Source organism: Cupriavidus sp. 207A1, from assembly GCF_057798955.1.
In genome coordinates, this window is record NZ_JBYOJO010000005.1 from 223403 (window position 1) to 280479 (window position 57077).

General features: G+C 66.0%; 49 protein-coding genes and 1 pseudogene (1 of these 50 cut by a window edge). 17 read left to right on the forward strand and 33 right to left on the reverse strand.

Going from position 1 to position 57077, the window contains the following annotated elements:
* The first annotated feature begins 708 nt into the window (after window positions 1-708).
* Complete coding sequence (locus AC3FMM_RS11330; RefSeq protein WP_414247800.1) at window positions 709-984, forward strand: hypothetical protein; 276 nt, start codon at window positions 709-711, stop codon at window positions 982-984.
* A gap of 23 nt (window positions 985-1007) precedes the next feature.
* Here the strand turns inward: AC3FMM_RS11330 and AC3FMM_RS11335 are convergent, their stop codons facing one another.
* The 4 genes from AC3FMM_RS11335 to AC3FMM_RS11350 form a co-directional block, all read right to left on the reverse strand.
* On the reverse strand, window positions 1008-3326 hold the full coding sequence (locus AC3FMM_RS11335; protein ID WP_414247799.1) for an NADP-dependent malic enzyme: 2319 nt from the start codon (window positions 3324-3326) through the stop codon (window positions 1008-1010).
* Between the two features lie 54 nt (window positions 3327-3380).
* Window positions 3381-4715: a dicarboxylate/amino acid:cation symporter gene (locus tag AC3FMM_RS11340; protein ID WP_414247798.1), complete on the reverse strand. Its 1335-nt coding sequence runs from the start codon at window positions 4713-4715 to the stop codon at window positions 3381-3383.
* A gap of 164 nt (window positions 4716-4879) precedes the next feature.
* Complete coding sequence (locus AC3FMM_RS11345) at window positions 4880-5872, reverse strand: tripartite tricarboxylate transporter substrate-binding protein (RefSeq protein WP_025581663.1); 993 nt, start codon at window positions 5870-5872, stop codon at window positions 4880-4882.
* A 35-nt stretch (window positions 5873-5907) separates the two neighbouring features.
* The gene (locus tag AC3FMM_RS11350; RefSeq protein WP_025581662.1) at window positions 5908-7074 is read right to left on the reverse strand and encodes a mandelate racemase/muconate lactonizing enzyme family protein; all 1167 of its coding nucleotides are present in this window, start codon (window positions 7072-7074) and stop codon (window positions 5908-5910) included.
* 111 nt (window positions 7075-7185) lie between these two features.
* On the opposite strand from AC3FMM_RS11350, the gene AC3FMM_RS11355 reads away from it, so the two are divergent.
* Entirely contained in the window at window positions 7186-8085 is a 900-nt protein-coding gene (locus AC3FMM_RS11355; RefSeq protein ID WP_488686616.1) for a LysR family transcriptional regulator, read from the forward strand.
* Window positions 8086-8277: 192 nt separating this feature from the next.
* Here the strand turns inward: AC3FMM_RS11355 and leuD are convergent, their stop codons facing one another.
* Genes leuD through AC3FMM_RS11370 form a run of 3 tightly spaced genes read right to left on the reverse strand, consistent with a single transcriptional unit; the run spans window position 8278 to window position 11317 of the window.
* Window positions 8278-8922 carry a 3-isopropylmalate dehydratase small subunit gene (leuD, locus tag AC3FMM_RS11360; protein ID WP_116347776.1) on the reverse strand — a complete coding sequence of 215 codons (645 nt, stop codon included), beginning with the start codon at window positions 8920-8922 and terminating at the stop codon, window positions 8278-8280.
* Window positions 8915-10333 (reverse strand): 3-isopropylmalate dehydratase large subunit, encoded by a 1419-nt coding sequence (leuC, locus tag AC3FMM_RS11365; protein WP_025581659.1) that lies wholly within the window; start codon window positions 10331-10333, stop codon window positions 8915-8917. Before leuC ends, leuD begins: the two co-directional genes overlap by 8 nt.
* 21 nt (window positions 10334-10354) lie before the next feature.
* Window positions 10355-11317 (reverse strand): tripartite tricarboxylate transporter substrate binding protein, encoded by a 963-nt coding sequence (locus tag AC3FMM_RS11370; RefSeq protein ID WP_025581658.1) that lies wholly within the window; start codon window positions 11315-11317, stop codon window positions 10355-10357.
* Window positions 11318-11417: 100 nt separating this feature from the next.
* Here AC3FMM_RS11370 and AC3FMM_RS11375 point away from each other — a divergent pair, with 100 nt between their 5' ends.
* From AC3FMM_RS11375 to AC3FMM_RS11390, 4 genes are all read left to right on the forward strand, one after another.
* Complete coding sequence (locus AC3FMM_RS11375; protein ID WP_025581657.1) at window positions 11418-12341, forward strand: LysR family transcriptional regulator; 924 nt, start codon at window positions 11418-11420, stop codon at window positions 12339-12341.
* Window positions 12342-12894: 553 nt separating this feature from the next.
* Complete coding sequence (locus AC3FMM_RS11380; protein ID WP_116314254.1) at window positions 12895-13116, forward strand: hypothetical protein; 222 nt, start codon at window positions 12895-12897, stop codon at window positions 13114-13116.
* 48 nt (window positions 13117-13164) lie between these two features.
* On the forward strand, window positions 13165-15843 hold the full coding sequence (locus AC3FMM_RS11385; protein ID WP_414247795.1) for an excinuclease ABC subunit UvrA: 2679 nt from the start codon (window positions 13165-13167) through the stop codon (window positions 15841-15843).
* Between the two features lie 308 nt (window positions 15844-16151).
* Window positions 16152-16898 carry a P-loop NTPase family protein gene (locus AC3FMM_RS11390; protein ID WP_414247794.1) on the forward strand — a complete coding sequence of 249 codons (747 nt, stop codon included), beginning with the start codon at window positions 16152-16154 and terminating at the stop codon, window positions 16896-16898.
* A gap of 213 nt (window positions 16899-17111) precedes the next feature.
* Here the strand turns inward: AC3FMM_RS11390 and AC3FMM_RS11395 are convergent, their stop codons facing one another.
* On the reverse strand, window positions 17112-18248 hold the full coding sequence (locus AC3FMM_RS11395) for a zinc-binding dehydrogenase (RefSeq protein ID WP_488686617.1): 1137 nt from the start codon (window positions 18246-18248) through the stop codon (window positions 17112-17114).
* 417 nt (window positions 18249-18665) lie between these two features.
* Here AC3FMM_RS11395 and AC3FMM_RS11400 point away from each other — a divergent pair, with 417 nt between their 5' ends.
* Window positions 18666-19619, forward strand: coding sequence for a 5'/3'-nucleotidase SurE (locus AC3FMM_RS11400; protein ID WP_012355714.1), 954 nt, complete (start codon window positions 18666-18668; stop codon window positions 19617-19619).
* 11 nt (window positions 19620-19630) lie between these two features.
* A complete protein-coding gene (locus tag AC3FMM_RS11405) occupies window positions 19631-20284 on the forward strand; it encodes a YajG family lipoprotein (protein WP_115713484.1) in 654 nt (217 codons plus the stop codon).
* 18 nt (window positions 20285-20302) lie between these two features.
* Here the strand turns inward: AC3FMM_RS11405 and AC3FMM_RS11410 are convergent, their stop codons facing one another.
* A complete protein-coding gene (locus AC3FMM_RS11410) occupies window positions 20303-20782 on the reverse strand; it encodes a hypothetical protein (protein ID WP_115713483.1) in 480 nt (159 codons plus the stop codon).
* A gap of 372 nt (window positions 20783-21154) precedes the next feature.
* On the opposite strand from AC3FMM_RS11410, the gene AC3FMM_RS11415 reads away from it, so the two are divergent.
* Entirely contained in the window at window positions 21155-21595 is a 441-nt protein-coding gene (locus AC3FMM_RS11415) for a helix-turn-helix transcriptional regulator (protein ID WP_115713482.1), read from the forward strand.
* Between the two features lie 83 nt (window positions 21596-21678).
* On the forward strand, window positions 21679-22089 hold the full coding sequence (locus AC3FMM_RS11420) for a VOC family protein (protein ID WP_488686618.1): 411 nt from the start codon (window positions 21679-21681) through the stop codon (window positions 22087-22089).
* A 60-nt stretch (window positions 22090-22149) separates the two neighbouring features.
* Here AC3FMM_RS11420 and AC3FMM_RS11425 read toward each other — a convergent pair whose 3' ends face one another.
* The 4 genes from AC3FMM_RS11425 to AC3FMM_RS11440 form a co-directional block, all read right to left on the reverse strand.
* The gene (locus AC3FMM_RS11425) at window positions 22150-23139 is read right to left on the reverse strand and encodes a tripartite tricarboxylate transporter substrate binding protein (protein ID WP_115713480.1); all 990 of its coding nucleotides are present in this window, start codon (window positions 23137-23139) and stop codon (window positions 22150-22152) included.
* A 62-nt stretch (window positions 23140-23201) separates the two neighbouring features.
* Window positions 23202-24620 carry a pyruvate kinase gene (gene pyk, locus AC3FMM_RS11430; protein ID WP_488686619.1) on the reverse strand — a complete coding sequence of 473 codons (1419 nt, stop codon included), beginning with the start codon at window positions 24618-24620 and terminating at the stop codon, window positions 23202-23204.
* Window positions 24621-24632: 12 nt separating this feature from the next.
* Window positions 24633-25904: a glycerate kinase type-2 family protein gene (locus AC3FMM_RS11435; protein ID WP_240987806.1), complete on the reverse strand. Its 1272-nt coding sequence runs from the start codon at window positions 25902-25904 to the stop codon at window positions 24633-24635.
* 113 nt (window positions 25905-26017) lie between these two features.
* Window positions 26018-27106 (reverse strand): tartrate dehydrogenase, encoded by a 1089-nt coding sequence (locus tag AC3FMM_RS11440; RefSeq protein WP_115700184.1) that lies wholly within the window; start codon window positions 27104-27106, stop codon window positions 26018-26020.
* 140 nt (window positions 27107-27246) lie between these two features.
* Here AC3FMM_RS11440 and AC3FMM_RS11445 point away from each other — a divergent pair, with 140 nt between their 5' ends.
* Complete coding sequence (locus AC3FMM_RS11445; protein ID WP_488686620.1) at window positions 27247-28170, forward strand: LysR family transcriptional regulator; 924 nt, start codon at window positions 27247-27249, stop codon at window positions 28168-28170.
* Between the two features lie 114 nt (window positions 28171-28284).
* Here AC3FMM_RS11445 and AC3FMM_RS11450 read toward each other — a convergent pair whose 3' ends face one another.
* From AC3FMM_RS11450 to AC3FMM_RS11475, 6 genes are all read right to left on the reverse strand, one after another.
* On the reverse strand, window positions 28285-29019 hold the full coding sequence (locus tag AC3FMM_RS11450; RefSeq protein WP_240991348.1) for an alpha/beta fold hydrolase: 735 nt from the start codon (window positions 29017-29019) through the stop codon (window positions 28285-28287).
* A 233-nt stretch (window positions 29020-29252) separates the two neighbouring features.
* On the reverse strand, window positions 29253-30575 hold the full coding sequence (locus tag AC3FMM_RS11455) for a phosphoribosyltransferase (protein ID WP_115713475.1): 1323 nt from the start codon (window positions 30573-30575) through the stop codon (window positions 29253-29255).
* Window positions 30576-30595: 20 nt separating this feature from the next.
* The gene (locus tag AC3FMM_RS11460; RefSeq protein WP_115713474.1) at window positions 30596-31609 is read right to left on the reverse strand and encodes a zinc-dependent alcohol dehydrogenase family protein; all 1014 of its coding nucleotides are present in this window, start codon (window positions 31607-31609) and stop codon (window positions 30596-30598) included.
* A 20-nt stretch (window positions 31610-31629) separates the two neighbouring features.
* The gene (locus AC3FMM_RS11465; protein WP_115713473.1) at window positions 31630-32085 is read right to left on the reverse strand and encodes a universal stress protein; all 456 of its coding nucleotides are present in this window, start codon (window positions 32083-32085) and stop codon (window positions 31630-31632) included.
* Between the two features lie 277 nt (window positions 32086-32362).
* Entirely contained in the window at window positions 32363-32737 is a 375-nt protein-coding gene (locus AC3FMM_RS11470) for a VOC family protein (protein ID WP_116314266.1), read from the reverse strand.
* Between the two features lie 61 nt (window positions 32738-32798).
* Window positions 32799-33374, reverse strand: a complete 576-nt coding sequence (locus AC3FMM_RS11475) for a cysteine hydrolase family protein (protein ID WP_116314267.1) — start codon at window positions 33372-33374, stop codon at window positions 32799-32801.
* 268 nt (window positions 33375-33642) lie between these two features.
* Here AC3FMM_RS11475 and AC3FMM_RS11480 point away from each other — a divergent pair, with 268 nt between their 5' ends.
* The gene (locus tag AC3FMM_RS11480) at window positions 33643-35868 is read left to right on the forward strand and encodes a TonB-dependent receptor (protein WP_488686621.1); all 2226 of its coding nucleotides are present in this window, start codon (window positions 33643-33645) and stop codon (window positions 35866-35868) included.
* A 49-nt stretch (window positions 35869-35917) separates the two neighbouring features.
* Here the strand turns inward: AC3FMM_RS11480 and AC3FMM_RS11485 are convergent, their stop codons facing one another.
* From AC3FMM_RS11485 to hppD, 8 genes and pseudogenes are all read right to left on the reverse strand, one after another.
* Window positions 35918-36919 (reverse strand): Bug family tripartite tricarboxylate transporter substrate binding protein, encoded by a 1002-nt coding sequence (locus AC3FMM_RS11485; RefSeq protein ID WP_488686622.1) that lies wholly within the window; start codon window positions 36917-36919, stop codon window positions 35918-35920.
* Between the two features lie 172 nt (window positions 36920-37091).
* Entirely contained in the window at window positions 37092-37952 is an 861-nt protein-coding gene (locus AC3FMM_RS11490) for a MipA/OmpV family protein (protein WP_373429566.1), read from the reverse strand.
* A gap of 146 nt (window positions 37953-38098) precedes the next feature.
* Window positions 38099-40305 (reverse strand): annotated as a pseudogene (locus AC3FMM_RS11495) (xanthine dehydrogenase family protein molybdopterin-binding subunit).
* Complete coding sequence (locus AC3FMM_RS11500) at window positions 40302-41300, reverse strand: FAD binding domain-containing protein (RefSeq protein ID WP_488686623.1); 999 nt, start codon at window positions 41298-41300, stop codon at window positions 40302-40304. Before AC3FMM_RS11500 ends, AC3FMM_RS11495 begins: the two are co-directional and overlap by 4 nt.
* An 8-nt stretch (window positions 41301-41308) precedes the next feature.
* Complete coding sequence (locus tag AC3FMM_RS11505; RefSeq protein ID WP_116314272.1) at window positions 41309-41878, reverse strand: 2Fe-2S iron-sulfur cluster-binding protein; 570 nt, start codon at window positions 41876-41878, stop codon at window positions 41309-41311.
* A 239-nt stretch (window positions 41879-42117) separates the two neighbouring features.
* Window positions 42118-43314 carry an amino acid aminotransferase gene (locus AC3FMM_RS11510; protein WP_116314273.1) on the reverse strand — a complete coding sequence of 399 codons (1197 nt, stop codon included), beginning with the start codon at window positions 43312-43314 and terminating at the stop codon, window positions 42118-42120.
* A 114-nt stretch (window positions 43315-43428) separates the two neighbouring features.
* On the reverse strand, window positions 43429-44823 hold the full coding sequence (locus AC3FMM_RS11515) for an amino acid permease (protein WP_488686624.1): 1395 nt from the start codon (window positions 44821-44823) through the stop codon (window positions 43429-43431).
* Between the two features lie 182 nt (window positions 44824-45005).
* Entirely contained in the window at window positions 45006-46085 is a 1080-nt protein-coding gene (gene hppD, locus AC3FMM_RS11520) for a 4-hydroxyphenylpyruvate dioxygenase (protein WP_115713462.1), read from the reverse strand.
* Window positions 46086-46322: 237 nt separating this feature from the next.
* On the opposite strand from hppD, the gene AC3FMM_RS11525 reads away from it, so the two are divergent.
* The gene (locus AC3FMM_RS11525) at window positions 46323-46796 is read left to right on the forward strand and encodes an Lrp/AsnC family transcriptional regulator (RefSeq protein WP_115683172.1); all 474 of its coding nucleotides are present in this window, start codon (window positions 46323-46325) and stop codon (window positions 46794-46796) included.
* A gap of 10 nt (window positions 46797-46806) precedes the next feature.
* On the opposite strand, the gene AC3FMM_RS11530 is transcribed toward AC3FMM_RS11525, so the two are convergent.
* Window positions 46807-48759: a PAS domain-containing sensor histidine kinase gene (locus AC3FMM_RS11530; protein WP_488686625.1), complete on the reverse strand. Its 1953-nt coding sequence runs from the start codon at window positions 48757-48759 to the stop codon at window positions 46807-46809.
* Between the two features lie 496 nt (window positions 48760-49255).
* Between AC3FMM_RS11530 and AC3FMM_RS11535 the strand changes: the two genes are divergently transcribed.
* From AC3FMM_RS11535 to AC3FMM_RS11545, 3 genes are all read left to right on the forward strand, one after another.
* Entirely contained in the window at window positions 49256-49879 is a 624-nt protein-coding gene (locus AC3FMM_RS11535; protein ID WP_488686626.1) for a response regulator, read from the forward strand.
* A 1-nt stretch (window position 49880) separates the two neighbouring features.
* Window positions 49881-50612, forward strand: coding sequence for an Hpt domain-containing protein (locus AC3FMM_RS11540; protein WP_488686627.1), 732 nt, complete (start codon window positions 49881-49883; stop codon window positions 50610-50612).
* 192 nt (window positions 50613-50804) lie between these two features.
* A complete protein-coding gene (locus tag AC3FMM_RS11545) occupies window positions 50805-51311 on the forward strand; it encodes a hypothetical protein (RefSeq protein WP_116314275.1) in 507 nt (168 codons plus the stop codon).
* A gap of 53 nt (window positions 51312-51364) precedes the next feature.
* Here AC3FMM_RS11545 and AC3FMM_RS11550 read toward each other — a convergent pair whose 3' ends face one another.
* The 3 genes from AC3FMM_RS11550 to AC3FMM_RS11560 all read right to left on the reverse strand — a co-directional run bounded on the left by AC3FMM_RS11550 (window position 51365) and on the right by AC3FMM_RS11560 (window position 53922).
* Window positions 51365-51964 (reverse strand): TetR/AcrR family transcriptional regulator, encoded by a 600-nt coding sequence (locus AC3FMM_RS11550; protein WP_115713459.1) that lies wholly within the window; start codon window positions 51962-51964, stop codon window positions 51365-51367.
* A gap of 117 nt (window positions 51965-52081) precedes the next feature.
* Window positions 52082-52984, reverse strand: a complete 903-nt coding sequence (locus AC3FMM_RS11555) for a patatin-like phospholipase family protein (RefSeq protein WP_488686628.1) — start codon at window positions 52982-52984, stop codon at window positions 52082-52084.
* 206 nt (window positions 52985-53190) lie between these two features.
* Window positions 53191-53922 carry a YceH family protein gene (locus AC3FMM_RS11560; RefSeq protein ID WP_488686629.1) on the reverse strand — a complete coding sequence of 244 codons (732 nt, stop codon included), beginning with the start codon at window positions 53920-53922 and terminating at the stop codon, window positions 53191-53193.
* Window positions 53923-54128: 206 nt separating this feature from the next.
* On the opposite strand from AC3FMM_RS11560, the gene AC3FMM_RS11565 reads away from it, so the two are divergent.
* Window positions 54129-55865 (forward strand): FAD-dependent oxidoreductase, encoded by a 1737-nt coding sequence (locus tag AC3FMM_RS11565; protein WP_488686630.1) that lies wholly within the window; start codon window positions 54129-54131, stop codon window positions 55863-55865.
* A gap of 13 nt (window positions 55866-55878) precedes the next feature.
* On the opposite strand, the gene ada is transcribed toward AC3FMM_RS11565, so the two are convergent.
* Window positions 55879-56958, reverse strand: a complete 1080-nt coding sequence (ada, locus tag AC3FMM_RS11570) for a bifunctional DNA-binding transcriptional regulator/O6-methylguanine-DNA methyltransferase Ada (RefSeq protein ID WP_488686631.1) — start codon at window positions 56956-56958, stop codon at window positions 55879-55881.
* Between the two features lie 7 nt (window positions 56959-56965).
* A protein-coding gene (locus AC3FMM_RS11575) for a 2OG-Fe(II) oxygenase (RefSeq protein ID WP_488686632.1) crosses the window boundary here: on the reverse strand, window positions 56966-57077 show its 3' end. The gene runs 695 nt beyond the window's last position; 112 of the gene's 807 nt are visible here — the last part of the coding sequence; its start codon lies beyond the right edge, outside the window; its stop codon occupies window positions 56966-56968.

Consider the following 57077-nt stretch of genomic DNA (forward strand, 5'->3'; position numbering starts at 1 on the left):
TCGCCTTTTGTGCTGGGGGGTGCTATGGGGTTTTGAGGTGGGCTGGCTACGCAAGCCCTCTTCTGTGAGTGTCCAAGCAGGCTGCTAAACCTGGTCGCCGTTGTCTGGCGACGAACCATTCTCAAACACCCGCACATGACCGGTCAACGAAACCGGTCGATCGGAAACGAATTTTGACATACTGGCCGGGTATGCAGGTCAGAGCGCGAGCGCAAGTTTGTCCGGAACGTTACCGAACCCGTGTCCCTGCGGGGCGTAGTCATGACGGCCATGAGAGCATTTAAGCTTAGGGCGACAAGAGCTGATCGAGTAGCGACCGGCGGAGGTCACCTCCCGGCCAAAAGCCGTCTGCCACAAATGAATTCAGCTCTGACCGAACATCGTCAATTTACAGACGTTCAACTAGCGCCCATCCTCCTGCGTAAGAGCAAACGCAAGGCCAGTCTCTCCGATGCGCGCTTCGTAATGGCCACTCCCGGTAACATCCACAGGGGCAGTCACCGTACCAGTGGTGACCATGGACCCTTCCTCAATCTTGTGACCCTGCTGGGCAAAACTCTTCCAAAGGAAGCCGAGGGATAGGAATGGCATTGTCCGGTCTGATCCCAACCAGGGAGTTGGCAATCCGCTCGCCATCGCGCCAGAGCGCGGCAACTTTCTCATAGGCGGTGCTATCGGCCTGAGTGAGCTTGCCGCCGAGAACAGTGCGTGAAACCCAACGTTATCCGCGATAAAGCTGGGCTGACCCACCGCTCTCCGATCCAGGAATCTGCTACAGCCTACTTCGACAGCCAGGCTGCATACTCGATCATCGATGCCGCGTCGAACGCTTCGTCTCGTGGCGAAACCGTACGAGAAAAGCAAAAGGCCACCTCAACCTCCAAAGTAGCGCTTCGTCCAGCAGGTAGCTGCACGACGGCACCAGACTGGATTACACGAGAAGGAATCAAGACCCCAGTAGCCGGCGGGTTCGGCAACCGTTAAAGCTTGCGTCGTTCATTTTGCGATCAGCTTTGCAGAATATTGGGGTCCTTGTCGCGATCACTCGCCTCGGCGACCAGCAGCGCAGCGACATTGACAATGCGTCGTACCGTCGCGGACTCGGTGAGCACGTGAACTGGCCGGGCAGCGCCGAGGAGAATAGGACCAATCGCCACGTTGTTACCCGCGGCCGCCTTCAGGAAATTGTACGAGATGTTGGCGGCATCGATGTTCGGCAGGATGAGTACATTGGCATCACCTTCGAAACCAAGCTCGAAGCTACCCGTGCGCAGGCTGGCATCCAGCGCAATGTCACCATGCATTTCGCCGTCTGCCTGCAACTGCGGAGCGCGCTCACGCAATACTTGAAGAGCCCTACGCATCTTCTGGGCCGATGCCGAGTCGCTGGTCCCGAAGTTGGAGTGGGAAACGAACGCAACCTTGGGTTCAATACCGAACCGGCGCACCTGCTCCGCTGCCATGACGGCGATGTCGGCCAGTTGTTCGGCAGAGGGATCGATATTGATGTGGGTGTCGGCCAGGAATATCTGCCGTCCGGGCAACACCAGGCCGGTCAATGCAGCGAACACATTGGCACCCGCTCTCTTGCCAATGACTTGATCGATGAAATGCAGGTGTCGATGCGGTGTGCTTACCGTTCCGCAGATCATGCCATCGGCTTCCCCTTTTTCGACAAGCATGGCGCCGATCAAGGTGGTGCGGCGCCGCATTTCCAGCTTCGCCATTTGTTCGCTGATGCCTCGTCGGGCCATGATCCGGTAATACGACTGCCAAAAATCCTTGTAGCGCGGGTCGTGTTCGGTATTGACCACGGCGAAGTCGCTGTCCGGGCGCAGGCGCAAGCCCAACTTCTCAATGCGCTTCGCAATGACATCCGGTCGCCCGACGAGGATTGGCGTTGCCAGTTGTTCGTCGACGACGATCTGTACCGCCCTCAGGACGCGCTCTTCCTCGCCTTCTGCAAACACGACGCGCTTTCTGGCAGAAGCGACGCTCTTCGCTTGCTGGAAGACCGGCTTCATCAGGTTGCCGCTGTGATAGACGAACTGTTGCAGATGCTGGCGATACGCTTCCATATCCTCGATGGGCCGCGTGGCAACCCCGGAATCCATGGCCGCCTGTGCTACCGCAGGGGCAATCTTCACGATCAGGCGCGGGTCGAACGGCTTCGGGATCAGATATTCGGGTCCGAAACTCAGCTCCTTGATGCCGTACGCTGTCGATACGATGTCGCTTTGTTCCTGCCTCGCCAGCTCCGCAATGGCGTTGACGGTGGCGATTTCCATTTCCCGCGTGATGGTCGTCGCCCCGGCATCCAGCGCCCCCCGGAAAATGAACGGGAAGCAAAGCACATTGTTGACCTGGTTGGGATAGTCGGCCCGGCCTGTTGCTAGCACGGCGTCGGGACGGGCGGCAGTCGCGATCTCCGGCGCAATCTCGGGTGTCGGATTGGCCAGGGCGAAGATCAAGGGCTGCGGTGCCATGGCCTTGACCATGTCTTCCTTCAACACGCCACCGGCTGACAGCCCAAGAAAGATGTCGGCGCCGTTAATGACTTCCCCTAGCCTGCGGGCGGGCGTGTCCTGTGCGAAGCGCTCCTTGTGCGAATCCATCAACTCCTTTCGTCCATGGTAGACGACGCCGGCGAGATCGGTCACGAAGATGTTCTCAAGCGGCATCCCCATGTCAACCAGCAGATCAAGACATGCCAGCGCCGCCGCCCCCGCGCCGGAAGCCACCAGCTTCACTTCGGCGATATGCTTGCCCACGACGCGCAAGCCATTCGTAATCGCCGCTGCCACGACGATGGCTGTACCATGCTGATCGTCGTGGAAGACGGGAATCTGCATGCGCGAGCGGCAGCCCTGCTCGACTGTAAAGCAGTCGGGGGCCTTGATATCCTCCAAGTTGATGCCGCCAAACGTCGGCTCCAGTGCGGCAATCACTTCTACCAGCTTTTCAGGGTCACTCTCGTTGAGCTCGATGTCAAAGACATCGATGCCGGCGAACTTCTTGAACAGCACAGCCTTCCCTTCCATCACGGGCTTGGCAGCCAAAGGGCCGATGTTGCCAAGTCCCAGCACGGCACTGCCGTTCGTGACCACGCCTACCAGATTGCTTCTGGCGGTATAGCGGGCAGCGTTGAGGGGGTCTGCGACGATCTCCTCACAGGGGTAAGCAACCCCCGGAGAGTAGGCAAGGGATAGGTCGCGTTGGTTAAGCAATTGCTTCGTCGGCGAGACGGTCAGTTTGCCCGGCGAAGGAAACTCGTGATATTCAAGCGCGGCTTCGCGCAAGCTCGGTGCAGCAGTCCTGGTGTTCATGTGAAGTTCCGGCAGTGCTTCGTTCCGGCGGCGTTGGCGGCCGGGACCCAGCTATTAGTGGTTGGGACGTGGTGCAAGTGCGGGCTCGTTGGCCTCACTTGGAGCGTCGTCAAGTAGCTCATCTCGACGTCCGTCCAGGACGTCTCGTGCCTTCTGCATGTCAATGGCGCCTTCCCATCGTGCAACGGCAATCGTTGCCACGCCGTTTCCGATCAGGTTAGTGACTGCGCGCGCCTCGTTCAGGAAGCGATCAATACCGAGCAACAGCACAAGTCCCGACACAGGAATCTTGTTCATCGAAGCCAGTGTTGCAGCGAGCGCGACAAATCCGGCGCCAGCCACCCCCGCTGATCCTTTTGACGTCAGCAGCAGCACACCGAGGACGATCAGTTGGTCCCAGATGGTCAGGTCAATGTTCATGGCTTGTGCCACGAAGATCGTTGCCATCGTCAAATAGATCGCGGTACCGTCGGCGTTGAAGGTGTAGCCAGTGGGCAAGACCATCCCAACCACGGGCCGGGCGCATCCCAGCCTTTCAAGTTTGACCAGCATCTGCGGAAGAACCGCTTCAGTGGACGCGGTTCCCAGCGTCACGAAGATCTCATCCTTGATGTATCGGATGAATTTCCATAGCGACAGGCCCGACGCCCGCATCACCGCACCCAACGCCAGGACGATGAACGCGATGGACGTCAGGTAGAGGCAGAGCATCAACTCGCCGTAGGAGGCCAGCGTACCGATGCCGTACTTGGCAACCGTGAACGCCATGCCGCCGAACGCACCGATCGGGGCCACATGCATCACGATCCTGACCACGCCGAACATGGCGTGAAGGAACATATCAAGCATGTCGACGAAGGGGGCCGTGCGGGGACCCAGCCGTGCCAACGCAATGGCCAAGAGCATCGAGAAGAAGATGATCGGCAGCATCTCCCCATTCGCGAACGCGCCCACCACAGTGTTAGGTACGATGCTCATCAGGAAGTCGAGCATCGTGTGGTGCTCTGCCGCAGTCGTGTAGGCTTTGATCGCACCGCCATCGAGCTGTGTGGGATCGATATTCATGCCATGGCCGGGCTTGAACACATTGACGACGATGAGCCCGATGGCAAGCGCTACGGTCGACGCAATCTCAAAGTAAATGACCGCTTTCACGCCAACGCGACCGGCCTCATGGATATCGTTCATCCTCGCGATACCGACCACAACCGAGGCGAAGATGATGGGCGCCAACAGCATCCGGATCAGCTTGATGAAGATGTCGCCCAGTGGCTTCAGTTGTTCACCAAGATCCGGCATGAAGTGGCCGAGAAGAATCCCGGCAACGATGCCGATGAGAACCTGAACGTACAGCTTCGATAGGTGTGTCTTTAGAAATGAAGGCCGCACTGTTGTCTCCTGCAGGTGCGATTCGTGGTGCAACCGCCAAGCTTCGGACGCACGGGGCCCTATGGCAGCTCCAGTACATCGGAGCCGCCTGGCGATCAAGAATGTTGGGGAAAGACGGGACGGCACCGAACCAGGTGCCCCGTCCCGTGGGAAGCGCTATGCAGTCACTCCGGGTGAATGCCAGCGTCAGTGATGACTTTCGTCCACCGATTAACTTCTTCGTTGAAGAACTTCTTATGGCCTGCCGGTGAGAGACGATCGTCGGTGACAACCGTGATGCCCAAGGCCTCTTCACGTTTGATTAGCGCCGGATCCTTCAGCGCAGCGCGCAGGGCCTTGTTAATCTTCTCAAGTACGGCTGGCGGGGTACCGCGAGGCGCATACAAACCGTGCCAGACGGTGAAGTTGAATCCCGGCAAACCGGCTTCGTTGAGTGTCGGGATGTTCGCCAAAGCCGGTACGGTCGAGCGTTGGGCGCTTGTCACCCCAAACGCCTTGACCTTCTTGGCTTCAATCTGCGGCGTACTGTTGGTGGCCTGCTCGCACATCAAATCGACTTGCCCGCCCATGATGTCGGACATCGCGGGCGCCGTTCCCTTGTACGGTACGAAAGTCATGTCGCTTTTCAGCGTGCTTTGCAGCAGCAAGCTGCAGAGGTGCGACGCCGAGCCCACGCCTGCGTTGGCCAGGTTCAGCTTTCCGCCATTCGCCGCAATAAACTTCTTGAGTTCGGGCAGGTTGTTGGGCGGTAGCGCCGTCTTGCCGATCAGTGTCGACGGAGCCTCGTTGATTAGCCCGAGGAATTCCAGGTCCGAGGTCTTGTAGCCGAGCTTCTTGTACAACGCCGGCGCCGTCGCGAGACCGATATGGTGAACCAGCAGTGTATAGCCGTCCGGGGTCGCCCGGGCGACACGCGCCGTGCCGATGGTACCGCCGGCACCAGCGGTGTTCTCCACGACGACTGTGGTGCCGAGCGTTTTGCGCAGCGATTCGGCGACGTCGCGCGCGATCTTGTCGCTCGGGCCGCCAGCCACGAACGGGACAACCAGGGTGACAGGCTTCTCCGGATATTCGGCACGTGCGTAGCCGGATGTGACGAAGAGACCGCTAACAATGCATAGGGTGGCGGCGCGGATTGCCGCTTGCTTAATCCACATGGTTGTCTCCGTTTATGTTTTTGAAATGCTGTGGCTTACGCCGACAGTTGCTGCATCACGCTATACAGGTCCGACTTGCCTTCGAAGCCGATCCCGGGCAGGTCCGGCATCGTCAGGTAGCCCTTCTCGACCTTGACGCCATCGGGGAAGCCACCGAATGGCTGGAACAGGTCAGGGTAGCTCTCGTTGCCGCCCAGGCCCAAGCCCGCGGCAATGTTCAGCGACATCTGATGACCGCCGTGCGGAATGCAGCGGCTGGCTGACCAGCCGTGCTGCTTGAGCATGTCCAGTGTGCGCAGGTATTCCACCAGGCCATAGCTGAGGGCGCAGTCGAATTGTAGGTAGTCGCGATCCGGACGCATGCCGCCGTAGCGAATCAGGTTGCGGGCGTCCTGCATCGAGAACAGATCTTCGCCGGTGGCCATCGGTTTGTCGTAGTAGTTGCGCAACGTGGCTTGCAGTTCGAAGTCCAGCGGATCGCCCGGCTCCTCGTACCAGAACAGATCGTACTGGGAGAGCGCCTTGGCGTACTGGATGGCGGTATCGAGATCGAAGCGGCCATTGGCGTCGACGGCCAGCTTCTGACCATCCTGCAGCACGCTCAGGATCGAATCGATGCGGCGCAAATCCTCGTCCAGCGAAGCGCCGCCGATCTTCTTCTTGACCACGGTGTAGCCGCGGTCAATGTAGCTGCGCATCTCGTCCTTCAGCTTGCCGTGGTCCTGGCCGGGGTAGTAGTAGCCGCCGGCGGCGTAGACGAACACCTTGCGGTCGGGCTGCCCATTGCCGTAGCGGTCGGCCAGCAATTGGAACAGCGGCTTGCCTTCGATCTTGGCGACAGCATCCCAGACCGCCATGTCGATCGTGCCGATGGCCACCGAACGTTCGCCATGGCCGCCCGGCTTCTCGTTCTTGAACATGGTGTCCCAGATCTTGTGCGGATCCAGGTTGTTGCCGGTGGCGTCGATCAGCGACTCCGGATCGGCTTCCAGGATGCGGGGAATGAAGCGCTCGCGCATCAGGGTTCCCTGGCCATAGCGACCGTTGGAATTGAAGCCGTAGCCGACGACCGGCTTGCCGTCGCGGATCACGTCGGTGATCACGGCAACCAGGCTGAGGGTCATCTTGCTGAAGTCGATGTAGGCGTTACGGATGGGCGAGCTGATGGGGAAGGTCTTCTCGCGAATTTCTACGATTCTCACAATGTGTCTCCTGACTCATATGACATGAACGCTGGGGGCGTCGGAGTACGTAGCTTAGGCGCGGAATGGCGTACTACAATTGAACCACTTTCATTTCATTATTCTCCCAAAGTGAAGACTGAGATCGCGTCCGAACTGGAGTTCTTCGTTCTGATCGCTCGGCACGGCTCTTTAGCCGCAGCGGCGCGCGAACTCGATCTGACGCCTCCCGCAGCGACAAAAAGGCTGGCCCTGATGGAAAGCCGCCTTGGTGTACGCTTGGTGAACCGCACCACACGGCGCATCAGCCTGACGAACGAAGGCGAGACATATCTGGCGTATGCGCAAAGGATTCTGGCCGACCTCCGGGAGATGGAGAGCGTTGTGGCGAGCAGCGGCGCCGAACCGCGTGGACTGCTCCGCGTCAATGCGACCCTCGGCTTCGGACGGACCACCATTGCACCTCTGGTTTCCGAGTTTGCAAAGCGCTATACGCAGGTGGAGGTGCAGCTTGAAGTCACGGACCGCCCTGTAGACCTGGTGGACAGTGGTGTCGACCTGGCGATCCGGTTTGGGACGCTGCCGGATAATCGGTTGAGCGCTAGGCGCATCATGTCGAACCGTCGCTTTCTATGCGCGTCGCCGGTCTACCTGGACAAATTCGGGCCGCCGGCATCCCTGTCCGACCTTCACAATCATCGCTGCATCATTCACAGGCAGAACGACGAAGCGCATGCACTCTGGCGATTCGAGCATGATGGCCATCATGATAGTGTGAAGGTTGCTGGCGCGCTCTCCAGCAACGATGGGGACATCGTGCTCGGCTGGGCCCTCGATGGTCATGGCATCCTCATTCGTTCCGAATGGGATCTGACGAAGTACCTCGAGAGCGGCCGCTTGCGAGTCGTCTTGCCTCAATTTAAGTTACCGTCGGCAGATCTGTTCGTTTATTACTCACAGCGCCGAAATCAGACGGCCCGCGCGAGGGCCTTCATCGACTTCCTGGTTGAGAAGTTCCAGAAGCCGACCTAAGTTCAGCTCCATCCCATCGGCACGAACAATAGCCGGCATGAAGTTACTGCAGAACTGAACGCGGATCTAGCGACTAAGGCACGATCGAAGCGAACTCGCAAGGAGCCGTAGCGACTGGCGCGGGAGGCGGTTGCCGCGGCAATCGCGGCAAAAGCGGGAATGGGCACCGGCGCCTGCGCCAGTTCTGCTACTTCAGGTTACGCCTAGCCGATCTCGGGTGCGGCGCGCGACGTCCTGGGTCCACGGAAACGTAGACCAGTATTTGTCGGCAAACGCCTTGATCTCGGCGCGGTGCTTTAGCGACAGGCCGATCATGTCGAGCCCTTCGATAAACATGCGGCGATGCCGCTCAGACAACTCGAACGGATGCTCGCCGAGGGGCGTCTTGACGTGCATCGTTTCCACATCGATGAAAACGGTGTTATTGCTGTCAGCATCGATGGCGTTCATCAATGCTTCGATGACATCGCGCGGAAGCATCACTAGCAGCAGCCGATTGTTCATGGCATTGGAGTAGAAGATCTCGCCATAGCTGGGCGCGATAACGGCCCGCACACCGAACTGCTGCAAGCCCCAGACGGCGTGCTCGCGACTGGATCCGCAACCGAAATTCGCGCCACCCACTAGGATGCTCGTTCCCGCATACTCGGGCCGGTTCAGTACGAAGTCAGGGCGCAGATTGCCGTTTCCATCGAAGCGGTGGTCGTACAGAATGCCCTTGTCGAGACCCGCCTTGTCAATGCCGCGCAGAAACTGCTTCGGGATAATTTGGTCGGTATCGAGGTTCTCGAAGCGGATGGCGGCCGCCTTGCCGGCGATATAGGCGTATTCAGACATGATCGATCTCCAGCTTGCGGACGTCGGTGATCTTTCCCGTAATGGCCGCTGCTGCGGCCATGGCCGGGCTCATCAAATGCGTAATGGCGCCGCGCCCTTGCCTGCCTTCAAAGTTCCGGTTGGTGGTGGACGCACAGCGAACGCCCTCGGCCAGCACGTCGTCGTTCATGGCCAGGCACATGGAACAGCCGGGTTGTCGCCACTCGAATCCGGCCGCCGTGAGGATCTCCGCGATTCCTTCGCGCTCCGCTTGCGCCTTGACGGCGCCAGAGCCCGGAACGACCATTGCCCGGACGCCCTTCGCGACCTTCCTGCCCCTTGCGACCTCGGCCACGGCACGCAGATCTTCGATGCGGCCATTTGTGCATGAGCCAATAAAAACATGTTGAATCGCCGTGCCCGCCAGTACTGAGCCAGCAGTCAAATGTGTGTAAGAGAGAGCGCGCTCGACCGAGCGCTGGTCTGCTTCATCGATTTGATCTTCGGGAAACGGAATACGCCCTGAAACGGGCACGACCTGATCCGGGCTAGTGCCCCATGTCACGTAAGGTTCGATATCGCTGGCATCAAACACGAAGTCGAGATCGAATGTTGCTTCCGGATCGCTCTTCAACGTGTCCCAGTACGCCAGGGCGGCAATGCGCTGTGCATCGTCCATGTCGGGGGCACGGCGCAGCACGTAATCGATCGACGCGTCATCGGGTGCAATCAGGGCGCCCCGTGCCGCCGCTTCCACGGTCATGTTGCAAAGCGTGAAACGGGCTTCGACGCTCAGGTCCCGGATCGCCGACCCGCAGTACTCGACGACGTAGCCGCGCGCGCCCTGGGCGCCGATCCTGCCGATGATCATGAGGATCAGATCCTTGGCCGTCGTACCGACAGGCAGTTTGCCATCCACGCGGATGCGCATGGTCTTCGCCATCCGGTACACCAGCGTCTGCGTTGCCAGGACGTGCTCGACCTCCGACGTACCGATGCCGAAGCCCAGCGCACCGAGTGCGCCGTAGGTGGTCGTATGACTGTCACCACAGATCACGACCATACCCGGACGAATCATGCCGTGTTCGGGGGCAATGACGTGTTCGATGCCTTGGAGCGCATCGTTCGTATCGAACAGCGGGATGTTGTGCCGCTCACAGTTATCCCGCAGGTTCGTCGCCTGGAGCGACGAAGCCGGATCCGCGATCACGCGGATCTTCGTCGGATGCGTCGGAATGATGTGACTGACGACGGAAACATTCTGCCCCGGGATCAATACCCCGCGGTTCTGCTCGTGCAGCCCTGCAAAGGCCTGAGGACTCGTGTACTCGTTCATCAAGTGCAGGTCGCAGAAAAGCAGAACGTTGTCGTCGTCGATTCTGGTGACGGTGTGAGAGTCAACCAGCTTGTTGTAAATTGTTTTGGGGGGCATGGAGACTACCTGTTTTCACGATCACTCGGCGGTGATACCGCGCTGCTTGATTAAACCGGCCCACATCGGCATCTCTCTTTCAAGACGCTGGCGGGCTGCCTCCGGCGTCGAAGGCGTCGGTTCAAAACCTTCCTTCAGCATCCGGTCTTTTGTCGCCTGCGCCGTCAGGGTCGAATTGAGCGCGGCGTTCAACTTGTCGATGATGGGCTTCGGCGTGCCCGCCGGCGCAAAGACCATGAACCACGTCTCGAAGTTGTATCCGGGCAGACCAGCTTCGGTCGCGGTGGGCACGTTTGGCAGCAAGGATGAGCGTTTCGAGCCCGTCACGGCGAGCGCAGTCAATTTGCCTGCCAGCACGTGCTGCTGCGCGGCTGAAATCACCGGGAAGCTCATATCGACCTGTCCGGCGATGGTGTCGACCAGTGCGGGGCCGCCACCGCGATAGGGCACGTGGACGATTGATACATTGGCGACCGACTTGAACAGTTCGGCGGACATATGGAACGTACTGCCATTACCTGCCGAGCCATACGTCAGCTTGTCCGGCCTGGCCTTGGCAAGCGTGATGAGTTCTTGCAGGTTTTTGGCCGGGATCTTGTTGTTGATGACAAGGACGTGCTGTGAACCCGCCACCATCCCGATGGTCGCGAGATCCTTCAGCGTGTCGTAAGGCATGCGGGCGAACAGGCCGGGATTGATGGCCAGCGAAACCGTTTGCAGGCCAATGGTGTAGCCGTCCGCCGGCGACTTCGCGACGGCATCCACGCCGATGTTGCCACCCGCCCCGGCACGGTTCTCCACGACGATGGTGCCGCCAAGCGCTTTCGACCATGCGTCGGAAACGAGGCGTGCGGCGATATCGGCACTGCCGCCCGGCGCGTATGGCACGATCAGACGGATCGGGCGCTGCGGGTAGGTTTGCGCCGAAGCCGTTCCAAGAACGGCGGCGCAAGCGAGGAAGGCAACAAGGCGAGGCATTTTCATGGAGTCTCCTTCAGTGCGGTTTTTATGGAACGGATGCTAGCACTTGCCTACAGAAACATAATTTAGGCAGAATCACTTCTTTCTTGCCTACAATTCAGCAATGGACGGGTTCTCGGATGTGGCCTTTTTCATGGCCATCAACAAGCTCGGCAGTCTCGCTGCCGCGGCCCAGGAGTTGGGGGTCACCCCGTCCGCCGTCAGCAAACGGCTCATCGCCCTGGAGTCGAGACTTGGCGTCAGGCTACTGAACCGTACGACCCGACGCATCAGCCTCACGCCCGAAGGCGAGAATTACCTTGTGGAGGGCGCGCGCATTCTCGCTGAGCTCGAGACGCTGGAGCGATCCGTTGGCGGCAACAGTGGGACACCTCAAGGTCTCGTTAGAATTGGCGCAACGCTTGGCTTCGGCCGCCGACATATCGCACCTGCCTTGGCGGCGTTTTCGCGAGCATTCCCGAAAATCGAGATTCAGCTCTATCTCAGCGAGCGGCCGCTGAATCTGACCGAACTTGGGCTGGACGCCGTCGTTCATTTTGGCGAGTTACCTGACGTACGGCTGACGGCGCGCCTGCTGGCGAACAACCGTCGCGTGCTTTGCGCTGCCCCCTCGTACCTTGCACGGGCAGGGTTGCCGGCAAGTCCGCGCGATCTCGCCCGGCATAGCTGCATCTTCATTCGCGAAGCTGACGAGACCTTTGGCACCTGGCACATGCGCAATGGCTCTCAACACGAGACCGTAAAGGTGCGCGGAACCATGAGCACAAACGATGGCGAGTCCGCCGTTGCTTGGGCGCTGGAGGGCCAAGGACTCGTGGTCCGGTCCGAGTGGGACGTCGCAGAGCCACTGAGAAGCGGAGCGCTATGCAGGGTGCTTCCGCAATGGCAGTTCGCTCCGGCCGACATCTACCTGGTCTACCGCGGCAGCAAGACGCGTCCTGACAAGGTTGGTGTGCTCGTCGATTTCCTCCTTGCACACTTTGCCAATCATCGGCAGGCAAAGCCAGGCAGCGATGGTAGGTGGTAGCTGGCAGGCACGGTGATCGGGCACCAAATTAGAATTCGTCCTGAGTCCGCGGTAGGCATAGTAATCGAGGCGTGCCGGATGGCCGCTAAAGGCCTGAAAGCAGGCCCCCAAGGTGAGAAGAGCGAATGACGGCAGTGGGTCGGTCTGGGACATCGGCGATCGATGCCCGCGCAGGCCGCATCAATCGTGGTTGATGGAAGATTGGTCTATGCTCTCCAGTTCGTCAAAAGCCTCGCCATTCAATCAATTGGCATCTCGGCAACAGCGGGGCAGCCGATGAGAAAAGCGCCGCAAGAAGCATTCTGCTTGAGCGCCTCACGGACTTCCTTCCGATAGCAGGGATTTCCAGTTCTTGCCCGCGCGCGGAAAGAGCCGGTTGACCGGCATCTGCTCGCCAGTATGAGCAGTATCTCGACCTCTGCCAAAACTGTTCGATAAGTTGTTGTGCCCGGGGCAGTGCACGAACTTCCGTAGACCGCGATCGGTAGGCCACTGGCATGCTTCCTGCTGCCTTGCAGCATCGGCACGCCGGCTGTGTCCCAAGGAGCATGCGATGAAGAACCCCTGGCTCAAAAAGAACCCGATGCTGAGCATGTGGCTCAGCGGCGCGAATGCGGTGGCCGGCGCGGCGCGTGGGCGCGCGGTGGCCGAGGGCAGGCGCCAGACAGCCACGGCCGCCGCGGCGATGACCAAGGCCGCAACGGACGCGTGGATTGCGGCGCTGACGCCGCCCAAGCCCGCCCGCAAGCGCGCGGCCAGGCGCCGCAGCAAGTAGCCGGATGTACATGGTCGCGGCCGGCAATTTGTGCAAGCGAAGGCGCGCATGAGCGCCGATATCCGGCCACCCCGGCGCAAGGCCCGCGCGGGTCGGGAGGCGGACCAGGTCCCCACGGACTCGGACAACTTCGTCAGGGTGCGCGGCGCGCGCGAGCACAACCTCAAGGATGTCGATGTCGATATCCCGCGCAATGCGCTGGTGGTGTTCACCGGCGTGTCGGGCTCGGGCAAGTCGTCGCTCGCGTTCGGCACGCTCTACGCGGAAGCGCAGCGACGCTATTTCGAATCCGTCGCGCCCTATGCAAGGCGGCTGATCGATCAGGTGGGCGTGCCCGAGGTCGACAGCATCGAGGGCCTGCCGCCCGCCGTGGCGCTGCAGCAGCAGCGCGGCACGCCGAACGCGCGGTCGACGGTGGGCAGCGTCACCACGCTGTCGAGCCTGGTGCGCATGCTGTACTCGCGCGCTGGCACCTATCCCGCGCGGCAGCCCATGCTTTACGCCGAGGATTTCTCGCCCAACACCGTGGAGGGCGCCTGCCCGGAATGCCATGGTCTCGGGCGTATCTACGATGTCACCGAGCAGTCGATGGTGCCCGACGATTCGCTCACCATCCGCGAACGCGCCGTGGCCGCGTGGCCGCCGGCCTGGCACGGGCAGAACCTGCGCGACATCCTCGTCACCCTCGGCTATGACGTCGATTCGCCGTGGCGCGACCTGCCGAAGGAGGATCGCGACTGGATCCTCTTCACCGAGGAGCAGCCCACCGTGCCGGTTTACGCTGGCTTCACGCCGCGCGAGGTGCGCGCCGCGCTCAAGCGCAAGCTGGAGCCGAGCTACCAGGGCACCTTTACGGGGGCACGGCGCTACGTGCTGCAGACCTTCGCCACCACGCAGAGCGCGCTGATGAAGAAGCGCGTGGCGCAATACATGATCGGGCGCGAATGTCCGGCGTGCCACGGCAAGCGGCTCAAGAAGGCGGCGCTGTCCGTGACGTTCGCCGGGCTCGACATCGGCGAATTCACGCACCTGCCGTTGGCCCGCGTGGCCGAGATCATGCTGCCCATCGCGCAAGGCAAATCGCCCGGCCGGGCCGGTGCCGCCGGCGCCGTGCTAAGCCGCAAGGCGGCGCGTGCGGCCACGGCGCGGCGCGTGGCGGCCGGCGGCTCGGCGCACAAGGCCGCCCCCGACGTGCGGCGCACACCCAACCTCTCCGAGGAGAAGCGGCTCGCCTCGCAACGCATCGCCGAGGAACTGATGGAGCGGTTGTCCACGCTGATCGACCTGGGCCTCGGCTATCTGTCGCTCGATCGCAGCACGCCAACGCTGTCCTCGGGCGAGCTGCAACGGCTGCGGCTGGCCACGCAGATCTCGTCGCAACTGTTCGGTGTGGTCTACGTCCTCGACGAACCCTCGGCCGGGCTGCATCCCGCCGATGGTGAGGCGCTGCTCGTGGCATTGCGCCGCCTGAACGCGGCCGGCAATTCGCTGTTCGTCGTGGAGCACGACACGCAGACCATGCGCCAGGCCGACTGGATCGTCGACGTGGGGCCCGCAGCCGGCGAGCACGGCGGGCGCGTGCTCTACAGCGGCCCGCCCGACGGCCTGGCCGAGATCGCGGCCTCGCGCACCGCGGCCTACCTGTTCGGGCCGCCGGAGATGCAGCAGCGCGCGCCGCGAGAGCCGGCCGGGTGGCTCAGGCTGGCCCATGTCTCGCGCAACAACCTGCATCGCGTGGATGCGGATATCCCGCTTGGCTGCTTCACCGCGGTAACCGGGGTTTCGGGTTCGGGCAAGTCGAGCCTGATAAGCCAGGCGCTGCCCGAACTCGTGAACCGGCACCTGGGCCGCGCCGACGACGGCGATTCCGAAGACGAGCGCGACCCGCTGTTCGCGGTGACCGATGCCCCGACCGAAGGCCGCATCGCTGGTGGCATGGAGTCAGTGCGCCGGCTGGTGCGCGTGGACCAGAAGCCGATTGGCCGCACGCCCCGTTCGAACCTGGCGACCTATACCGGATTCTTCGACCATGTACGCAAGCTGTTCGCCGCGACGCCCGCCGCGCGCAAGCGGCGCTACACGGCCGGCCGTTTCTCGTTCAACGTGGCGCAGGGACGCTGCCCGACGTGCGAAGGCGAGGGCTTCGTCAGCGTGGAGCTGCTGTTCCTGCCGAGCGTCTACGCGCCCTGTTCGGCGTGCAACGGCACGCGCTACCGGCCGCAGACGCTGGAAATCACCTGGAAGGGCCGGAACATCGCCGAGGTGCTGGACCTGACCGTCGACGCGGCCTGCGAGGTCTTCGCCGACGAGGCGCCGGCGATGCGAGCCCTGACGGCGTTGCGCGATATCGGGCTCGGCTATCTGCGGCTCGGGCAGCCGGCCACGGAACTGTCGGGCGGCGAGGCGCAGCGCATCAAGCTGGCCACCGAATTGCAGCGCGCGCAGCGCGGCGACTCGCTGTACGTGCTCGACGAGCCCACCAACGGCCTGCATCCCGCCGATGTGGATCGCCTGCTGGTGCAGTTGCAGGCGCTGGTGGACGCCGGCAACACCGTGGTCGTGGTCGAACACGACATGCGCGTGGTGGCGCAGGCGGATTGGGTTATCGACATCGGACCCGGCGCCGGCGACGAAGGGGGGCGCATCGTGGCAAGCGGCCGTCCGGCCGTCATCGCGGTCTCCATCGCAAGCGTGACGGCGGCCTACCTCGCGAAGGAGTTCGGCTGAGCCGATCCCGGAACAGCTTCGGGTTCGGTAATAGCCTGGCAATGCGGCGAACTGCGGCAGAACGGTCGAGGAAGAATTACGCGAACTAGACAATATGGATGGAACCACCATTGGCCGAAGGCCCACGGTGATACGCAGTGAGTAGAAAGCGAGCTAATTTCCCGATGCTGGGTTGGGAGGTTGCAGGGTCAAGACCAGAGAGGGCCGAGACCGGCCAGAAGCAGACATTCGACGACCGCATGCATATTGTTGACAATCCCGCATGTACGACCTAGCGTAGGTATCCTTCCAAGGAGTCGTTTGCGAAAATGACAAGTTCGACGACGTCTGGCAGTGCAGAGCCTTCCACCGCGCATCGGCTTGTGATCGTCGAGGGCATTATGGGTTCAGGCAAGTCAACGACGATGCGCCTCATTGCGAAACATCTGCAAGAGGCCGCGCAGCCAGTGTTGCCGGTCCACGAGAGGACAGAGCCCCACCCGGTGCGCGCGACAGACGAACTTGAACACTGGTTTGAACCGTGGCGGGACACGACACCAAAGCATCTCGCGGACCGTGCCCTAGCTAAATGGAAAGCCTTTGTCGAGACGACACAGGCCGAGACCCCAATCCCAGTAATAGACGGCCAACTGTTTCATGGAGACCTGACTAACCTGCTGCTGATGGAAGCCGAGTCCGCGTTGATTTTCGACTACGTACAAGCGCTGACAGCAGTCACTGCTCCGCTCAATCCGTTCGTCCTCTACCTTTGGCAGGAGGATGTCGAAAAAGCTATACGGAGTGTCTGTGCGGAACGCGGCGATGAGTGGATCGAATATCAGGTGAACTGGAAGCTCGCGGCCCCTTATTGCGTGCGCAGGGGTTACAAGGGATTGGAAGGGCTTATTTGCCTATATCGCGATTACCGCCGAATCACCGATGATTTGTTTCGCCAGCTACCGTTAGCCAAGCTCGCGATTGAGAACTCTGCAAGGGACTGGCCAGCCTATGAGAGCCAAATTCTGCGTGAGTTGCGACTGCCGGGTGGATTAGCTCATGGTGTCGACGCCAATTGATACGTTTTATTGTGCAGTCATTGTATGACTGTCGATGCCAAGTAGACTCTCCCAACGATCGCTTATCGTTGCGCTGGACTTGCCCCTGCGCGTGCTGGTGCGCGATGACTGCCAGGGCAGCACTTGGATGAGCAGCCACACCGCCGCGCCGCCGGCTGTGGCGCAGCGGCTGATTCTTGACACGGGTGGGCGCGCAAGGCGCCCCGCGGTGATTTACCCGGCCAGGCCCTTGTTGGGGTTGATCAGGTACTTCTCCCCCGTCGCGCGCTTGTTGTAGACGGCGATCACCTCCAGGTCGAGCACCTCGGCCAGCGAGATCTCTTTCGAGTAGTGGCTGGCAAAGGTGGTCTTCAGCTCCGAAACCACGCGTTGCTTCAGCGCGTTGGCCCGCTCGCGCCCGATCTTCTGCAGGAACGGGAACAGCAGCCAGCCGCCCATGCCCCACGCCATGCCGAAGTTGCGGTTGAACTCGGTCGGGCTTGTGTCCAGGCCGCCGTAGAGGTAGACCTGCTTGTGGGTGGTCGAGCCATAGCGGCTGTATTCGCGTGCCGTCTTGTTCAAGGCCGCTTCCATGCAGGTGAGGATCTGGCCGGCGAGCTTGCCGCCGCCCGTGGCGTCGAACGCGATCGTTGCGCCAGTGGCGGCGAGTGCCTCGGTGAGCTCCTGCATGAACGTGGGCGACGCGGAGTTGCAGACGTGGACCGCGCCTTGTGCCTTGAGCAGGTCCACCTGCTCCTGCTTGCGCACGATGTTCACCAGCTTGATGCCATCCTTGAGACAGATCTGATTGAGCATCTGGCCCAGGTTGGAGGCCGCGGCGGTGTGCACCAGGGCGCTATGTCCTTCGAGCCGCATGGTCTCGACCATGCCCAGTGCGGTGAGCGGGTTGACGAATGACGACGCGCCGTCAGCAGGCGTGGCGCCTTCGGGCAAGACCAGGCACTGGTCCGCGGAGATGCAGCGGTACTGCGAGTACATCGCGCCGCCGATGGCGGCGACGGTCTTTCCCATCAAGGCTTGCGCCGCAGGGGACGAGCCTGCATCGACGACCACGCCCGCGCCCTCATTGCCAACCGGCATGGACACATTCAGGCGGCCCGCCATGCTGCGCATCGCGCCTTCCGGAACGCGCGCGGTGACTATGGGCCGCTCGGCCGTGCCGCTGGCCTTGGCCGTGCTCATGTCGGCCGCACCGAACAGCAGGCCGAGATCGGACGGGTTGAGAGGAGAGGCTTCAATGCGGATGAGCACTTCATCCGGGCCAGGATGCGGCGTGTCGATGCTGTCTAGCGATAGCTCGAGTTCACCGCTGCTCTTGATTTGCGAACGAAGTTGAAGTGCGGTGTGCATTCGATGTCTCCTTGGCCTGTCGGTTTGCGGTGAGCGGGGCAGCTGCCCTGGGGCTGTTTTCGCCAGCAGTCAGCAATGTAGCAAGTTCCTGCGAATCCCGTACTGGCCGGAAATTCAGAGATGGCCGGGGCGGGATTTCCATTGACGTGCCGGCGGTGCGGGCGCTGGCGGCGCGCGGCGCATTCGTCAATCCATGGCACGGTGCCCTTTGTTGTTCACGCAACTGTCATCAAGCGCGGTTAAGGTAGCGTCCGTCCACCACGGATGACCCCAGGGCGCTGCGCCCGGCCCGCGCCACCTACATCGGCGCTGCCGGCGCATGCGCGCCGCCAGCCTCACCGGGCTGCCCGCAGTAACTTGCCTGCCGCGCGGGCACGCTTCGCCCGCATTCCTGACCCACTCAGACCTGCCACCGACATGAAATCCCGCCTGATCGCCGCGGCCTTGCTGGCCGCCACGGCGAGTCCTGCCTTCGCCCTGAACATCCTGCTGACCAACGACGACGGCCTGACCAGCAACCTGAAGGCGCTGTACGACGCGCTCAAGGGCGCTGGCCACAACGTCATCGTCAGCGTACCCTGCACCGGCCAGAGCGGCCGCGGCGCCGGCATCGTGATGTACAGCACCACGGTCATCGTGCCGGACAACGACAAGACCCAGGTCGAGGCCGAAGGCGGCTGCCACAACGGCGCGGCCAAGACCGGCGAGCCGGCGGTCGGCCCCTTCACCAAGGCGGGCTACACCAATGGCGACTACCACTACGCCCACGGCACGCCGGTGATGGCGACCATGTACGGCCTGGACGTGCTGGCGCCGGCGCGCTGGGGCAAGGCCCCGGACCTGGTGCTGTCCGGTCCCAACGAAGGCCAGAACGTTGGCCGCATCGTCAACAGCTCGGGCACGGTCAGCAATGCGCAGTTCGGCGCAGCGCGCGGCATTCCGTCCATCGCGTTGAGCGCGGGCACGGACTCGGTCGACAATGCCGGCCTGGCGAGCCCGGTGTCCGGCGTGGTGGCGCAGCTGACCATCAAGCTGCTCGGCACGCTGCAGGCCAAGGCCAACGGCGGCCCGCTGCTGCCGGCGGGGCTGGCGCTGAACGTCAACTTCCCGAATGCGCCGACGGCGGCCACGCCGTTTGCGTTCTCGCGGCATGGCACCTTCGACGCCTATGCGCTGAAGTTCAGCGGCACGGCGCCGTACGGGCTCGGCATCGGCGCCGGCGGCGGCACGCCGACGGCCGCGCAGGCCGAGGACGAGTCGGTGGTCTACAAGACCAAAACGGCCGTTACCGCCATGCAGATCGGCTTCGACCAGCGTCCCGCCGGCCAGCAATGGCTGCGCCTGCGCCTGGGTGAACTGTTCGGCCAGTGAGGCAGGTCCCGATGAAACGCCTCATTTCCCTGTTTCCCCTGGCAGTCGTGCTGGGGCTGGCCGCCTGCGGCGGCAACGACGCGCCCGGCAACGGCGCGCCGCCCGCGACCGCGACCTTGTCCGTCACCGACCTGGATCCCGGCGCCTACGTCGTCAGCGTGGGCGATGCCGACAACCCGACCGTCGGCAAGTACTACGCCGGCACGGACGGCAGCCGCTACCTGGCCCTGGCCGATGCCGAAGACAAGGCCACGGCCATCTACCGCCGCGACAAGGGCGGCAGCTGGGTCGCAGCGCCTGGCGCGGACGCGTCCGCCAGCGTCAAGCTGCTGAGCCAGGCCGCGGTGCCCGCCGCGAGCGTCGATCCCGCCAGCGTGGCCGGCACCTACACCACGGTGCTGCCTACGGGCGCCAGCGCCATCTTCACCGTCACCGCGGAAGGCAAGATCGCGCCCGGCGCTTCGGCATGCCAGCTGTCGGGAACACTGGCTGCGCAGGCCATGCCGAATACGCTGAGCCTGAAGCTGTCGACGTCGGCCTGCGGCACGCTGCCTGCCAGTGCCAGCGGTGTGCTCGCCATCGATACGGACTACCAGCCGGCCGCATTCCGCCTGATCGCGGACGATGGCGGCCGCGTGGTGGACCTGTGGGCGTATCGCGACTGAGCGATGCCGCCTGGCGTGCTAGCGCATCGCCAGGCTGCCGGCCAGCATTTGCTGCTCTGCGGGGAGTTCGCGCATGGCCTGGTTCAGCGTTGCGGTGGTGGTGGTGATGGCGGCGCCCAGGCTGGCGATTTCCTGCTGCAGCACCGCGATGCGGATGCGCTTCTGGTCGGGCGTGCCGGTGGTGGCGTTCTTCGCCGCCTCCAGCTCCTGCAGTTTGCGCGCCAGTTGCGCGCGCAGTTCGCGCAGGCGCTTGATCGCATCCCTGGCCTGATCGGGCAGGCCGCTGTCGTCGACATCGCTGTGGTCGCGCACTGAAGCGGCCTGGTTGCCGCCGGCCAGCGCGTGGCCAGGGGCCGAAATATGGATCTCGGCACTGGCCGCCGGCCGGGTACGAATCCCCGGCGCGTCGCTGGCGCTTTCGCTGGCGGCGGCGGGTGGTGCCGCAGGCGTATCCATCGACACGGCAGCCGCTGCCTTGGCTGCAATCGGTTCGATCATGGTCACGGTGGTACTTCTCCTGGTTCGCCGGCGATGGGCAATTCGTGCTTGGAAGCTGCCGGCTCCAGGCGGATATCGGCTGCCTAGCGCGCCGACTTGAGCTTGCCGCGCGGCCATCGAGCCACGGAAACCGGTGTCGAGACGCGCTGAAACGCTGACGCACGCACTGGATTTTTGCGACAGGCACGATCACGCGCCGATAACGCGCCACCGCGCACGCACGGCTTCCGCCAGGCATGGATTGGCGGCATCCGTCCTGACTACTGTGCTGTTCATGACTTGATCATCCTCAGGCATCGTGGCGACCGGCTTGACCCCGGCGTGGCCGGCGCCGGGCTTGAGCCTGCCCGACGGGCATGGCAGGATACGCCGATGCCTGCCGCGACCCCCGATACCGTCCTGCGCGACCTGGCCCGCCTGCGCCGGGTCCGTGACCGCATTGACCGTGACTATGCCCAAGCCCTGGACGTCGAGGCGCTCGCACGCGACGTCCATATGTCGGCGGGCCATCTCAGCCGGCAGTTCCGGCTGGCCTATGGTGAGTCGGTCTATGCCTACCTGATGACCCGGCGCATCGAGCGCGCGATGGCGCTGCTGCGACGGGGCGACCTGAGTGTCACCGAGGTATGCTTCGAGGTGGGGTGCTCGTCCCTGGGGTCCTTCAGTTCACGGTTTACCGAGCTGGTCGGCGTCTCGCCCAGCATTTACCGGCGCGACTGCGCGCGCCAGGCCGAGGGCATCCCGTCCTGCATCGCCAGGCAGGTGACGCGACCGATCAGGAATCGAGAAGCGCCGGAACCGTCGTCCGACTAGACTGGCTTCCATGCCTTCCGGGCCAACGCCGCGACGGCCGCGGCCACCGCTTTCTCACCCCTCACCCCTTACGGAGACTGATCATGGACCTCACCATTCACTCGACCTTTCTGCCGCATTCCGATCCGGCGGTGTCGCTGGCGTTCTACCGGGACGCCCTGGATTTCGAGATCCGCAAGGATGTCGCCTTTGGCGGCCACCGCTGGATTACCGTCGGCCCGAAGGACAAGCCCGACACTGCCATCGTCCTGTACCCGCCAAACGCTACCCCAGGCGTCACCGACGAGGAGAAGCGCACCATCGCCGAGATGATGGCCAAGGGCACGTTCGCCATGCTGCTGCTTGGCGCGAGAGACCTCGACGCCGTCTTCCAGCGCCTGCAGGACCGCGACGCCGAGATCGTGCAGGAGCCGACAGACCAGCCTTACGGCGTGCGCGATTTCGCGGTGCGCGATCCGGCCGGCAACATGATCCGGATCCAGCAACTCAAATAAGGGCGGCGCCGGCCGTGCGCCGGCCTCGGTTCGCATTGCACTTCATCTCTCGCGATCGGTTTATTCGATGGTGACTTTGCCATCCCTGACCAGGACGGCGAACTTGTCGGTCTCGTCGTGGATGCGCCGGGCAAACGCTTCGGGCGTGCTCGACATCGGCTCCGCGCCCGCGGCCAGCATGCGTTGCCGGAAGTCGGGCGAATTCACAATCTTGACGATCTCGGCATTCAGGCGCATGAGCACAGGCTTGGGTGTGGCGGCAGGGGCAAGCACGCCGAACCACGTGCCGATATCGAAGCCCTTGAGTCCGGCCTCCTCCATGGTCGGTACCTCGGGCAACGCGGTGGAGCGTTTTGCCGTGGTCACCGCCAGCGCCTTGAGCTTGCCGCCCTTGATGTGTGGCAGCACCGTGGTCAGGGTGTCGAAGGACATGGATACCTGGCCGCCAAGCAGGTCGGTGGTCAGGGGGCCGCTTCCCTTGTAGGGAACATGCAGCAACTTCACACCGGTGGTGCTCTGGAACTGGGTGCCGATCAGGTGCTGGGCGGTGCCGTTGCCATTGGAACCGTACGACAGTTCCGGCGAAGCCTTCCTTGCCAGCGCGATCAACTCGGCTACGTTCTTCGCCGGCGTCTTGGCGCTGTTGATGACCAGAACATTGGGCACCATCGCCAGCGTGGAGACCGGCGCCAGGTCCTTCTGGAAGCTGTAGGGCAGCTTCTTGTAGACGGAAGTGGCGATGGTATGGTGCACCGCGCCGATCAGCAGCGTATAGCCGTCGGGTTTCGCCTTGGCGACGTAGTCGGCGCCCACGGTGGCGCCTGCGCCGGGGCGGTTCTCGACGATGACCGGCTGGCCCAGGGTTTTCGTCAACTGGTCTCCGAGAGCGCGCGCCAGCACGTCGGTGGTGCCCCCCGATGGGAATGGCACCACCAGGCTGACGGGTTTGGCCGGCCAGTCCTGTGCCATCCCCGCGGTAGCGCCGCAAAGTCCGATTGCGCAGAGCGACAGGCCACAGATGCGGCGGATAGTCATGGTGAATCGATGCATGGTTGTCTCCTTGGTGTTTGGTGGCGTCAATGCGTGAGGGTGACTGTGTCGATAGCCGTCCCTCACTGAACCTGCGCGATGCGCAGCAGGTTGGTGGTGCCGGCCACCGTGAACGGCAGGCCGGCGGAAATCACGATCGACTGGCCGCGCTCGCCAAAGCGTTCCCTGACCACCGTCCGGCTCGCCAGCTCGGTCATTTCCAGCACGTCGACGACTTCATGGCACAGCACCGCGTGAACGCCCCACGCAAGCGCAAGCCGGCGTGCCGTGGCCATGCGCGGTGTCATGCCCAGGATCGGCATCCCGGGGCGCTCGCGCGCCATGCGCAGCGCGGAATAACCTGAGCTGGTGTAGGCCACCGCGGCTGGCATCTTGAGCAGTCCCGCCACGTGGCGCACCGCGTAGCCGATGGCGTCGGCGGCCTCGGCGCGCGGCGGCGTGTGCGAAGCCTGGATCGCTTCGTGATAGAGCGGATCGGACTCGGTGCGCGCGATGATGCCGTTCATCATCTTCACGGCCTCCACGGGATACCGGCCCGAGGCCGACTCGGCGGAGAGCATCACCGCATCGGCGCCGTCGTAGACGGCGGTGGCCACGTCGGAGGCTTCCGCGCGCGTGGGCACCGGCGCGGCGATCATCGACTCCAGCATCTGGGTGGCCACGATCACCGGCTTGCCCGCCTTGCGGCAGGCGCGCACGATGTGCTTCTGCAGCGACGGCACTTGCTCGGCGGGCATTTCCACGCCGAGATCGCCACGCGCCACCATCACCGCGTCGGCTTCGGCAACGATGGCATCCAGGCTCTGGATCGCGGCGGGCTTTTCCAGCTTGGCGACGATGCCGGCGCGGTCCTGCACGATGGCCTTGATCTCTTCTATGTCTTCGGGGCGCTGCACGAACGACAACGCAATCCAGTCCACGCCGAGCGCCAGGCCGAATTCGAGATCGCGGCGGTCCTTGTCGGTCATGGCCGAGAGCGGCAGCACCACGCCAGGCACGTTGACGCCCTTGCGGTCGGACAGTGCGCCGCCATTGACGACCGTGGTGTCGGCGAAGTCGCCGGCGCATCGGTTTACGCGCAGGCGTATCTTGCCGTCGTCCAGCAGCAGCTCGGACCCTTCGCGCAGCGCCGCGAAGATCTCCGGGTGGGGCAGGCTCACGCGGGCCGCGGAACCGGGAACCTCCTGGTCCAGGTCCAGCCGGAATGATGCCTGCGCCGCAAGCTGGACCGCCCCCCCGGCAAAGGTGCCGATGCGCAGCTTGGGGCCTTGCAGGTCGAGCAGCACCCCGATCGGGCGGCCGCGTTCCCGCTCGATGGACCGGATCGTGTCAAGTCGCTGCCGGTGGTCGTCGTGACTGCCGTGGCTGAAGTTCAGGCGGAACACATCGGCACCGGCGTCGAACAGGGCTTCGATGATCTCGGATGAGGTGCTGGCGGGCCCCAGCGTGGCCACGATCTTCGCATTGCGAAGGCGTCTCATGGTGATGCTCCATCAGGGCGCGATCAGGATCGCGCGGAAATCGTTGACGTTGGTAAGGGTGGGGCCGGTGATGACGGCATCGCCCAGCGCTTCGAAAAAGCCGTGCCCGTTGTTGTTCGCCAGGGCATCCTGCGGACGCAGGCCCAGCGCCCAGGCGCGCTGCAAGGTATCGGGCGTGACCATGGCGCCCGCAATCTCTTCCTGGCCGTCGACGCCATCGGTGTCGCCCGCCAGCGCATGGATGCGGGCATCGCCGCGCAGTGCCAGCGCGAGTGCGAGCAGGAATTCCACATTGCGGCCGCCACGTCCCTGGCCCCGCACCGTGACGGTGGTCTCGCCGCCGGAAAGCAGCACGCATGGGGTGGGGAAGAGCTGGTGGCTGGCCGATTCGAGGGCAAGCGAGCCGAGTACCAGCCCGACATCGCGCGCCTCGCCTTCGATGGCATCGCCGAGGAGGTGCACGTGGAATCCTGCTTCACGCGCGACGCGGGCAGCCGCTTCCAACGCCATGCGCGGCGTGGCGATCAAGGTGGTGTCGATGCGCGGCAGCCGTGCATCGGCGGGCTTGATGGTTTCCGCCGCTTCGGACTCCAGCACGCGCATGACGTGCGCAGGTACCGCCAGGCCGTAGCGGCGCACGATGTCGAGCGCATCCTGGCGGGTGGTGGGGTCCGGCACGGTCGGACCCGATGCGATGTCGACGGGGTCATCGCCCGGCACGTCGGACAGCAGCAGGTTGCACACCCGGGCGGGGTGGCAGGCCGCTGCCAGGCGCCCGCCCTTGATCGCCGAGAGGTGGCGCCGGACGCAGTTCGTCTCTGCGATCGTGGCGCCGGACTTGAGCAGCGCGCGGTTGATGGCCTGCTTGTCCGCGAGCGCAATGCCGGCCAGCGGCAGCGGCAGCAGCGAAGACCCGCCGCCGGAAACAAGGCTGACCACCAGATCGTCCCCGGTCAGGCCGGACACCCGTTCCAGCATGCGCCGCGCCGCGTCATGCCCGGCGGCGTCTGGCACCGGATGCGCGGCTTCCACGACCTCGATGCGCTCGCACGGTACCGCATGGCCGTAGCGCGTGACGACCAGACCCTCCAGCGGCCACGGCCAGGCGGACTCGAAAGCCCGCGCCATGGCTGCCGATGCCTTGCCCGCACCGATCACGATGGTGCGGCCCCGCGGACGCAGGGGCAAGTGGCGCGCGATGGTCAGCGATGGCTGCGCCGCGGCAATGGCGGCGTCGAACATGCGGCGCAGCAGTGCCGACGCTTCGTTTGTCTGGATCTTCATCGTCATCGACCTCAGTGCATCGGTCCGGCGTGCGCATCGGCGGCCCGGTCGGAACCGGGACGCGAAGGTGCTGCAACGAAGGCGGGGGCTGCAAGGCAGCCGCGTGGCGGACCTCAGGCGGCCTTGGGCTGGCTGCTTTGCGCCAGGAACTTGCAGACGGCCCTGGTCACGTCGATGGTTTTCGCCTTGCCGCCCAGGTCCCCGGTATGCAGCAGCGGATTGGCGGTGACGGCTTCGATCGCCGCCATCACGCGCTGCGCGGCGGCATGCTCGCCCAGGTGTTCGAGCAGCATCACCACCGACCAGAACGTGCCCACGGGATTGGCCAGGCCCTGGCCCATGATGTCGAAGGCGGAGCCGTGGATCGGCTCGAACATCGACGGATAGCGGCGCTCCGGATCGATGTTGCCGGTGGGCGCAATGCCCAGGCTGCCGGCCAGCGCGGCGGCCAGGTCGCTCAGGATGTCGGCGTGCAGGTTGGTGGCGACAATGGTGTCGAGCGTTGCCGGACGGTTGACCATGCGCGCGGTGGCGGCATCGACCAGTTCCTTGTCCCAGGTGACATCGGGAAAGTCCTTCGCCACCTGCACCGCCACTTCATCCCACATCACCATGGCATGACGCTGGGCGTTGGATTTGGTGATCACCGTCAGCAGCTTGCGCGGCCGCGACTGCGCCAGCCTGAACGCGAAGCGCAGAATGCGCTCCACCCCGACCCGCGTCATCATCGACACATCGGTGGCGGCCTCGATCGGATGGCCCTGGTGCACGCGGCCGCCGACGCCGGAGTATTCGCCTTCCGAGTTCTCGCGCACGATCACCCAGTTCAGGTCTTCCGGCGCGCAGCGCTTGAGCGGGCCGTCGATGCCGGGCAGGATGCGGGTCGGCCGCACGTTGGCGTACTGGTCGAAGCCCTGGCAGATCTTCAGGCGCAGGCCCCAGAGCGTGATGTGGTCGGGGATCTGGTTGTCGCCGGCGGAGCCGAACAGGATCGCATCCTTGTCACGCAGCGCATCGAGACCGTCCGCCGGCATCATCACGCCATGCTGGCGGTAGTAGTCGCCGCCCCAGTCGAAGTTCTCGAACTCGAAGCGAAAGCCGGCGCCATGGGCAGCCAGCGCTTCCATGACCTCGCGGCCGGCGGGCACGACCTCCTTGCCGATACCGTCGCCGGGGATGGTTGCAATCTTGTACGTCTTCATCGTTCGTCTCCTGTCTGGTCTGGAAATGCTGTGGCGCGTCGCACCGCTGCCAAGCGCGTTGGACGAATTCTGGTGGATGGACGAGGTTTTTGATCGGGGCTAAAGTTAAACCATTCTTAACCTAAAGTTTAAGGTGTTGCATGGCGGCCAATAGTGCGATCCAGCCCGCGGAGCTGGGCTTTTTCACCGTGCTGGCGACGGCCGGCAGCCTGAGCGCGGCGGCACGCGACCTCGGTATCACCACCGCGGCGGTCAGCAAGCGGCTGGGCCAGATGGAGGCGCGCATCGGCATGCCGCTGGTGATCCGCACCACGCGGCGCATGAGCCTGACCCCGGAGGGCGAGGTGCTGCTCGAGCATGCGCGCCGCATCCTGGGCGAGCTGGACGACCTGGAGCAATTGCTGACCAGCGCCAAGGGCCGGCCCAGCGGGCTGCTGCGCGTCAATGCCACGCTCGGTTTCGGGCGCATGCACGTGGCCCCGGTCATCTCCGATTACAGCCGCATGTATCCCGAGGTCGACGTGCAACTGCAGCTGTCAGCCGACCCGCCACCGCTGTCGGAGGATGCGTTCGACGTTTGCGTGCGCTTCGGCGAGCCGCCGGACGCCCGCATCGTGGCGCGCAAACTGGCGCCGAATCGTCGTTTGCTGGTGGCGTCGCCGGGTTACCTGCGCAAGCACGGCACGCCCCAGGTGCCGGCAGACCTGCCGCGTCATAACTGCATCGGCATCCGCCAGGGCAGCGATGCCTATGGCGTCTGGCGACTGACGCCGGTCAAGGGAACCCGGGCGCGCACCGAGGCTATCCACGTGCGCGGCAACCTGACCACCAACGATGGCGAGATCGCCGTGAACTGGGCGCTTGAGGGACACGGCATCGTCCTGCGCGCCGAATGGGATGTCGACCGCTATCTGCGCAGCGGAAGGCTGGTGCAGGTATTGCCGCAGTATGCGACCCCGGAAGCCAACATCTATGCCGTGTATCAACAGCGGCATCAGCTGTCGTCGCGGATCCGGCTGTTCGTGGAGTACCTGGCGGAGAAATTTGCCGCGTTTGGCAAGTAGGGCTGTGTAGCGCGCTATGTGGCTGGCGCAGGCCAGCAGGGTCCGTCGGCAACCACGATTCAGCCGTAGGGTCGGAGACGCTCAGGGTCAGGCGCGACAATACGTTGCTGGAGGTTAGCTGTGTTGGTGCCTGACGATGAAGGCTTCCACGGCGTCGTGCAGTATGACCGGCTTCTCCAGGAAGATGAAGTGACCACCGTCCAGGATGGAAAACTCCGTCCCCGGAATCCGGCCTGCCAGTTCCTCGGAGAAATATGGCGGCGCGCAGAAGTCGCGTTCGCCCACCAGCACCAGCGTCGGCGTGGTGATCGACGGCAGGTCATCGAAGGCGTCATGCCCGGCGATCATGTCTATCCGGGCGAAGACGATCTCCGGTTCGAATGGACAGGCCGATGCAGTGTTCACCCAGGCCTGCACCTGCTCCGGGTGTTCGCGCTGGAATTCCGGATCGAAGAGGAATAGCGCGTTGGCCTCGGTAGACGCGCGCAGGCCGGAATCAGCTAGCATGCGTCGCCGCATGTCGAACTGGCGACGATAGAACGCATCCGCGCGTGCGATCGAAGAGAGGATTGTCGCGCTACGCAAGCGTTCGCGGTGATGGATCGCCAGCCACTGTACGATGGCCCCTCCCGTCGATGAGCCGATCGCATGAACCGGCCCGCAACCGACCGCCTCGATGACCCGCGCCATGTCAAGCGCGTGCTGCGCAATGGTCATGCCGTGGGCGGTGTGCTCGGAAGCTCCGGTGCCGCGATGATCCGGTACGATCACCTGGTGATGCGCGGCGAACAGATCGATCTGCGGACCCCAGGAGGCACCGACCCCCGCCAGCCCGGCCAGCAGCAGCACGGGCGATCCTTTGCCCTTGACCTCGTAATGGATCGAAACACCATCGGACGCTACGCACGGCATCTTGTTTCTCCGGCTTCAGGGCGACGCGAAGCAGCGCTGGGTCACGTCGACGGTCATGCCTGCGAGATGGATATTAGTGCCTGCAGGCCAACGTTACGAGCGCTGGCTCAGGCGAAGACACTGCGTCCGTTAGAGTGCCCGATTGCCATGGCGTAATCCGAGAGTCATCGTCATCCGCTGTAGCCCAGGCACGGACGCGATGGCTGCGCAAGGTGGCGCTCGAACCAGTCCGCCGTGAGCGTCGCAACCTCTGCCAGGGCCTTGCGGTCATCGAAGCCGCAGCTACTGGCCGGCACCAGCCTCAGTTGCCGGGGACCATGCATCTGTTCGAAGGCAAGTTGATGGATCCGGATGCTCTGCGCATTGCCGCTTGCACAGATCAGCAAAGCAGGTGTCTCCAGCCGTCGCAGGATCGCGTCGCCGGCCAGGTCGGGCCGTCCGGCCATGCAGGCGATGGCGCCGGCTTGTGACGCGCTGTCCACGGCCGCGCGCAGCGCTGCCGCCGCGGCGGTACCGGCGCTGAGCAAGCCGACGGGCAAGCCCGCGAACGGCGTGCCGGCCCGCAGGAACTTCAGGGCCTGGACCAGTCTTGCGGTCAGCTCATCGACGTCCGATGCGGCCGCGTCGTCGACCTGGCTGTCAGGCTTGAGGTCTACCAGCATGGTCGCGAGTCCTCGCGCCCGGAGCTTGCGTGCCAGGTATTGGCTGCGGGCGGCGCGGCGCTGCGCGCCCCCGGCATGCGCCATTAACGCGACGCCGATCGGGTTGGGCGCGGATTCCAGCATGGCCCGCAGGCGCGTCGTGCCGTAGGGAATCAGCATGGCCTTGCTCAGCGATGGCACGCTTGCCACGGCGCCCGGTCCCGCGCGGAGCGGGGATGGCGCTGACGCCATGCCTGTCAACTGCCGGACCCGGTCATCGCTGACCAGCTGGAACTCATGATAGAAGTGCGCCAGGTTTTCAATGCGGTCCGGCGTGTCCAGGCAGACGATCTCGTCAGCCAGCGCACGCACTTGGTCCAGTCCGGCCCGGGTGGCGATCGGCAGCGCGCAGACCAGGCGGGCGGGGCGGCGCTTGCGCAGGCTGGCGAGCGCGGCGTGCATGGTCGCGCCGCTCACCAGGCCATCGTCCACCACGATCACCACGCGGCCGCCCGGGTCCATCGGCTTGCGAACCGGCCTATACACCGCGCGCTGCCGGCACAGCTGGTCGAAGTGGGGGTCGCGCAGGCTGCCGGCGCTACTGCCCGTCTGCGCGCCGTTCGTATGCCAGGTCCTGCCGGTGTCGTCCAGCGCCACCCCTGCATCGATCCTGCGCGCCATCACCAGGTCGAAGTCCGCGCCCAGGGCGTCGGCCACGACCCGTCCGACCGGCACGCCGCCACGCGGAATCGCCAGCACCAGCGCGCCGGTTGCGCGATAGGCGTGCAACGCCGAGGCCAGTTCCGCGCCGGCATGCGCGCGCGTCAGAAAACGAGTCTGGTATCGGCTCATCGGTGGGTTCTGGCGACGATCTATTGACGGATATTCAGCACGGCGGCGCCGGCCAGGCGGCCCTCGCGCAGCGCGGCCAGTGCCTGGTTGGCTTGCTCGAGCGGATAGGCGGTGGTATGCGTATGCAGCGGAGTCCGGGCGGCAATGTCCATTAGCGCGTGGCCATCGGCGCGCGTCAGGTTGGCCACGGAATACAGGCGCCTTTCTTCCCAGAGCCATTCGTAAGGCATGCTCGGGATATCGCTCATGTGAATCCCGCCGCAGACCACGACGCCACCCTTGTCCACGTCGCGCAGCGCCTTGGGAATCAGCGCGCCCACCGGAGCGAAAATCAGCGCCGCGTCCAGCGGCACGGGCGCCTGCAGGTCGCTCGAGCCGGCCCAGCATGCGCCCGTCTGAAAGGCGAGTTGCTGGGCGGCGGTATCGCCCGCGCGGGTGAAGGCGTAGACTTCGCGGCCTTGCGCCACGGCGATCTGCGTCACCAGGTGGGCCGCGGCGCCGAAGCCGTAGATGCCGATGCGGCGTGCCTGGCCGGCTGCGCCAGCCATGCGCAGTGTGCGATAGCCGATCAGGCCCGCGCAAAGCAGCGGCGCGGCGTGCTCGTCATCGTAGGCGGGCGGGATGCGGAAGCAGAAGTCGCTGTCGGCCACCGCATACTCGGCATAGCCGCCATCGCGGGTATAGCCGGTGAAAAGCGGCGCGCTGCACAGGTTCTCGCGATGCCGCAGGCAATAGCGGCACGCGCCGCACGCATGTCCCAGCCATGGCACGCCGACGCGTTCACCCGCGCTCAAGGCACTGACGCCGGCGCCGCAGGCATCCACCCGTCCGACGATTTCATGCCCCGGGACGAGTGCCGGCTTGGGATGGCGCAGTTCGCCATCGACGATATGCAGGTCGGTCCGGCACACGCCGCAGGCGGTCACGGCGATGCGGACCTGGCCGGGGCCGGGTTCCGGCACCGGCAACTGACGAAGGCGCAACGGCAGGCCGGCGCCCTCGAAGACCATCGCTCGCATGCTTTGGCTGGACATGGGGCAGGGCGGCGCAAGGGTTATCCTTCGATTTCGCTGCGGACCAGCAGCACGGGCTTGCTCGTTTTGGCGAGCACGCCTTCCGACACGCTGCCCATCAACAGGCGCCTGACGCCGCGGCGCCCATGCGTGCCGAGCACGATCAGGTCGGCATTCCACGCATCGGCGTCGGCAACAATGGTCGACGAGATCTTGCCCGGCGCCACCGGCTTTTCATCCAGTTGCACCAGGTTCGGCACGCCTGCCTCGCTGAGCCGGACCGAGGCCGCATCCAGCGCCTTGCGGCCATGCGCGATGATGCTGTCGACCAGCTCCTTCGGATTGAAATAGCTGGCCTCGAAGAAGACATCGGTGTCGTCCGCCACGAACAGGGCCTTGACCTCGGCGCCGGTCGCCTTGGCGATGATGATGGCCTGGCTTAGCGCCAGGTCCGAGGAGCGGCTGCCGTCGACGGCGAGCAGGATGCGCTTGTACATGATGGGTCTCCTGAAATCGATGTGCGGGATCGCATTGCGAGGCGTCGCATTCAGGGTAGATGCCGGCGTGGATACGCGTTTGACCTGCGTCAATTCGAAGCGGCAGGGCTGGCGCCTCTTTGAGGTAAACCGGGAGCGGGGTGCTGACAGCACGACATTGGCTCGGCGCGAGCATGCGATGCGGCACGCCGGCTACCCCTCGTGCCGGTGCCGGGCATACCCATCCGGCGCGATGGCGGCCCCGTTGCCATCGGGGAAGGGGGCGTCGTGACGGGGCTTACGCGCCAGGCGCGTGGCAAACCACTTCGATATTGTGCCCGTCAGGACCAATCACGAACGCCGCATAGTAGTCCGCGTGGTAGTGCGGTCGCAGACCCGGCGCACCGTTGTCCCTGGCGCCGGCGGAGAGCGCGGCGCGGTAGAAGGCGTCGACCTGCTGCCGGGTCGCGGCAGTAAACGCCAGGTGCAGGGGCGCAGGCTTTTCCCCGCTCTGGAACAGGCACAGCGAAGCCTTGCCGCCGGCGCTGAGCTCGACCCCATACGTCGGCGGCCCCTCGGACGCGACCGCTACGCCGAGCGGTGCCAGGGCCTCGAGGAAGAACGCCTTGCTGGCGGCATAGTCGCTGACACCGAATTTGACGTGGTCGAACATAGGGTTTCCTCAGTCGCTTGTGAGGCCGCGTCGCGCCGGGCCGCCTGGCATCGGGTGACGCTCAGGCAAGCAGGGCCAGGGCGTCGGCCAGCGACAGCACGGTCGTGCGCGAATCGAAGGCCGTGGCAAAAAGATGATCGTGCACGACCTCGTCAGGGTCATAGCAGCAATCCTTGACCGTGAACAGGCGGAAGTCCGCGTCACTCGCATACGCCACCGATGACAGCACCACGCCGGTCGACGCAATGCCCACCATGATCAGGGTATCGATCCCCTGCGCGGACAGCCGTACCTGCAGGTCGGTGCCAAAGAACACGCTGGCGCGATGCGCGGTGATCAGCGGCTCGCTGTCCTGCCGGCCAAGCTCGGGCGAGACCTGGTCGTCGACGAACAGGCCCAGCCGCTTGATGCCTTGTCCATTCCGGTTCAACGGGCTGACTTCCGGATAGCCCGGGCTGAAGTGGATCCTGGCGAAATAGACGCTGACGCCCGCGGCCCGCGCGGCGTCGCATAGCTTGCGCGTATTGGCAAGCAGGGTAGGGGCGACGCCGGGGAAGAGGGCCAGGATGTCGGTCTGGTAGTGCATCACGACCAGAGCCGTCTGCGACGGAACGAGTGGCGGGATCTGGGCGGTCATGCTGTGCGTGCGGCGGTGCCTTCCAGGCGTGGTGGGTGGCCGGCCGGATGGTCTGGTCCATGTGCAACGAGTGGCGACATCAGGCTGGGGCGACAGCGGATGAAAAGGGACTCTATCACGGCAATCCGCGCCAGGCGCGTTCGCGGTACAGGCTGCGAGCGCCGCGCCGTTTGCGTGGAAGACATGCTTGCTAACACAATCGCGAATCATTATCATTCCCGGTTTTGTTACAAATCATCAGGACGCTGCGCGCGCGCCTGCTGCCACCATGCAACCCCTTCCGGCCTTCTCTGCCCGTTCCGCTTTCCGTCCCCGCCCTTTGTCCGTGCTGATTTGTGCCATCGCGGGGACGATGCCGATGCTTGCCGTCGCCCAGGCGCAGGCCCCGGGGGCCTCGGTGGACGGGGGCAGCCTGAATGCCGTGGAGGTGCGGGTCGACCGTATCAAGAGCGACCTGGTCAACCCGATGCGGCAGGTCACGGTGATCGAGCGCGAGGAGCTGGACGAGCTGCGCACGGGTTCGACCAACCTTGCCACCATGCTGAGCAAGGTCATTCCGGGCATGGCCGATTCCAGCCGCACGGTGACGGATTTCGGCCAGACCCTGCGCGGGCGCAGCGCGCTGGTGCTGGTCGACGGCATCCCGCTGAATACCAACCGCGACTCGGCGCGCAACCTGGCCACCATCGATCCCAGCAATATCGAGCGCATCGAGGTGCTGCGCGGCAGCAGCGCGCTCTACGGGGCGGGCGCCAGCGGCGGCATCATCTCGATCACCACCCGCCAGGCCGGCGGGCCGCCGAGCGCGGATACCACGGTGACGCTGGGCACGCCGCTGACGCGGCTGAGCAGGGAAGGGCTGAGCGCCAACGTGCAGCAGCATTTTTCCGGCAGCCAGGGGCCGATCGACTATGCCTTCCACCTGGGCGCGCAGCGCATCGGCAGCCCCTACGATGCCGAAGGCCACCGCATTGCGCCGGAGCCCAGCCAGGGCGATCTGTTCGATTCCAACGTCTACAACCTGAGCGGCAAGCTGGGCTGGCGCATCGATGGCCAGCAGCGCCTGCAGCTGAGCGTCAGCCGGTACCAGGCCAAGCAGGACACCGACTATGCGTCCGATCCGTCGGTGGCCCGGGCGCCGGCCGGCTCCACCGCCGCGCGCGCGATTCGCGGCCTGCAGCTGGAGAACCAGAACGAGCTGCGCAATACCGTGGTCAACCTGGACTACCAGCACCAGGACCTGTTCGGCAGCACGGTATCGAGCCAGTTCTACTACCGCGACTACTTCACGCGTTTCCCGCCCTTCGACGCGCGCGCGGTGGCCACGCGCGGCGGCAATGTCGACCAGATCAGCCAGAACAGCGATGTCTTCGGCGGCCGCCTGACCATCAGCACGCCGCTGGGCCAGGCCAAGGCCACCAAGCTGCTGTGGGGCGCCGACTACAACCAGGAGCGCAGCGACATGCCGCTGGACCTGTTCGATCCGCGCGCCTACGACAGCAGCGGGGGGCTGGTCTTCAACCGCATCGGCACGGCCACCTATATGCCGCCGCTGACCACGCGCAGTGGCGGCATCTTCGGCCAGCTGCAGCACAAGTTCAGCGAGCAGTGGTCGGCCGAGGGCGGCCTGCGCTATGAGCGCGCCAGCGCCAGCTTCGATGATTTCGTGCCGCTGTCGCAATCGCGCGTGAGCAACCCGGCCACGGTCAAGGGCGGCACGGTCAACTATGGCGCCTGGCTGTTCAACCTGGGCGCGGCCTATGCGCCGGTCAAGGGCCAGGAGTTCTATGCCTCGTTCAGCCAGGGCTTCCAGCTGCCGGACATCGGCCTGCAGATCCGCAATGCGCGCGCCGGCTTCGATATCAATTCGTCCAGCCTGGACCCGGTCAAGACCAACAACTATGAAGTGGGCTGGCGCGGCGCGCTGGGCAATACGCTGGCGAGCGTGGCGCTGTTCTACACCACCTCCAAGCTTGGCGACGTGCAGAGCTTCAACAACGGCCTGATCCTGACCCGCACCGAGGAGCGCATCGCGGGCGTGGAAGCGGCCGCCGACTACCGCTCGGACGACGAGCGCTGGGGCGCGGGCGGCACCATCACCTGGATCAACGGACGCGAGCGGCCGCAAGGCAGCGCGGACTTCCAGGACATGACCGGTTACCGCATTCCGCCGCTCAAGGTCACGGCGTACCTGCAGTTCCGTCCCGTGAGCCAGTGGAGCAACCGCGTGCAGCTGAGCTACTACGCCAGCCGCGACTACCGGCTCAACGGCCAGAACAGCTTTGGCCGGCGCGAGGTCAGCAGCTATACCACCGTCGACCTGATCAGCCGCTATGAACTGACGCGCAAGGATACGATCACGGTCGGCATCGAGAACCTGTTCAACCGCAACTACTACCCGCTGTACAGCCAGCTGCTGCGGAACAGCAACAACACCAGCCGGCTGCCGGCAGCGGGCATCACGCTGACGGCGATGTACCAGCACCGCTGGTAAGCGCGGTGCGGCGGGGCTGGCGGCGCCTGCCGCCGCCAGCCCGCGCTCTTTAGTCGAGCGTGATCTTGCCCGCCTTGACGATCTCCGCATAGCGCCTGGTATCGCGCTCGATCAGCTTGCGGAACTCCTCGGGCGTACCGCCCACCGGCACAAAGCCGAGGTCGGTCAGCTTCTTCGTGACTTCGGGGCTGCGCGTGGCCGCGGCGATTTCCCGGGCCATGCGCGCGACGATCGGCTGCGGCGTGCCGGCCGGCGCCAGCAGGCCCGTCCATGAACTCATGACGAAGCCGGGGAAGCCGGCTTCTTCCATGGTCGGGATATTGGGCTCGCCCGGCCAGCGTTTGGCCGAGGCGACGGCCAGCACGCTGATCTTGCCGGACTTGACGTGCGGCATCGGCACCAGCAGCGGGTCGAACGCCACCGAGACCTCGCCGGACACCAGTGCCGGCAGGATCGGCGCGCTGCCGTTGTAGGGCACGTGGGTGAGCTTGAGCTTCGATTCCATCGCCAGGCGCTCGCCGGTCAGGTGGGCGGAGCTGCCGACGCCGCTGGAGCCGAAGGTCAGCGTGTCGGGATGCTTCCTGCCGTAGTCGACCAGCTCGGCCACGGTCTTGACCGGCAGCTTCTTGCTGGCGAACAGGAACAGCGGCAGCTCGGCCATTTCCGCCACCGGCACCAGGTCGGCGGCTTTGTAGCTGAGTTTGGAATACAGCGACATGTTGGCGCTGTAGGCCGCCAGCACCGAGACAAAGGTGTAGCCGTCCGCGGCCGAGCGCGCGGCCACGCCGACGCCCAGGGTGCTGTTGGCACCGGGCTTGTTCTCGATGATGATGGGCTGGCCCAGCCGTTGCGAGACCTGCTCGAACACGACTCGCGAGACCGTGTCGGTGGAGCCGCCCGGGGTGTAGGGCACGATCACCTTGATCGGCTTGGCCGGCCATGCGTCGCCGGCGAGGGCGGTGGGGGCGGTGTGGAGGGCGGCCACGCCGGCAACGGCGATGGCGATGGAACGCGCGCGGCGCGCGGCGCGATGCTTGATGCTGGACTTCAACTACGTCTCCTTCTTTGGCATGCCTGGCAATCCCCTGGCGGGGCTGCGGCCGGGACTCCGGCCGGCCAATTATGCGGGACGCAGTCTGCGCGGTGCCGCGCCAACGGCAGCCGGAACACGGGCGCGGGCCATCCAATGTGCGATAGTCGAACCAGGCTGGCCGCGACGATCGTCAGAATTCGTAGTTGACCGACACGTCGAACACTGCATTGGTCCGCTTGCGCGTGATCGGGCTGTCGGCCGCGTCGCCAGCCAGCTGCGATACCGCCACGTCAGAGCTGGCAAACCAGTGTTTGGCGAAGTACCACACCGAGGTCACGCCGAAGCCGTATGACTTGATCCCGCCGCGCGCGTGGTACTGCGGCCGGCCGGCGCGCGCCTGCGCGGCGCTGACGCCGTACCAGGCGTTCATGTAGCGCGAGTCGGCCAGCGTGACGGTGGGGCCGGCGAACCAGAAGAATTTCTCCGAGCTGCCGGGCAGCGGCATATAGGCGCCGATATCGCCGACCCAGCCGTCGCTGCCGCCCAGGCTGCGGCGCGCGTCGATGCGCAGCACCAGCGGAAATTCCTTCGAGACCGCGTATTCGGCGAACAGCTTGCCTTCCGGCGCCGGGTTGATATTGCCCATGCCGTCCAGGTGCGGCGAGTCTTCCTGCCCGCGCCGGCCCAGGTTGTAGGTGAGCGCGATGCCGGCGCGCCAGTTCCTGCCGCGCAGCAGGTTCACGCCCAGCCCTTCGCCGATCGACGCAAAGGCAAGGTCGCGGTAGCGGATGTCGATGCTGGGGCCGCCGATCACGATGTACTCGGACGAACCGTCGTAGCGCGGCCGCAGCATCGCCGCGGCGCCAAGCCGGACCTGCCAGTCGGGGATGTCGTCCTGGAACAGCTTCTGCAGCGGAATGCCGGCGGAGAACTGCCATTCGGCCAGCGGTGCCGGCGTCTGGGCGCCGGCCCGGCCGGCGGCCAGCAGCGCGCCGGTGGCCAGCAGCAGGGCGATGCACGAGGAAGTACGCGGTGGAATTCGCTCGGTCATGGCAGCCTCCGTGCCCGCATGGCGGGCAGCCAGGTTGCGGGCGCTGGGCCCGTGGGCGACATCTTTCCACCGGATCGCGGCCGGCGCAACCACTGGCGCAGCCAGCGCGGTGCCTGCAGATCCCTGCCTGGTGACGAAGAGGCGTTTCAGTCGAGCAGCTTGTCCAGCGTGATCGGCAAGTCGCGCACGCGCCGGCCGGTGGCGTGGTATACGGCATTGGCAATGGCCGCGGCCACGCCCACGATGCCGATCTCGCCGATGCCCTTGGTGCCGAGCGCGTTGATATGCGGATCGTCCTCGTCCACCACCGTGATCTCGATGGTGCCGATGTCGGCATTGACCGGCACGTGGTACTCGGCCAGGTTGGCGTTGGCGACGCGCCCGGTGGCCAGGTCCAGCTCGGTCTTCTCGTGCAGCGCCATGCCGATGCCCCAGACGATGCCGCCCATCAGCTGGCTGTGCGCGGTCTTGCGGTTCAGCAGCCGGCCGGCGCCGTAGCTGGCAACGACGCGGTGAACGCGGATCTCGCCCAGGTCCGGATCGACGCGGACTTCGGCAAAGACCGCGCCGAAAGCATGCATGGAATACGCCTGGCGCTCCTTGCCGGGTTTGGTGCTGGCGCGGCCCTCGATTGCTCGCCCGCCCGCACGCCGGATCGGCGCGGACATCGGTTCGCGCTGTGCCGGATCCGAGCGGCGTTGCAGCCAGCCTTCGACGATTTCGACATCCTCCACCGGCGCGCCAGACAACGGCGAGGCGGTATCGGCCACAGCCTGGCGGACCAGGCGCAGCCGTGCCGCTTCGGCCGCCTGCTGCACGGCGGGCGCGACGCTGGCCACGGACTGCGAGCCGCCAGACACCGGGGCTTCCGGGAAGGCCGTGTCGCCCAGTTCAAAGCGTACGTGCTCCGGCGGCAGGCCCAGCGCATCGGCGGCGACCTGCGTCATCACCGTATAGGTGCCGGTGCCGAGGTCCTGCGAGCCCGAACGCACCAGCGCCGTACCGTCCGGCAGCAGGCGTACCATCGCGCTGGCCGGCGAGCGGTAGGTGGGGTAGGTGGCGGTGGCCATGCCCAGTCCGACCAACTTGCCGTCGGCCTGCATCGAGCGCGGGGCGGGATCGCGGCGGGCCCAGTCGAAGCGCTCGGCGGCGTCGCGATAGCATTGGCGCAGCGACTTGCTCGAGAACGGCAGCTGCTTGTCCGGACGGTGTCGGCGTGGTTGCGCAGGCGCAGTGCGAGCGGGTCGAGTCCCAGCCGCTCGGCCAGTTCGTCGAGCGCGCATTCCAGCGCAAAGCTGCCGGGCGCTTCACCCGGCGCGCGCATGAAGGTGGGCGTGCCGATGTCCAGCTCGACCAGCCGGTGGCTGGTCTGCACGTTGGCGCAGGCGTAGAGCCGGCGCGTGAGCAACGCGGCGGATTCAACCCATTCCTCGATCATGGAAGTGCATGTGGTCACGTCATGGCGTAAGGCTTGCAGTGCGCCGTCGGCGGCCGCGGCGGCAACCACATGCTGCTCGGTAACAGGCCGCCCGCCCAACGGGCCGAACATCTGGGTCCGTTCCACCACCAGCCTGACCGGACGGCTGACCTGCCGCGCCGCCATCGCGGCCAGGACCACGTGCGACCACACCGAGCCCTTGCAGCCAAAGCCGCCGCCCACGTACGGGCAGATCACGCGCACCTTGTCGGCAGCGATGCCGAACGCGGCGGCGACGGCCTTGCGCACGCCGGTGACGTATTGCGTCGCGTCGTACAGGGTGAGCTGGTCGCCATCCCACGCCGCGAGGGTGGCATGCGGCTCCATCGGGTTGTGGGTTTCCATCGGCGTGGTGTAGACCGCGTCGATCACGGCGGCGGCGCCGCGCCGGCCCGCATCGGGATCGCCGCGGCGGCTGTCGGCGGATTCGTCCTCGTCAGGCTTGCGGGCCCGCGCGCGCGCCTGCGCGAAGTCCAGTACGGCATCGCCCTGCCGGTATTGCACCGGCAGGCAGCGCGCGGCGTCGCGGGCCTGCTCGAGCGTATCGGCCACCACCACGGCGATGGGCTGGTTGTTGTAGTGGACCGTGGTGTCCTGCAGCAGGCTCATCACGTGGCCGGCGGTGGGGATGTCCGCGGCCGCCTTGCCGGCCCTGGGCAGGTGCGGGGCGTTGAACGGCGTCAGCACCAGCCGCACGCCCGGCATGCGTTCGCACGCGGCGGTGTCGATGGCGACGATCTCGCCGCGGGCGATGGCGCTGGTCACCATCACCGCATGGACCAGTCCCGGCAGCGTGTGGTCGGCGGTGTAGCGGGCGCGGCCGGTGACCTTGGAGATGCCGTCGACGCGGTCGAGCGGGGTGCCGGTTATGCTCATGCCGAAGCTCCTGACGGGCCGCTGGCAACCTTCAGCGCGAGGGCGACGGCGCGCTGCGCCAGGCCGATCTTGAACGCGTTGTGCGCATACGGGTGCGCGCCGTCGAGCAGCAGCCGCGCCGCGTCGGCCGCGCTGTGCGCGCTCAGCGGCCGGCCTGCCAGCGCGCGCTCCGCCGCGGGCACGCGCCACGGCTTGTGCGCCACGCCGCCCAGCGCCAGCCGCGCGCTGTGCACCAGCTTGCCGTCGAGTTCGAGCGCCGCGGCCACCGAGACCAGGGCGAAGGCAAAGCTGGAGCGGTCCCGCACCTTCAGGTAGTGCGCATGGGCGGCGTAGGGCGAGGGCGGCAGGTCGATGGCGACGATCAGCTCGCCGGGGGCCAGCATGGTGTCGCACTGCGGGGTATCGCCGGGCAGGCGGTGGAAGTCGCCGATCGGGATGCGGCGCTCGCCGGTGGTGGCGCGCACCACGATCACGGCCTCGAGCGCGGCCAGCGCCACGCACATGTCGGACGGATGCACGGCGATGCAATGCTCGCTGGCGCCGAGGATGGCATGGATGCGGTTGATGCCGTCGCGCGCGCCGCAGCCCGAGCCGGGCTTGCGCTTGTTGCAGCACGGGAAGCCCAGGTCATAGAAGTAATGGCAGCGGGTACGCTGCAGCAGGTTGCCGCCCACCGTGGCCATATTGCGCAGCTGCCCGGACGCGCCCGACAGCAGCGCCTGCGCCAGCAGCGGATAGCGTTCGCGCACCAGCGCATGGTTGGCCGCATCGGTGTTGCTGGCCATCGCGCCCAGGCGCAGGCCGCCATCGGGCAGCGCCGCGATCTGGTCCAGCGGCAGCCGGCTGACGTCGACCAGCAGCCGCGGCGCTTCCACGCCGGCCTTGACCAGGTCCAGCAGGTTGGTGCCGCCGGCCACATAGCGCGCGCCCGGCTGGCTCCCCAGGCGCATGGCCTCGTCGACCGAGCCCGGCCGTTCATAAGCGAAAGGATTCATACCCAGCCTTAGCTGCCGCCCTTGCCGCAGGCGGCGCGGACCGCGGCGACGATATTGGGGTAAGCGCCGCAGCGGCACAGGTTGCCGCTCATGCGCTCGCGGATCTCGTCGTCGCCGAGCGGCAGCGGCGGCGCGCCCAGCGGCCGCACCGCGCTGGCATGGCCGGCCTGCGCCTCGGCCAGCATGCCTACCGCCGAGCAGATCTGGCCGGGGGTGCAGAAGCCGCACTGCAGCGCGTCGTGGGTGACGAAGGCCTGCTGCATCGGGTGCAGCGTATCGCCGCTGGCCAGGCCTTCGATGGTGGTGATGTGGCGGCCTTCCTGCATCACCGCAAGCGTCAGGCAGGCGTTGATGCGGCGGCCTTCGACCAGCACCGTGCAGGCGCCGCACTGGCCGCGGTCGCAGCCCTTCTTGGCGCCGGTCAGATGGAGGATTTCACGCAGCGCGTCGAGCAGCGTGCAGCGCGGTTCCAGCTGCAGCGTGCAGGGCTTGCCGTTGACATGGAGCGTCACTGCGCGGGTGGCCGCGCCTGGCGGGGCGGTGGTGCTGCAATGGGCCGGTACGTTGTCTTCGGACATGGGCGAGCCTTCTGTCGGCGTCCCGGCATGTCGTCGGAAGGCGCCGGGAATACCGGAAGGCTGCAAGTTCAGTGCCGGGCAGCGCCCCGGCCATGGCGCCGCAGGCGGTACGGCTACACGGCGGCGCAAGCGTCAAAAACGCCACGCGGTGCGTGTAGAAATTACGCTGGGTGAATCCGCGCGCCACAAAACAAAAACGGCGCCCGGAGGCGCCGCCGTGAGGCCGTGTGGAACCGGGTTCAGCCCTTCAGCACGCTGCCGATGGCCTTGGCCACGATGCCGACATTGCCCTCGTTCAGCCCGGCCACGCACATGCGGCCCGAGCGCAGCAGGTACACGCCGTGCTGCTCGCGCAGGCGCTCGGCCTGGTCGGCGGTGAGGCCGGTGTAGGTGAACATGCCGCGCTGGGTCAGGTAGCGCGACAGCGCCTCGCCGCTGACATGGTCGCGCAGATTGTGGTGGATGGCCTCGCGCATGCGCGCGATGCGGCCGCACATCTCGGCCAGTTCCTGTTCCCACAGCTGGCGCAGCTCGGGCGTGGTCAGCACCTTGGCGACCACGCGCGCACCGTGCGTGGGCGGGTTGCTGTAGTTGGCGCGCACCGCGCCGGTCAGCTGGCCCAGCACGTTCGATGCTTCGGCCGCGGTGTTGCAGAACACGCTCAGGCCGCCGCAGCGCTCGCCGTACAGCGAGAAGTTCTTCGAGAACGAGTTGGCTACCAGGCAGGGCACGTCCTGCGCCACCAATTCGCGGATGGCGAAGGCGTCGTCTTCCAGGCCGGCGCCAAAACCCTGGTAGGCCATGTCGACGAACGGCAGCAGCTGGTTGGCCTTGAGCAGCGCGATCAGCTGGCGCCACTGGTCCTGGTTCAGGTCGACACCGGTCGGGTTGTGGCAGCACGCGTGCAGCAGCACGATGCTGCCGGCCGGGATCGCGCGCAGCGCGTCCATCATGGCGTCGAACTTCAGGCCGCCGGTGGCGTCGTCATAGTACGGGTAGGTATTGACGGTAAATCCGGCGCGCTCGAACACCACGCGGTGGTTTTCCCAGCTGGGGTCGCTGATCCACACCTGCGCCTGCGGGTAGTAGCGCTTGAGGAAATCAGCGCCCACGCGCAGCGCGCCCGAGCCGCCCAGCGTCTGCAGCGTGGCGATGCGGCCGGCGGCGCGCGCCGGCGAGTCCTCGCCGAACACCAGCGCCTGCACGGCGTTGCGGTAGGCCGCCAGGCCCGACATCGGCAGGTAGGGGCGCGGACCCATGTCGGCCAGCAGCGCGGCCTCGGCCTGCGCCACCGCCTGCATCACCGGCAGGCGGCCGTCGTCGTCAAAGTAGATGCCGATGCTCAGGTTGACCTTGTCGGTGCGCGGGTCACGCTGGAAGTCCTCGTTTAGCGAGAGGATCGGATCGCCGGGAAAGGCCTCGATGTGTGCGAACATGGGATGCGATGGAGTTGGGTCGGGGGCGGCTGCCGCGGCGCAAGGCGCCGCGCAGCCTGGGATTTTAACCGGCGGCGCCCGCGGCCTGCAGGCGCCAGCCTGGCTGGGGGGCGGTCAGCGCAGTTGCTGCGCGGCCACACCGGCTTGCAGCGCGGCGCCGGCCTTCTTCTGGCGCACCAGGTAGCTCACGCCGAGCACCACCAGCCACACCGGGATCAGGTACACCGAGAGGCGCAGGCCTTCGGTCAGGTACATCACCACCAGGATGCCGGCCAGGAACACCAGGCACAGGTAGTTGGTCAGCGGATAGCCCCAGCTCTGGAACGCCGTGGCCTGGCCGGCCTTGCGCTTGTCGGCGCGGAACTTCAGGTGGATCAGGCTGATCATGGCCCAGTTGATGATCAGCGCCGACACCACCAGCCCCATCAGCAGCTCGAAGGCCTTGCCCGGCATGAAGTAGTTGATCACCACGCAGGCCGCGGTGGCCACCGCCGAGAACGCCAGTGCCGTCAGCGGGATGCCGCGCTGGTTGACCTTGAGCAGCGCCTTGGGCGCATTGCCCTGCTTGGCCAGGCCGTACAGCATGCGGCTGTTGCAGTACACGCCGCTGTTGTAGACCGACAGCGCCGCGGTCAGCACCACCACGTTCAGCACATTGGCCACCCAGTTGCTGTTCAGCGCGTGGAAGATCAGCACGAACGGGCTGCCGCCGGTGACCACGTTCTCCCACGGGTACAGCGACAGCAGCACCGCCAGCGCGCCCACATAGAAGATCAGGATGCGGTAGATCACCTGGTTGGTAGCCTTGGGGATGGTCTTCTCGGGCGAGTCCGCCTCGGCCGCGGTGATTCCGACCAGTTCCAGGCCGCCGAACGAGAACATGATCACCGCCATGGCCATCACCAGGCCGCCCATGCCGTTGGGGAAGAAGCCGCCGTGCTGCCAAAGGTTGGCCACGCTGGCCTGCGGGCCGGCGTTGCCGGACAGCAGCAGGTAGCCGCCGAAGCCGATCATGCCGATGATCGCCGCGACCTTGATGATCGAGAACCAGAATTCCATCTCGCCGAAGGATTTCACGCTGGCCAGGTTGATCGCGTTGATGATGACGAAGAACGCCAGCGCCGAGACCCAGGTGGGAATCTCCGGCCACCAGTACTGCACGTAGATGCCGACCGCGGAAAGCTCGGCCATGCTCACCAGGATATACAGCACCCAGTAGTTCCACCCCGACAGGAAGCCGGCGAAATGGCCGCAGTACTTGTCGGCAAAGAAGCTGAACGAGCCGGCGACGGGCTCGTCCACCACCATCTCGCCGAGCTGGCGCATGATGAAGAACGCCACGATGCCGGCGATCGCGTAGCCCAGCAGGACCGAAGGCCCCGCCATCTTGATGGTCTGGGCGATGCCCAGGAAAAGTCCGGTGCCGATGGCGCCACCCAGAGCGATCAGCTGGATGTGCCGGTTCTTCAGCCCGCGCTTGAGCGAGCCGTCATTGTTGCTGGAATGCATGCAGTGTGTCCTCTACCCATTCTCATGGAATGCGGGCCCGCGTCTCTGGCTATTGTCGGAGTCGGACGCTTGGGCCTGGGGGTCGTCGCCGCGCGCGCGGCAGGGTGTCTGCCGCGCGGGGCGTGCGCGTTGCCGGACCGGCGCGCCGACGAAGGCGGCCGGTCAGTGCTGGCCGATGCCGGTCAGGCCTCGACCTTGAGCGTGCCGCGTTCGATCTGGTCGCGTTCCAGCGACTCGAACAGTGCCTTGAAGTTGCCTTCGCCGAAGCCTTCGTCGCCCTGGCGCTGGATGAACTCGAAGAACACCGGGCCGAGCGCGGTCTTGGAGAAGATCTGCAGCAGCAGACGGGGCTTGCCGCCTTCGGTGGTGCCGTCCAGCAGGATGCCGCGCGACTTCAGTTGCTCGACGGGCTGGCCGTGGCCGGGCAGGCGGGTGTCGAGCGCCTCGTAGTAGTAGTCGTTCGGTGCGGTCATCAGCGGCACGCCGGCCAGTTGCAGGCGGTCGATGACTTCGATCAGGTTGTCGGTCAGGAAGGCGATGTGCTGGATGCCTTCGCCGTTGAAGGCCATCAGGAACTCTTCGATCTGCCCGGCGCCCTTGGACGATTCCTCGTTCAGCGGAATGCGGATTTTACCATCCGGCGCGGTCATGGCCTTGGAGGCCAGGCCGGTGTATTCGCCCTGGATGTCGAAGTAGCGGATTTCGCGGAAATTGAACAGCTTTTCGTAGAAATTGGCCCAATACGCCATGCGGCCACGGTAGACGTTGTGGGTCAGGTGGTCGATCAGCTTGAGGCCGTGACCGACCGGATGGCGGTCGACGCCCTCGATGAACTCGAAGTCGATGTCATAGATCGACTTGCCTTCCTCGAAGCGGTCGATCAGGTACAGCGGCGCGCCGCCAATGCCCTTGATTGCCGGCAGGCGCAGCTCCATCGGGCCGGTCGGGATCTCGACCGGCTGCGCGCCCAGTGCCAGCGCGCGCGCATAGGCCTTGTGCGAATCCTTGACGCGGAAAGCCATGCCGCAGGCGCTGGGGCCGTGCTCGGCGGCAAAGTAGGCGGCGTGGCTGTGCGGCTCGCGGTTGACGATGAAGTTCACGTCGCCCTGGCGGTACAGCACCACATCCTTGGAACGGTGCTTTGCCACCAGCGTGAAACCCATCTGCTCGAACAGTGGCTCAAGCAGGTTGGGGGTGGGCGAGGCGAATTCCACGAATTCGAAGCCCATCAGCTGCATCGGATTGTCAAACAGGTCGGCCATGGCTTTCTCGGTAAGAACGTAGGGGTGGGAAATAATATTGTGGCTTCAGCACTTGCTTGCGCAGTCGCGCCGGGGCCAGCCGGCTCGGCACCGGAGCCCTGTCTGCAGGGGTTTGCGGTGCGCTTGCTTGGGATGCAGTGTATATTCGGGGCGGCAAAATTGGATTTCGTAAAACAGGCAGGGAAACCCTAGATTATGAAATTTGATTTCCTGAATGCGTAAGATGAGGAAACCAAAGTGCAATCAATCGAGCTGGACCGCACCGATCGCCGCTTGCTCGGGGTGCTGCAGGAGCACGGGCGGGCATCCAACCTGGAACTGGCCGAGGCCATCGCGCTGTCGCCGGCGCAGACCTTGCGGCGCCACCGCCGGCTGGAAGAGGCCGGGCTGGTCAAGCGCTACGAGGCGCGGCTGGACGCCGCGGCGCTGGGCTTCGGCGTGGTGGCCTTTATCCATGTAACGATGGAGCGCGGGCATATCCGCGACCTGTCCAACTTCAAGCGGCTGGTGGCGGAACTGGCGCAGATCCAGGAGTGCTTCTCGGTGACGGGCGATATCGACTACGTGCTGAAGGTGGTCGCGCGCGACCTGAAATCGCTGTCGGATTTCCTGCTGGATACGCTGATGCGCATTCCGGGCGTCAGCGGCGTGAAGTCGAGCGTGTGCCTGGACGAGATCAAGTGCACCAGCGCGGTGCCGATGGAGTCCTGAAGCGGACCGGTCAGTCCTCGGGCAGATCTATGCGGTCGCACTGCACGTTCATCGCGCGGCAGACCGCACACCACGATGCCCGCGCGCCGGGGGCGGCTTCGTCGCGGGAACTGTCCTCGCTCACCATGCCGGCAGACGGCACCAGGTCTTGCCCCTGGCCGGGGCCGGCTGGTTCCGGCTGCGGCGTCCTGGACGGTGGCGGCGGCCGGCCGCCGCACGCCTGCGACACGGCGGCATCCAGGGCCTGCAGGCCCACCGGCTTGACCACCACGGCGTTCATGCCCGCGTCCAGGGCCGCGGCATGGTCGCTGGCGGCGGCACTGGCGGTGCAGCCGACGATGGGCACGCGGTGGTGGGCGTCGCCGCGGGCCCGCACCGCGCGCGTGAAGGCGAGGCCGTCCATCACCGGCATGGCGCAGTCGCAAACGATCACGTCGAATTTGTCGCGGTCCAGCGCGGCCAGCGCTTCGCAGCCATCGCACGCCGTGCTGACGCGGTGGCCCAGGTGTTCCAGCTGGCGTTGCAGCAGCAGGCGATTGGGGGCGTGGTCATCGATGACCAGGATGCAGGCGCCGCGCCGCGGACAACCCGCCACGGGCAATGGCGGCGCCGGCTCGGCCGGCTGCGGTGCGCTGGCGATTTGCAGCGGCAGCGACACCAGCACGCGCGTGCCCCGGCCCGGCTGGCTGGTGAGCGTGATGCCGCCGCCCATGGCAGTGGCCAGGCGCCGGCAGATGGCCAGTCCCAGCCCGGTGCCGCCGGCATGGGTGCGCGCGCAGCCATGCACCTGCTCGAACGGCTGGAACAGCCGGACCTGGGCCTCGAAGGGAATGCCGACACCGCTGTCGGAGACCGTCAGCATGACGTGCTGGACGCCGTCGCAGGGCGCCTGCGCATCCAGGCGGACGTGGACCGTGCCGCTGTCGGTAAAGCGCACCGCATTGGACACCAGGTTGGCCAGGATCTGCCGGAAGCGCAGCGCGTCGACCTGATGCAGCGGCGCCAGCGCGGCGCTGACGCCGCTGGTCAGGGGCAAGCCCTTTTGCGCTGCCACGGGTCCGAAGATCAGCAGGGTATCGTCGACCAGCCCTGACAGCGACGCTGGCGCCGGGTGGATGCTGAACTTGCCGGCCTCCAGCTTGGACAGGTCGAGGAGGTCATCGATCAGCGCCAGCAGCCCCAGTGCCGACTTGTGTGCGGTGACCAGCTGCAGCCGCTGCTCGTCCGGCAACTGGCATTGCGCCAGCGTCAGCTCGAGCATGCCGGTGATGGCATTCATCGGCGTGCGGATCTCGTGGCTGACCGACGCCAGGAACGCGGACTTGGTGCGGTTGGCGGCTTCCGCCTCGGTCTTGGCCTGGGCCAGCTCGGCCAGCATCTGGTGGCGCTCGGTCAGGTCGACGCAGCCGCCAGCCAGGCCCTTGATGGAGCCGTCGGCGCCGCGCAGCGGGGTCAGCCAGTTCAGTACGTGCAGCGTGCGGTCGCCCAGGTGCAGGCACCGGTCCGCGTGCAGCGGTGCGCCGTCTTCGACGACCTGGCGGTAGTCGCGAGCCAGCTCGGCCATATCGGTGGCAAGGGGGTGTGCCGACAGCACGGCGTCCAGCGGCTGTCCCAGCAGGCTGCCGCGCGTGGCGCCAAGCAGTTCCTCATAGCTGCGGTTGCAGGCGATGAGCCGCAACGCCGCGTCGCGCAGGTAGACCGGCTGCGGAATGCCGTCAAGCAGCGCGGTCTGGATGGCAACGCAGTCTTGCAGGGCGGTTTCGGCGGCACGGCGTCGGCGCACCTCGCGGTACAGCGCGATGATCCACGCCAGCAGGCATGGCGTGAGGACGCAGAGCACCCCGGTGGACCAGCCCAGCAGGTGCGCATGCGAATGCGCCGCTGGCGCGGACGCCGGCACGGTCGCCGCCAGCGCCGCGGTCAGCGCGCCATGCGACAGGCCGATGGCCACGGCCATGGCCATGGCGCACGCGAGTCGCCGCGCACGCGCGCTCCGGCCGGCCCTTGCCGGGGCCGGGGCGGGTTGGGTGGAATCGACAGCAGCACGAAGCGGGCGCGTGGTGACGGGTGGCGAAGCAGAAGAGAGTGGACGGAGCGGCAAGCGGGTCGGCGAGGTCGGTGAAGTGCTTTCACTCTAGGGGCGCGGGCCCGCCATCTCATTAGGACGAATCTGAAATTGATACGGAAATTTCGAAATCGCGGGCACTTTGCCGTCGGCTGCGCCACATATAGAACACAATCTGGGCCCGCTTGCGGCGTGGTGGGAGGCATGTCGGCGGCACTGCAATGCCAGCACGTTTGCGGTGCATCACATGAACGGCACCGCCGCTATGGCAGGCGCGGCCTTTCGGAAGAAACCACCCGAGCCTCGGAAATTTCTGGTTTCGTAAGGCGCAAAGGCTTAGCACAATGATGTGCCCCCTCGCGCGGAAAACGCGATGTTTGCAACGGAGTACAGCTTGACCACAATCCTGATCGTCGATGACCACCCGCCCGTGCGTGCCGTACTCAAGACGCACTTTTCCCAGGTGCTGGGCATCACCCACGTGCTCGAGGCGGACAATGGCCAGGCGGCCATCGAGATCGTGCGGCAATACCTGCCCGACGTGGTCATCCTGGATCTGGATATTCCCAAGATCAACGGGCTGGACGTGATTCCGCGCCTCAAGGCCAGCCATCCCACGGTGCGCATCCTGGTGATCTCGGGCCAGGACCAGAACGCCTTCGCCCCGCGCGCGCGCCATGCCGGCGCCCATGGCTTTGTCAGCAAGACGCAGGAGCTGGCCGAAATCGTGCGGTGCACGGAGTCGGTGCTGGCGGGCTATACGGTGATGCCGGAAATCGACCACGGCAAATCCGGGCTGGCCGACGAAGCCGAACGGCTGGCCTCGCTGTCGGACAAGGAACTGGTGGTCATGCAGATGCTGGCCAAGGGCATGTCGAACAAGGAAATCGGGCAGGTTTTGTTTATTTCCAACAAGACCGTCAGCACGCACAAGACCCGGGTGATGGAAAAGCTGGGCGCAAAATCGATTGTCGATGTCATCGATTTTGCGCGGCGCCACCATATTGCGGTGGGATAGCGTGGACGCGGCCGAAGCGCAGTCCGGCCCCAGAGCCTTGCTCCTTGCACCCGCCGGCGCCCCGGGCCGGCTCGCGGATACCGCCCGGATCCTGCATGACCTTGGCTTTGTGGTGCGGATCGACGTGGGCGCGCCAGAGGCGGATATGGCCGCCGATGTCGAACTGGTGATGGCGAGTGCGGCTGCCGGGGTGCCTTCCTCGCTGATGCACACATGGCGCGCCCGCGGCGCGGTTTGCGCCTTGGTGTTGCCGCCGGGCGCGGTACCGGCGGCTGGCACAGACGCGGGCGTGGCCACTCTGCCCGCGCCGGTCACCGAAGCGTCCTTGCTCGCCATGCTGGCCGGCCAGCACTACGTGGCGCTGTCCCCGCGCGAGGGCGCCGGCATCGCCGGGGCCATTGCCGCGCAGACCTTCGGCAACCCGGCATTCGCCAGGGAACTGCTGCATGCGCTGGTGACCTCGACCCGCGATGACCTGGCGCAACTGCGCCGGGCCGGGCCGGACCTGGAGGCGGTGCGGGGCGTAGCGCACCGGCTCAAGGCCTCCGCCCACTATGTCGGTTGCCATGCGCTGCGGCTGACGGCGCAGCGGCTCGAGCATGCCGCCCGCGACGGCGATGCAGGCATGGCCACGGTGCTGGCAGCGATCGTGGCGCCAACGGCGGCACGGCTGCTCGCGCTGCTGGCCAGTCTGCCTCCCGCAAATCATTCCGATAACGCCCCGCAAAAATAGCACAGCGGGAATACACCGAATTGGCGCGATCCCGGCGCTTGATTATTCTGGTGGCTTGAATGGAAATAAGGCGTGCATTATTGATTATCGGGAATAAATCCCGCCGATTAATTTTGTTCGGGACTGGAATGCCGGATGCTGGCTGGCCCTTGCCGGCCGTGGCTTCAGGCATTTACGGGGAGGAGGGCAGGGATGGCCCATATCATGGCGTCAATGCCGGATTCGGCGGTCTATTTCCACCTGGCCGCGGTGGCGCTGCTGTTGCTGGGACTGGCCGCGTTCCGCGCGGTGGCTTATGTCATGGCATCGCCGCATGGGCGCCCGGCGCGTGCCCGGCGCATGCTGCTGGTCAGCGCCGGCCGCGTGCTGGCGGTCGGCGCGATCTGGACCGCCATCGTCTACGGCCACGGCGTTACCGAGCGGGCCGGCGCGCACAACTGCCGCCGGGTGCCGATGGTAGATGCCGCGGCCCGCTACGCCGCCGAATACTGCTACCTGGGCGGCGAGCGGATCCTGCTGCGGATCTACGGCGCCGAACGCGACCGGGTGCTGGCCCATCGCACCTTCACCAGTACCGGGCCGGTGCGGCTCAGCTGGGACGGGCACGCCGTGGTGTTCGATCCGGCCGCGCCGGGCCGCAAGGGCAGGCTGGCATTGCCGCCCGCGCTGCACGACCGGCTGCTGGCGCGGCTGCCTTGAGCGTGCAGGTCAGCGCGCAGGTCAGCGTGCAGGTCAGCGTGCAGGTCAGCACGCTAGCGCGGCTGGGCCTGCATCCGGGCCAGCACCGCGTCCAGGCCGTCGGGCCGTGGCAGCTGCGCGATCAGCCAGCGCACGGCCTCCGACAGTTGCCGCGCATCGTAGTCCGGCGCGAAGCTGTGCAGGGTGGCGCCGTGCAGGAAACAGCGCAGTGCCAGCCATTCCGGCTGTGGCGGTGCGTCCGGCGGCTGGCCGAACAGCCGCTGCGGCACCGCCGCCAGCGGTTCGTGCACGGCGCGGGCAAGACGGATGTCGCCGCGCGTTGCCATCCACACCTCCAGAATCGCCAGCGAGGCATGCCGTTGCGGCCGGTGTGCCAGCACATGCAGCATCAGGTGCAGGCGCAGTGACGGGCCCAGCGGCCCGAGCGCAGCCAGGCGCTCGGCCTCGCGCTCGAGCAGCAGCTTCAGCATGGCCGGCAGCAGGTCGTAGCGCCCTTCCGGAAAGTGGTGGCGCAGCGAGCCGCGGCTGGTGCCCGCCAGCTCGCACACGCGCGCTTCGGCAAAGGCCGCGTAGCCTTGCTCGATGAGCAGGGTCGCGGCGGCTTCGATCAGGGACTGGCGGGTACTGGCGCTGCGTTCGGCTTGGCTGGGCATGGGCCGGATTGTAGCAACGGCGCGGGGGGCGGCTTGCCATCCCCGCGGTACTTCGGCGCTTCGATCCATCCGGCAATGCAGGCCGGCGCAGTGGAGTCGCGGCGGTGAGCCCGCGCTTCAGTGCGGCGCTGCCGCCGGAATGTCGGCACTGCAGCTCGGTGCCGTCTCGTCATGCGAATGCGGGGCGAGGGCGCCGGGGATGCGTGGAGTGTCGAGGCCCTTGGCGCGCAGCCACTCGGCCGTGGTGGCTGCAGCGCGGTCGATCAGTTCACCGCAGCGTGAGTAGTCGTAGGGCGAGATGTCGAGCGGGCACAGCGGCGGAACCACGCTGATCTGCGCCTGGCTGGAGAAGTGCTGCAGGTCTTGCACCAGCTGGCGCGCCACCAGCAGCGAGAGCGCGTTGAACGCATGCTCCAGCGCGCCGCGCGGCGGACGGCGTTCGGCGCAGGTAAAGCCCGCCGGCAGCACGATCACGCGGGTGGCGCCCAGGCGGATCGCGGTCGACACCGGCGTATTGTTGGCCACGCCGCCGTCGATCAGGGTACGGCCCCCGAACTGCACCGGCGGAAAGACGCCAGGGATGGCGGCGCTGGCCAGCACCGCGTCGACGATGCTGCCACTGGACAGCACCACCTCGTCGCCGCTCTGCATGTCGGTCGCCACCACGTGCAGCGGCAGTTCGGCGGCTTCCAGCTTGCGCGGCCCGAAATGCCGTGACAGCAGGCTGCGCAAACCCGTCGCCTCCACGAGATGGCCGCGGCTGCCGCCGAACATGTTCCAGACACTGCGCCAGCTCCACGGCAGGATGTCCGTGCGCCGGATCGCGCGCCACAGTTCCTCTAGTCGCTGCGCGCCGCCCAAGCCCGGGTTGCAGGCAAAGTAGGCACCGTTGATGGCCCCGGCCGACGCGCCGATCACGATATCGGGCGATACGCCCCAGGCCGCCAGTTCACGCAGCATCCCGACCTGGATCGCACCCAGGCTTCCGCCGCCGGCGAATACAAAGGCTGTCTTGTCCATGGCTGCGGCGGTCTCCCCTGGCTTGTCGGCTTCCTGTGCAAAAGGATAGGCGACGTACAGGCCATCCGACAGTTCGGCCCGCCACCGCGGCGGGCGCGTTCTTTTTTGTAATAGCGCAATTAACCGCCTTGAATTTACCCCAACCCGTAAATGTGAGCCAGCAAGGGCGGGGGCGGAGCTTCCGGCGGGATGGTCGGTACTCGGGATCAGCCGAGAAACTCGTCCGCGGAGATGCCTAGCTGCGCGGCCATATGTTCGACCAGGCCCTGCAGCCTGGCCACTTTTTCGGTGAGGGCCTGCTGCTCGGCGCGCAGCTGTTCCAGCTCCGCCGACGGTGCGGCGTCGCCGTCGGCGCCACGCCCGCTGTCTTCGGCCGCCGCGGCGGCGCTGGCTTCGCAGCTCAGCAGATGCATCCAGCGGTTTTCACGGGCGCCGGGGGCACGCGGCAGGCGCACCACGCGCGGCGGCGCCTGGCTGGCCAGCTCGTCGAGGAAGGCCTCGACCGAGGAAATGTCGGCAAAGCTGTGCAGGCGCGCGGTATTCAGGCGCAGTTCCGCGGCCGTCTGCGGGCCGCGCAGCAGCAGCATCGCCAGCAGCGCGACCGACTGGCTCGGCACGCCGAGCGCCCGCTGCATGTTGTGCTCGAAGCGCGGCACGCGGCTGCTGCTGCCTTCGAAGACCAGGCTCAGGCCCTTGAGGCCGTCGATGGCCTCAAGGATCTCGGCCTCGCTGACGTTCATCACCGGCGCGCGCGCGGTCTTCTGGTTGCAGCCCGAAGCCAGCGCGTTGAGCGACAGCGGGTAGGTATCGGGTACGGTGTGCTGCTTTTCGACCAGCACGCCCAGCACGCGTCCTTCGACTGGCGTGAGGGCGCGCAATGCCGCGCGCGCGGGACGGTCGTTGGACGGGGTCGGATCGGATTCAGGGGTGGATGGCATCAAGTCTTCAGTGTTCTGACAGTGGCGGCGCCGGTACAGGCTTGCCGGAGCGCCGAGGCGAACATTCAATCCCAAGCCGGCGCAATGCGCAACTGTCGGCGCCCATGGCCTCGCATTCCTGGTCGTGCCGTCTACTATCGATAAGCCGCGCCGCGGCAGCCGGGATATGGGCGATCCGGCAGGTACCGATGTCATCAGGGGGCAGCATGACGAACTTGCAGGCGGAGGCAGTGGCGGCCGAAACGGAGCCGGGCGCGGAAGCCGGTGGCGGCCTGGACGCACCGTACTCCACGCTGGAATCACGCTGGCACCAGATGTTCCCGCAACTCACTGCCGACGAGATGGCGCGCGTGCGGCGTTTCGGCACGCCGCAGAGCTGGCACGCGGGCGAAAAGCTGTTTGCCATTGGCCAGTCCGGGCGCGGTATGTATCTGGTCACCAGCGGCCGCGTACGCGTGATGCGGCGCGACGGCCTCGGACGCGAACACCAGATCACCGAGCAGGGCGCCGGGCACTTCCTGGCCGAGGTCGGCACCCTGGCCGGCCGCCCCGCTCTGGTCGACGGCGTCGCCGTCACCGAGACCCACGGCTACGTGATCATGCCGGACCGGCTGCGCGCGCTGCTGGTGGCCGAGGCCGAACTGGGCGAGCGCATCATGCGCGCCCTGATCCTGCGCCGCGTGGGGCTGATCGAGTTCGGCAGCGGCCCGGTGCTGGTTGGCCACGGCACCGAGCCGCAGCTGCTGGCGCTGCAGGCGTTCCTGCGGCGCAACGGCTACCCGCATACGGTCATCGATATCGACGCCGACCGCGACTGTTCCCTATTGCTCGACTACGCCAACGCGCCCGCGAGCGACTTTCCGCTGGTGATCTGCGCCGACGGCCGCGTGCTGCGCGCCCCGGACGAGGGGCAACTGGCGTCGTGCCTCGGCCTGCTGCCGGAGTTCGACCCCGACCACGTCTATGACGTGGTGGTGGTCGGTGCCGGGCCGGCAGGGCTGGCCACGGCGGTCTATGCCGCCTCCGAAGGCCTGTCGGTGGCGGTGATCGATTGCCGCTCGCCGGGCGGGCAGGCGGGCGCGAGCGCGCGCATCGAGAACTACCTGGGCTTTCCGACCGGCATCTCCGGACAGGCGCTGGCCGGGCGCGCGTTCGTGCAGGCGCTCAAGTTCGGCGCGCACATCGCGATTCCGCTTGAGGTCAAAGCATTGCACTGCGGCGCCGACCCGATACGACTGGAGCTGACCGACGGCCGCATGGTGCCGACCCATACCGTGGTGATCGCCACCGGCGCGCAGTACCGCCGCCCCGACATCGCCGCGCTCGAGCATTTCGAAGGCCGCGGGGTCTACTACTGGGCCTCGCCGGTGGAGGCCAAGCTGTGCAAGAACGAGCCGGCGATGCTGGTGGGCGGCGGCAATTCGGCCGGGCAGGCGGCGGTGTTCCTGGCTTCGCATGCGGCCCACGTGCATATGCTGGTGCGCGGCCCGGGCCTGGCCGCCACCATGTCGCGCTACCTGATCGACCGCATTGCAGCGCTGCCCAATATCACGCTGCATACCCACGCACAGATCAGCGCGCTCGACGGCGACGGCTGGCTCAGCGCGGTGCACTACGATTGCCGCGCCGAGCATCCCGCGCCGGTCACCATGGCGGTGCGGCACCTGTTCCTGTTCATCGGCGCCGACCCGAATGCGACGTGGCTGCGCACCTGCCATGTCGAGGTCGATGACAAGGGCTTCGTGCGCACCGGCGGCGGCTCGCTGGGCTGCGCGTCGGCGGTGCCGTATCCGCTGCAGACCAGCGTGCCGGGGGTGTTCGCCATCGGCGACGTGCGGGCGGGATCGACCAAGCGCGTTGCCGCCGCGGTTGGCGAAGGCGCGGCGGTGGTGGCGCAGATCCACGATTACCTGGCAAAGATCCAGGCGCCCGCTATGGGCTGAGCGGCGCGCGGCTTCAGCCCTGCGCCTCGCGCTCCAGCAGTTCGCGCTTGCGCGCCACGCCCCAGCGATAGCCCGACAGGTCGCCGTCGCTGCGCACCACGCGATGGCAGGGAATCGCCACCGCCAGGTGGTTGGCCGCGCAGGCCTGCGCCACCGCGCGCACCGCGCGCGGCGCGCCGATGCGGGCCGCGATCTCGGCGTAGCTGGCGGTGCTGCCGGCCGGGATTTCACGCAACGCTTGCCATACGCGCTGCTGGAAGGCGGTGCCGCGCACGTCCAGCGGCAGTGCCAGGCCGATCGAAGGCGCTTCGATCAGGCCCACCACCTGCGCCACCAACTGCTCGAACTGCGCGTCGCCGCCGATCAGGTTGGCACGCGGGAAGCGGTCCTGCAGGTCTTGCAGCAGCGCTTGCGGATCGTCGCCCAGCAGGATCGCGCAGACGCCGCGCTGGCTCTGCGCCACCAGGATCGCGCCCAGCGAGCATTCCCCGATGGCAAAGCGGATATCGATGTCGGCGCCGCCGGCGCGGTAGCGCGATGGGGTCATGCCGAGCACGGCGTCGGCGCTCTCGTAGAAGCGGCTGTTGGAGCCGAACCCGGCGTCGTAGATGGCTTCGGTCACGGAGTCGCTGGAGCCCAGTTGCTCGCGCAGTTTCCTGGCCCGATGCGCGGCAGCGTACGCGCGTGGGGTCAGGCCGGTAGCGCTCTTGAACAGGCGGTGGAAGTGATAGGGGCTGATGCCCGCGGCGCTGGCCAGCTCCGGCAGCGTGGGCACGGCGTCGGCGGCCTCGATCCGGCGGCAGGCCTCGGCCACCATGGCCGCGTGTCGTGTCGCCAGCGCCGGCTGCGCGGCACGGCGGCTGGGCCGGTAGCCGGCGGCTTCGGCCGCGGCGGCGTTGTCGAAGAATTCGACATTGGCCGGATGCGGCAGGCGCGACGGGCTGCTCGGCAGGCAATACACGCCGGTGGTCCTGACCGCATAGACGAAGTCGCCGTCGGCGCCGGGGTCGCGCGCCAGCACGCGCGCCCAGCGCGGATCCTGTTCGACCAGGGCCGCTTCGGCTGCTTGTGCGGAACGGATGGATCGGGTCATGGCTGCCTCACGTAGCGTCGTGAAAGATGATGCCGAGCGTGTAGCGCTGTCCGGCATGCAGCCGGCTGACGCCATGCCGCAGGTTCACGCGATAGCTGCCGCGGCTGCCCTGCACCGGC

Coding starts and splice junctions, on each gene's coding strand:
- AC3FMM_RS11405 (WP_115713484.1), top strand. CDS start 19,631: ATGAAACGCCTCATTTCCCTGTTTCCCCTGGCAGTCGTGCTGGGGCTG.
- AC3FMM_RS11460 (WP_115713474.1), bottom strand. CDS start 31,609: ATGTCCAGCCAAAGCATGCGAGCGATGGTCTTCGAGGGCGCCGGCCTG.
- AC3FMM_RS11435 (WP_240987806.1), bottom strand. CDS start 25,904: ATGAAGATCCAGACAAACGAAGCGTCGGCACTGCTGCGCCGCATGTTC.
- AC3FMM_RS11400 (WP_012355714.1), top strand. CDS start 18,666: ATGAAATCCCGCCTGATCGCCGCGGCCTTGCTGGCCGCCACGGCGAGT.
- AC3FMM_RS11390 (WP_414247794.1), top strand. CDS start 16,152: ATGACAAGTTCGACGACGTCTGGCAGTGCAGAGCCTTCCACCGCGCAT.
- AC3FMM_RS11345 (WP_025581663.1), bottom strand. CDS start 5,872: ATGTGGATTAAGCAAGCGGCAATCCGCGCCGCCACCCTATGCATTGTT.
- hppD (WP_115713462.1), bottom strand. CDS start 46,085: ATGGCCGACCTGTTTGACAATCCGATGCAGCTGATGGGCTTCGAATTC.
- AC3FMM_RS11395 (WP_488686617.1), bottom strand. CDS start 18,248: ATGCACACCGCACTTCAACTTCGTTCGCAAATCAAGAGCAGCGGTGAA.
- AC3FMM_RS11465 (WP_115713473.1), bottom strand. CDS start 32,085: ATGTACAAGCGCATCCTGCTCGCCGTCGACGGCAGCCGCTCCTCGGAC.
- AC3FMM_RS11375 (WP_025581657.1), top strand. CDS start 11,418: ATGGACGGGTTCTCGGATGTGGCCTTTTTCATGGCCATCAACAAGCTC.
- leuC (WP_025581659.1), bottom strand. CDS start 10,333: ATGCCCCCCAAAACAATTTACAACAAGCTGGTTGACTCTCACACCGTC.
- ada (WP_488686631.1), bottom strand. CDS start 56,958: ATGACCCGATCCATCCGTTCCGCACAAGCAGCCGAAGCGGCCCTGGTC.
- AC3FMM_RS11440 (WP_115700184.1), bottom strand. CDS start 27,106: ATGAAGACGTACAAGATTGCAACCATCCCCGGCGACGGTATCGGCAAG.
- AC3FMM_RS11500 (WP_488686623.1), bottom strand. CDS start 41,300: ATGAATCCTTTCGCTTATGAACGGCCGGGCTCGGTCGACGAGGCCATG.
- AC3FMM_RS11510 (WP_116314273.1), bottom strand. CDS start 43,314: ATGTTCGCACACATCGAGGCCTTTCCCGGCGATCCGATCCTCTCGCTA.
- AC3FMM_RS11380 (WP_116314254.1), top strand. CDS start 12,895: ATGAAGAACCCCTGGCTCAAAAAGAACCCGATGCTGAGCATGTGGCTC.
- AC3FMM_RS11335 (WP_414247799.1), bottom strand. CDS start 3,326: ATGAACACCAGGACTGCTGCACCGAGCTTGCGCGAAGCCGCGCTTGAA.
- AC3FMM_RS11425 (WP_115713480.1), bottom strand. CDS start 23,139: ATGCATCGATTCACCATGACTATCCGCCGCATCTGTGGCCTGTCGCTC.
- AC3FMM_RS11445 (WP_488686620.1), top strand. CDS start 27,247: ATGGCGGCCAATAGTGCGATCCAGCCCGCGGAGCTGGGCTTTTTCACC.
- leuD (WP_116347776.1), bottom strand. CDS start 8,922: ATGTCTGAATACGCCTATATCGCCGGCAAGGCGGCCGCCATCCGCTTC.
- AC3FMM_RS11565 (WP_488686630.1), top strand. CDS start 54,129: ATGACGAACTTGCAGGCGGAGGCAGTGGCGGCCGAAACGGAGCCGGGC.
- AC3FMM_RS11415 (WP_115713482.1), top strand. CDS start 21,155: ATGCCTGCCGCGACCCCCGATACCGTCCTGCGCGACCTGGCCCGCCTG.
- AC3FMM_RS11555 (WP_488686628.1), bottom strand. CDS start 52,984: ATGGACAAGACAGCCTTTGTATTCGCCGGCGGCGGAAGCCTGGGTGCG.
- AC3FMM_RS11490 (WP_373429566.1), bottom strand. CDS start 37,952: ATGACCGAGCGAATTCCACCGCGTACTTCCTCGTGCATCGCCCTGCTG.
- AC3FMM_RS11530 (WP_488686625.1), bottom strand. CDS start 48,759: ATGGCCATGGCCGTGGCCATCGGCCTGTCGCATGGCGCGCTGACCGCG.
- AC3FMM_RS11410 (WP_115713483.1), bottom strand. CDS start 20,782: ATGATCGAACCGATTGCAGCCAAGGCAGCGGCTGCCGTGTCGATGGAT.
- AC3FMM_RS11480 (WP_488686621.1), top strand. CDS start 33,643: ATGCAACCCCTTCCGGCCTTCTCTGCCCGTTCCGCTTTCCGTCCCCGC.
- AC3FMM_RS11550 (WP_115713459.1), bottom strand. CDS start 51,964: ATGCCCAGCCAAGCCGAACGCAGCGCCAGTACCCGCCAGTCCCTGATC.
- AC3FMM_RS11505 (WP_116314272.1), bottom strand. CDS start 41,878: ATGTCCGAAGACAACGTACCGGCCCATTGCAGCACCACCGCCCCGCCA.
- AC3FMM_RS11560 (WP_488686629.1), bottom strand. CDS start 53,922: ATGCCATCCACCCCTGAATCCGATCCGACCCCGTCCAACGACCGTCCC.
- AC3FMM_RS11385 (WP_414247795.1), top strand. CDS start 13,165: ATGAGCGCCGATATCCGGCCACCCCGGCGCAAGGCCCGCGCGGGTCGG.
- AC3FMM_RS11515 (WP_488686624.1), bottom strand. CDS start 44,823: ATGCATTCCAGCAACAATGACGGCTCGCTCAAGCGCGGGCTGAAGAAC.
- AC3FMM_RS11370 (WP_025581658.1), bottom strand. CDS start 11,317: ATGAAAATGCCTCGCCTTGTTGCCTTCCTCGCTTGCGCCGCCGTTCTT.
- AC3FMM_RS11420 (WP_488686618.1), top strand. CDS start 21,679: ATGGACCTCACCATTCACTCGACCTTTCTGCCGCATTCCGATCCGGCG.
- AC3FMM_RS11545 (WP_116314275.1), top strand. CDS start 50,805: ATGGCCCATATCATGGCGTCAATGCCGGATTCGGCGGTCTATTTCCAC.
- AC3FMM_RS11455 (WP_115713475.1), bottom strand. CDS start 30,575: ATGAGCCGATACCAGACTCGTTTTCTGACGCGCGCGCATGCCGGCGCG.
- pyk (WP_488686619.1), bottom strand. CDS start 24,620: ATGAGACGCCTTCGCAATGCGAAGATCGTGGCCACGCTGGGGCCCGCC.
- AC3FMM_RS11470 (WP_116314266.1), bottom strand. CDS start 32,737: ATGTTCGACCACGTCAAATTCGGTGTCAGCGACTATGCCGCCAGCAAG.
- AC3FMM_RS11475 (WP_116314267.1), bottom strand. CDS start 33,374: ATGACCGCCCAGATCCCGCCACTCGTTCCGTCGCAGACGGCTCTGGTC.